The organism is Vibrio sp. 10N.286.51.C3 (assembly GCF_003050065.1).
Classification (GTDB): domain Bacteria; phylum Pseudomonadota; class Gammaproteobacteria; order Enterobacterales; family Vibrionaceae; genus Vibrio; species Vibrio crassostreae.
In genome coordinates this window covers 1-57671 of sequence record NZ_PIGC01000011.1, presented here as the reverse complement: position 1 = coordinate 57671, position 57671 = coordinate 1, and the positions used below count along the sequence as shown (strand labels likewise).

Genomic DNA, 57671 nt, shown 5'->3' with positions numbered 1-57671 from the left:
TCATACCGTTCATCGCGCCACTTGCCAATGCATCAATCACGTTGCTTTGGTCAGCTTTATCGAGCTCGATGTGGTCGTAGTCACTCGGTGTGCTGCGCTCAGGAACAATGATCTTCGCCATTAACAGGCTACCCGGAGCCGCCATAAAGCTTGCTGCGATAAGGTATTTAAGCTCAACGCCAAGGCCCGCATAACCACCAAGTACACTACCCGCTACCGACGCCATACCGCCTGCCATTACAGCAAACAGTTCCGAACGAGTCATAGACTTTAAAAAAGGACGAATAAGAAGAGGAGACTCACCCTGAGAAAGGAAGATATTACCTGTAGCAACTAGAGATTCAGCTTTACTTGTACCCAACAGTTTTTGCACCGCTCCGCCCAAGATTTGAATCACTTTTTGCATGACGCCTAAGTAATAAAGCGCAGAAATCAAAGCACTGAAGAAGATAATGATTGGAAGTACGCGAACCGCGAAAATGAAGCCTTCAGTAGCAAGGTCACCGAAAAGGAAGGCAATACCAGCGTCTGCGAAACCAAGCAGGCTAGAAACACCATTACTTAGGCTTGTTAGCGCCAATTGTCCCCATGGGAAATACAAAACCAAGGCCGCAAAGCCGATTTGAAGTAATAGAGCACGAGAGACCGTTTTCCAGTTAATCGAAGAACGACTTTCAGATAGCAGGTACGCGCAAGCAATCAGTGCAAGAACACCGACAAAACCAAATAGAATATTCATAATGTGTCCTAGTAATCCTTAAAGAGTGAACATGAGCCAAGCAAATGACATCAAAGGAACAGGACAAAGAACCGCAAGCAAAACGCTACGCGATGAAGGAGCTAACAGGGTTAGCGAATGTAACAACGAGTTGTTCATGTAAAAAATCACCTTATACAAGCAGTGGAACGTAGCTGGTCCGGTCCGTGGGGTCATTCACATATCCATGTGACGGCTTGTATTGGCTAAGCACCGGCTTAAAACCGGAAAAGAAGTATAAACAGTTAAGTGAGACTTTCATCACATTTTTTGACGCAAACGATCGCGCGGTCATAAAGCGTACAAATCGAACTACTTCTCGCAATAATTAATTTTTTCAGCAAGAAATAATGCAAAAAAAACCATCATTAAAACAAAAAGCCACAGAGTGTGGCTTTTTCAAAATATGAGATCAAAGTGGGAATAACTAGTTTAGCAGGGCACTTTTCACTTCAGCATCTCGGAATATCTCTTCAAAACGCTGTTTGTAGATCAGTTGCATCTCATTGATGATTGCACCACCATCAGGTACATCATTCTCGCCTTGGAAATTTTTGCTGAGTAGCTTATTACCAGCTTCATCATAGATAATCACATTAACGTTGTACCAAGAGTTATCCGTAAATGCGTGGAAGTCATACTTCCACTCATTCAAGACAAACATCATCGATTTGTTGTCGAATGCTTTCATCTGCTCAGCAACCTTGGTGATATCCTCTTCAGGCGTCGTCTCAACCGACTCAACAGCTACTTGCTGTTTTTTCAAGCCTGCGACCAATCTGTCAGTCAAAAATTGAGACATTGGCTGCTGTGTCGCCGTGTTGTAGGTATAAGGAATACCTAACGAACTGCGAATAATTCCCTCAAATTTTGGCTCTTTATCATGATCGAGAACGTATGGTCTCTTATCGATTACAGCGACGGTCAACGCTTTTTCCTGTGGAACTTCATTGAGTTGAGGCGCACTTTGTTCTGCTGTTAATACCGTTGCACAACCAGAAAGCCCTAACGATACTGCAGCGAGCAGTAAACTGACGAGTTTTTTCATAGATTTACCTATCTTATTGTTTTGAATAGGCTGTTCTAACAAAAATCGACTTAATGAGTAAACATTCATCAAATCAATATTTTACATAATTGTTATTTATATAAATTCGCTCACACATCGGGTTAAATTTATTGAGTCATCAGCCAATAACAGGGGCTTGTAACGGAACGTTATGAAATGAACAGATTATGTTCAAGCTATCAAGCAAAAGCACAAGGACATCGGCGCGTACTATGTTCTAGCACCAAAAATTGCGATGCCTCATGCTCGTCCTGAAGATGGTGTGAACGAAGCATCACTGCAAGTGACAGTATTCAAGAAGGGTGTTGATTTAGAGTCGGAAGACAACGGTGACGTTTATCTTTCAATTACTCTGGCGGCAATGGACTCAGACAGCCACATCCACACGATTATGGCGCTATCAGAGTTGTTCCAAAATGATGATGACATTGATGCCATTATCGCAGCGGAAACTGAGCAAGCGATCATCGAGATCTTAAAGCGCTACTAATCTCGCTCTAACGATCCTGATATTGATCTGATAAGCCCCCCATTAAAAAAGCGATAGCCTCGGCTATCGCTTTTCTGTTTTTGGTATTAAGTCATTTTTCATCGAGCGTGATTTAGGAAGTCACGCATCTAAAAGACTCACTGGCGCTAAAACGCGTACATTCTTTTATCTGTCGATAATTCAAAACAGTATTGCGCATGTTTTTTAAGACACTCAAACACTTCTCTATCCAGCTTAAAGTTATCAACGTGGTCCGTCAAAATAGCCATCGTCTGTTCTAGCGTCATGCCTGCGCGATAAGGGCGAGATTGAGTTAATGCCTGGAACACATCCACCACAGCAACAATTCTACTCGGTTGATCCAACTCTTCAGCCGTTTTGCCCATAGGGTAGCCCGAACCATCTAACCTTTCATGGTGATTAGATGCCCACTGACAAACCTGAGGTGAACTGAACAACTCCTGCAATGCAAATCGAGTATCCGTAGCATGGCGCTTAATACAGCAATACTCTTCTTCAGTAAGTAAATCCGGCTTATGCAGAATATCGTTAGGGGTTTGCAGTTTACCGATATCATGAACCAAACCTGCTAAATAGAGTTTGCGCTGAGTGGTGTAGGAATAACCCAGTTGTTTGGCGAGGTATTCTGAAAGCTGCCCAACTTTCAAAGAGTGCTTAAAGGTAAACGAGCTCTTGGTATCCACAACATTGGCAATAAATTCGGCAAAGGCCACCGTCTCGTCCAGCGACATTTGTTGAGAGAAGAATGGCACAGGTTCAAAGTTATCCCTCATGTTTTCAATGTAAGGGATCTCCATCGAGAACCAAAAATCATCCAAATCAACCAACTCACACATGTGTTGCACAAGGTTGGTTTCGAACATCTCATCCGCTTGTTCTGTTAAACATTCAATGATGCTCGCTTTGCCATCGGGTGTGAGATTTCCATAACGATCTGAAGAGGTAATGCCATACAAGTAGTCAACCCTATCGGCAAGCATCACGATAGCAGCTAGCTCTTTTTCTAACTCACTGATATGAATAGTCTTTAAGTCAGTCCAAGGGGTATGATGATAAAGCACCGGCTTAGCGAATATAGAAAGAACCGGGCACTCTTTTAGAATTTGGTACCCCTTTTGACAATGGTGGTAACTCGAGTCAGGAATGAACCCTGAAACCAAACTACGCTGCTCGTCAATTTGCGATACTCCGCAGTCGTGAATTAACCCCAATGAGAACGCAAGTTGTGCTTGCTCTTCTTCCCACCCCACACTCAGAGCACACCGATACGCGATGTAACCCACCCTCTGTCCATGATTTTTGCTTTCGAAACCGACGTTATCAAGCGCCTTAGCAATACCGAATAGAGCCTTCCTTAGGTCTACGGTCACGTCCTGGCAATGTTGATTCATTATTTAAGCCTAGCATTTTTATAGTTTTTATATATTTAGGCCGCCAATACTAATGCATAGCTAATGATTATATACACAACTATTGTAAGGTTTAATGAGTTTCGTGATAGATCTAACGTATCACGAAAACTCCGTGCTACAAGTGGTTGCATATTAAAAATCATGCGACATTATATCCTGCCGACTAAGATCCAGTAAATCAGCAGCCCTAAGAAAAGGAAAGACATGTTTAAAACAGTTATTGATGACGAACTATCCATCGCATTGGTTGAAGAGAGCTTCGCTTCTCACTACGCGGAAATCTCACAAAGCCAGAATGAGTACCTGAGCCAATGGCTCGTGTGGCCGCCACATTGTAAAACCGAGCAAGACTTTAGGATCTTCATCCAACGCTCGCTGCACGATTATGCAGAGGGCCAAAGCATGACCTGTGCGATTGTATATAAAGATAATATCGTCGGTAACTGTAGCTTCAACACCATTGACCACAATAAGCAGAAAGTCACGATAGGCTATTGGCTGTCTGAAACGTATCAAGGAAAGGGGATTGTTACCCGCGTGGTCGCAAAGCTGATTGATATTGCTTTCAATGAGTTAGATATGGAAAAGGTCGAGATATCAGCCGCAACGGGCAACCAAAGCAGTCGCAAGGTTTGCGAACGCTTACATTTCACCTTAGAAGGCATCATCACGCGCAATGAGAACTTAAATGGTCGCATCGTTGACCATGCTATTTACGGCCTTCACCGTTGTTAGCATTACGTCCCAAGCGCTCACCTCTTGGTAAATGAGCATACTAAAAAGCCACGGTATTCGACCGTGGCTTTGTTATTTTACAAACCTGATAGCTCTTTAAGCCTCTGGTTATAAGGTCTTAGGAATCACAATACTGAACTTTGCTCCACCATGGCTACTGTCATCAATTTTGATGTCCCAAGAGAGCTTTTTAGCGGCGGATAGAGCAATCGCAAGACCCAACCCCAATCCTCCCGTTGCCGATGTTCGACTCGAATCTAAACGAGAAAAAGGAAGAAACACTTCATCGCGTCGCTCTGCTGGGATCCCAGAACCATTATCTTCAATCACCACCAGCCAGTTTTCTGAGTTCTCATCCAGTGTCATCCACACTTTGTCTTGTGTGTAGTTGCCTGCGTTCTTAAGAATGTTATCAAACACCAAGCGCGCCATCGAGCAGTCACATTTTATCGTGCTTTCTTGCTGAACTTTAGAATCGAAGGTCACGTTATCCAACTGAGAATAGCGAATCCTATCTAGACAATACTCAAGCAGGCTAGCTCTCACTTTTACCAGTTCAAAGAAGGAGTTATCCATAACGTTCAGTTTCGACAGCATGATAATTTCGGATGTAAGGTCGTTGATATCCTCAATGTAAGTATCAATGTCATCGAAAAGAACTTGATGATTATCTGGTGCTCCCCTTCTTAGGATATCGGTTGCCAATTGAATACGACTCAACGGCGTACGCACTTCATGTGGGATAGCTTGAGCGAAGATATGACTTTGTTTTACTTTGCTTTCAATCTCTTCAGCCATGAAGTTAAAGCTGCTCGCCAAATCAGACACAGGGTGAATTTCGTCCAATTCAGAGCGAGTACTGAGCTTTCCTTTACCAAACTGTTTCTGCTTCTCGACTAACTGCTCTATTCTTTCTTGAAAACGCCTCACAGGTAAGTAAACACTTGCTCCAATCGCCACAATCACAGCCAGTAACAGCCCTAACAAAAAGTGACGTTCTGAATCCTCATACCATTCAATGTCTGGCGAGAAGAAATCTCCTACCTCACTGAATGCAAAGCTAAATCGAGAATTAGGCAACTGAAAAACGGCTGAATAGAGATTGTTGTCACTCAGATAAATCGGCACGCCATTCAATGTGGTGTATAACTCACATCGTTGGCAAGGCGCTTCGCCCGACCAATTTTCCAACAGGCGTAAATTGAAGATATAAAATTGTTGGTAGCCTATTCTATCGAGTTCTTTATAGAGTGAGTTTTCTTGATTGTGTTGGCGAGTGTACTGCTCAGCAAAGTAGATACCGTCGTTGAGGAAGGTTTCAATCTCGGTTCTTCGCATGTGCCCTTCACCAAGGTTCCAAAACAAAAATATCGTTGCCGACATTCCCGTCACAATCCCAAGGTACAAACGAGCAAACATTGAAACCGAGCGAAGTTTCGCAGTAATGAACTTACGCAACCAGCATGTACCCCTTGTTGCGAACCGTGCGGATCAGCTGTTTGTCTTTCGCATGAATGCGCAGCTTGCGGCGTAAACCAGAAACGCGCATGTCAATCGAACGATCGTTAAACGCGTAATCGATCCCTCGAAATAGCTGACAGCACTGATCTCGCGTCACTACCTGACAGATATTATTCACAAGGAGGTTTAAGATTTCAAACTCAGCAGAGGTAAGCTTGAGGTTTTGTCCATACAAGGTGGCACTTTGAGCCGCACTGTTGATGACAATATCGCACTGCTTCTCAGCCGCAGTTTCTGGCGCTTTTGCAGCAGGCGCAGCTCTACGCAATAACGCTTCAATTCGGGCTAATAAAGCATGGCCACGAATCGGCTTGGCAACATAATCATCCGCACCAAACTTGAATAAGCTGACCTCACTCATTTCATCGGCAGAAGCTGTTAGCACTAAGATCATGCCATTGTAAAACTCACGAGCCTGACGGCAGATCTGTGCGCCGCTCATGCCTGGGAGCATCAAGTCCAACAGCACTAAATCAGGTTCAATACTTCGGATCGCTTCAAGTGCCAAATTCCCTTCATGAACAACGCTAACACTGTAGCCTTCAGCTTCGAGGTAAAGCGTAGTTAAACGAGCAATCTCTTGGTCATCTTCAACAATGAGCACTTTGGTTTTTGACATTCCTATCACCAGTATTTATTAAAAGCGAGGGCAGTATATATACTGGTCATATATCATCAATATTGTTATTAGAGCCTTAACTTTACCGTACGCAAAACATAGTAATCACTTTTGTACATGCACGTTTACAAAATACGGAATTTAGCAACCACTGAGCCTTTCTTTACAAAGGCTGTAGCATAAAGGCTATAGCAGATGAGGGAACAGTTGACGTGTTTTATGCGCTTATCGCTCACTTACATTTGCTTTATTTTCTTACGCGCACTTACATTTAAGGCGTTTACAAATTCCGATCAAATCAACTATCCGCACACTCAGCTCATATCAGTGAATAACACTATAAAATAACAACGAATCAGTCTAATAAACCTATAGCTCGAGTCTTAAATCAAAAGAAATCGATTACTTATTTAATAAGCCAGTGTTTTCCATTATTGAGCACGCGACAGATCCTGTTAATCGATAAGTTCCCAACGTAATATTCACTCAACTAATGAATTAACTCATTATTAGACAATTACCACTTGGACACTGGGCCCTCTTTAAGATGAATAAATCGCTTTCACTGTTACTTACAACCACTGCTTTAGTTTCAACACCGCTTATTGCTGACACCAATAAACATGACACAGTGAACAAGATTCAAGAACAAGTCAGTGCTTGGATAGACATTCAGGTGACACCACAAAACAGCATTATTCAGAAGATGGTTTTTAACTGTGAATTCTACAGCGCAACGCCTTCAATCAAGTCGCCAGAAGGCAACGAGAGCAGCAGTGGTTCATACCTATTTTACTCGCACAACGGTGTATTGGGTACGGTGACAGAACCTTACACAACCCAACCATTGCCAGAGTTAACCATGTGCCTTAAGGAAAACTTCGTGGTCACTAACCAAGATGAAGCTCAGCTGTTGTTCGAAGCCATCGAAACCGTCTATCCAAATTATTCGATATTCGATAAGGACTTCCCTAAAGAGATCACAAAGCAACCAAATGGATGGCAGTTGATTGATGGTGAGATATTTGATGACAAAAAAGGCTATGTCATAGAGACCACGCCGCTAGGTAAAGTGACGAAAATCATCCGCTCACTGAACCTGTAAAAGTTGAAATTAAAAATAAAGACAAACAGCCTACTGACGGCATGAGTTCAGTGGGCTTCGTTCAACCCAAATATCCGTGTGCCGAGTTCAATATGATGACAAGTTATCAGCCTTTCGAGTATCTCCAGTGTCCTATTTGGATATATGACATTGATAATAAGAGAATAACTTGGGCAAACAGCAGTGCCCTACCTCTCTGGGAGTCTGAATCTCTGTTTGAGCTGACGTCACGTGATTTCAGCGTCGAGATGTCTAAGGCAATAGAAGCAACGCTCGAAGAATACCAAAGGCAATTTCTACGCAACGAAAGCATCAAGACATGGTGGAACTTCACTCCCAACTACATTTCGAAGCGTGCATTGTGTCTGTTTTCTGGGATCCCACTACCAGACGGCCGAACCGGCATGTTGGTACAAGTCGTCGCGGAAGAAGGTAGTCTAAAGCACGATCTCGCTTGCTCGGATGGTTCAAACCTCTCTCTTCTATTTGATAGATCGGGAGCGGTAGTGAGTGCTAACTCTGCATTTTCCCAGAACTATGGCATGCCGTTTTCCACCCTCTCCGACTTTGTTTCAAGTGAAGAAATTGCAGCCCACTGGTTGTTCTCGGCACGTAAAGGGCGAGAAATTTTAGAAGAAGTCAGCTGCCATATTGGTGATAAGGCCCACCACTTTGATGTGCAAGGAAAATGGCTATTTGATAAGAGTGAACTGCTGTTAAATCTGACTTGTACCACCAAACAGAAAGAGAAGCTGATCAAGGCCAGATACAATGCAGAGCACGACTGTTTAACCGAACTATACAATCGCCGTGGAATCACTAACCTCTTAGAAACCAGTATTGCCTATCGCTCTCCCTTTGAGCTAATCTTCGTTGATCTTGATGGCTTCAAACTGGTCAATGACACCTACGGACACAGTGTGGGTGACCAACTACTCAAACAAGTAGGTGAACGTCTCAAGCAGCTCGTTGACGAAACCTGCATGATTGGTCGATTCGGTGGTGACGAATTCATAGTGATCGCCCACACCTGCCGAAATCAAAACATCCCGCTGCTTTGCACCCGAATTATTGATGCCTTGAACCGAAGCTTCCACATAACCGGCATTGGCACTCTCTCTATCGGTTGTAGCATTGGTACTGCACATTTCCCTGATAACGCCATGGATCAGGAGTCATTGCTTAAACAAGCGGGGATGGCGATGCACATTGCTAAAGCCAATGGTCGAAACCGATTCCAAACCTTCACTCCAGACTTGGCACAAACGCTTCACCGAAAAGTAGAAATTCGCCATCGATTGACTCAAGCCCTAGAAAACGAAGACCTCAATCTGCATTATCAACCGATCATGAATACCAACAGTAACAAGGTTAAGGGCTTTGAAGCGCTACTTCGATGGTCAGACAAAGAGCTAGGTAACATTGGCCCTGATGAATTCATCACCTTGGCGGAAGATACTGGGCAGATAGTGCCACTCGGAAAGTGGGTTCTCAATTCAGCACTTAAACAGCTATCAATATGGCATCGGGAGTTTGATGGCGAGCTAATGATGAGCATCAACATCTCGAGTATTCAGATGCACGCAACCTTTGCCGAGCAGCTATTAGCAATGCTGAACTTCTACAATATCCAACCTCAAAACATCGCACTTGAGATCACTGAGTCTTCGATGATTTTCAAACACGGTGAAGTAAGACAAGCATTAAGCGACATCTCCAAATTAGGCGTTGAACTCCACCTTGATGATTTTGGCACTGGCTACTCTTCCCTCTCTATGCTGCACGACTTACCGATTAGCACCGTAAAGCTTGATAAAAGCTTTGTTCACGGCTCACACAAAGGAAGCAAAGCGATTGTCCAAGCGACCCACGCAATTTGCGACAAGTTGGGGCTCAAAGTGGTGGCTGAAGGCGTCGAGACCGAAACACAAAAAGACTTTTTAATCGACTGTGGATACCAATACCTTCAAGGGTATTTGTTTAGCAAACCAATCCCGTCAAACGAAGTCGAAAGCCAATTTTTATTCGTTCGATAAGTCGGTTAATAAAGTTAACTTTATCAACAAGTTAGAACTTTGAATGATTAATAAACAAGGTAACAGCACCAATGTGAACGCTTACGTATGCTTACATAGCGTTCAACAGTAAGGAATGAAGATTAAACTGTTGTTTATATAGAGAATTCCTTATAAATCAACCCAATAAAACACCAAACCATTATACCTACTAACTGTAATGACTTTGGTATTTAGATTACTCTCATTCCGTCCCTTTAGCAGAGCAAATCATCGGTAAACATGAACAGACAAAACGGCTTCACTCTCTTAGAACTGATCATCTCTGTATTAATCTTAGCGATCGTTTCGGCTACAGCTATGGTCAAGTTCTTAGACGTTCAAGGTAATGCTCGCGCGAGCAAAATACACGATGTGGCTGGCAACCTTCGCACGGGTATCGACATGATTTATGCGAAGTCTGCGATTGCTGGTGTGGAGGGAGAATGTGACTACATTGAAAAAACCGAGATTGAGACCTACTACGTCTGCCACGGCTATCCAATCGCCTATGTTGACTCACTAAGAAGACTGCTCAATATCGACGCAACAGAGCTTCATGTAATCAACAAAGAAGTAGACTCTGGCAGCAATGCAGAAAGAGTTGCCGCTATCTCTTTTGATACGGAGAGTTACACCTATTCACCTGTCGGCGATTTTTGCCAGGTACTCTATCAACCGGAAAAAGAACCGCAAATCGTCGTTCTTGACGGTGCATGTTAAATACTCAACGATTGCACGCTTTCTATAGTTAACACAAATCCACCACAGCAGATCTTTGAATATCATGTGGTTACGCTAACATTTGCTCAAAAATAATACTAATTGATCTAACTTGTTGCTGCTTACACTTTTAGGCAGTGCTCATGGTATAACACCAACCTCATTCATATCTTATTTTCATCACTAGCCGATGAATATTTACATGCACACATATTTGATACATATGTCAATAATAATCCCATTAAAATCCTTTAATCAACACCTTATGATAAACGTCACCCTTTCCCTATTTTAAATATCCCATCTTAAATTTTCACTATTTAAAATTCGTAATAGAATAAATTAAAATCAATTATTAAACAAATATAATTAATTCTATCATTGAATACTTTAATTAAATCACCAAAACAATAAGCCGTTTAAATTATATTAATATCACATAAACTGACATAATTTAATTTTATCCTGAAAAATTCTGATAAATCTGACACATCGATAAGCTGAATGAATACCACCAGAAGCTACATTGGAAACCTCTAAATCCAGTCGCTAAACCTGCCGCATAGAAGCTGTGAAATGGATAAATACCAAAACAAATGGATAAATCCCCTTTACCCCTTGTAAATCATTGGCTTTCATTTATAAATTCAACTTTTGGGTGAACATCTCCATAACCTTTCATTCAAGCCCAAATTCTGCGATTAGTATCAACATCTTAAGAGAAAATGGTGACATTTTGGTTATATTATTTAGATCGAACTCTTGTGTTGAATGACAATCCCACCATCACATATCCATCACGCCAATATAATAACTATCGCTTAGGAGTTGAGCTATGCACTGTTCTTTCAATATAAATAACAATAATGAGAGCTTGCAACTGATCTATAATAAAGAAAAAATATATATAAAAAGAGACAGTAATAAGATATCAGAGGAAACTCTTAATAGTAAAGAGAGTTTTGTTTTCAAATATCTTATTGAACACTCATCAATATCAAACCCTCAATCTGCACGAGATGTTGAAGAATCTTTTAAATTACACTTTGACGAAGAGTTTAGCTTATACGCGTTAAAAAACATTATTGCTTCTATAAGAAAGAAATATCGAAGCTTATGCAAAAAAGCGAAGGTTGATAATAATAGTGAACTTATCTCTAACCTTTATAAGGTAGGTTACTTTATCGACCTCGATAAAAGCTCAACCAACCGTATCGCACCAAAGTACGACATCAACCAATTCAAGCCCAGCCAGGTCGAGATGTTGAAACTGATGTTCAACACCTATCATCGAGAGCTGATCAAGGCTCTGATAACCGTGTTCACCATCTCTTCTTTTTTCCTGTTCGTTGTCTACTTTTTCCAAATCCTTTATACAACGAAGATTGCGAATGAATACAGTGAAAACACCAAACATATTGCAGCAGAGGTCATGGACTACGGTTGTGATAGCCAAGGTGCAGTGCACTCGCTAAGGCACTCGCTCAACCTTGATTCTGTCGTCATGGCAACACCTCATGGCTCATGCTATATCTCTAAAACACGTTCAAAAATGATAGAGCTCGATCAAGCAGACGACTTCTACGATAGTGCTGACTTTGCCTATTCACGCTTCATAGATACCGAACACGACATAGAGATGGTTGCTCGAATATCTAAACGCTCTATCGAAGCTCGATACAAGAACTCACTATTGCCTCTATTAGTCGATTCTATCTCCATCCAGAAGAATGGTTACTACATCTTAAATCTTGGCGAAGAGAGTAAAGTTATTTATCAAACATCCCTGCCAACTGGCGCAACCATCACCTTCTTCAGTGACGATATTGTTGCGTTGTGGATTGCGCTTTCTCTGATAACCGCCACGCTGCTTTATCGCTCTTATATTCTGGGCTTTGTGATCTATCTGTGTCGTTGGCAACACATCTCCTTTGAAGAAGAGCCCATCATCAACACTGAAGACAACAGCGTTTTATATTACGAATTGCTATCTCGTGTACGTAACGTCGGCGTTTTAAGCTTCATCAACACGATGAGACGCACCAACCTACTGACATTTCATACGATTTTACTTATCGAAACGGTCAGAAACGCCAAGTTGAACAACAGCCATGAGGTTTACGGTGTCAACGTCTGCCCAAGTGCTTTAGTCGGGAATAACTTTTCAAAGCTCAAAGTGCATTTGGATGCGATGGAAGCGAATGAATTTGTGGTTGAGATAACTGAATACTCAAACATTGGATATGGATGTGAAGTGATAGACAACATCAAGGCGATCAAAAAGCTAGGGATCACCATCGCATTGGATGACTTTGGTACGGGCAATAACAACATCGAAATCATCAATGTCATCTCTCCTACCTATCTAAAACTGGATCGCTGTTTTGTTAAGGATATCGAGTCAGGAGAGCACCATCAAGGCGTGTTGCTTAATATATCGGAGATTGGACGCCTATCAAATATCACAATGATTTATGAAGGTGTCGAGACGCGCAGGCAGCAATATATCCTGTGTCAGTTGGGCTACAACCTGCATCAAGGTTACCTATATAGCCGGCCTAATGAGTCAAAGGAACAATAGCCCCACCCTAATAAGAATCTTGATGAGCAACTATTCCCTATTCAAATAATAATCGCTCATACAGCTGCTTGAGAGCCCACAAGGATGTAGGCTTCAAGTACCCTCTCCGCCAAACATGCTTTATCCAACCATAAAAGTTAACATTCAGCTAATTTATAGAAAAAGCTTGTCTATCTTGGGAATTAGGTTAGTGTTATACACATGTATATCACCATGCAGTTTTAATTATGACCGAATGGAAAGACGACCAACCGATCTTTAGGCAGCTTGCTACGAAGATCAGTGACCAAATTCTTCAAGGTGTTTGGTTAGAGCAACAAGCATTGCCTTCGGTGCGTGCCGTTGCTGCTGATCTCAAGATCAACCACCTTACTGTCATGAAAAGCTACCAGTTACTGGTGGATGAAGGCTTGGTAGAGAAAAAACGCGGCCAAGGCATGTATGTGGCCGAAGGGGCACTTCAAAAATTGAAAGAGTCTGCACACCAATCATTCATCAATACACAGATCCCAGCCATCGCTGAGACGCTAAGCATCATTGATATGAGTGTCGAAGAACTTGTGAAACAGCTAGCACAACATATAAAGGACAAGTCATGAGTACTTTACTTTCCGTGAAAAACGTAACCAAAACCTATTCAAATCAAGTGGGTGTCGAGAACATCAGCTTTGAGTTAAAGCCGGGGCAAGTGCTTGGCCTTCTAGGCCACAATGGCGCGGGTAAATCAACTCTCATCAAGTCTCTGCTTGGCGGACACAGCTATCAAGGTGAGATTGAGGTTAACGGTTACCACCCTATCCACCAGCATGCAGAACTCATGCTGCACTTGTCGTACATCTCAGACGTTAACGTATTACCCGAGTGGATGACCGTTAAACAACTGCTTCGTTACACCCAAGGTGTCCACCCAAGCTTCAACAAGCAAAAAGCAGAACAGACATTAAGCAGCACCAACATCAAGCTATCTTCCACTATCAAACAGCTTTCTAAAGGAATGAAGGTACAACTTCACCTTGCGATCATCATCGCAACCGATACTCAAGTATTGATCTTAGATGAGCCAACGTTGGGTCTCGATTTGCTGTACCGCGATACTTTTTATCGCCACCTACTAGAGTGGTTCCACGACGGCGAACGCGCCATGATCATTGCAAGCCATGAGGTTTCAGAAATTGAACACTTATTAACGGATGTGCTGATTTTAAAGCAAGGCCATTGTGTGCTGCAAAAGAGCATGGAAGACATCGAGAACGACTATTTCATTATCGAACTTGCAAACAACCATTCAAGCGAGATCCAGAAGCTCAATCCGCTAACCTCACAGCCAGGGCTAGGAACTACTAAGTGGTTATTGGAAGGTCAATACAAAGCGCAGGTTGAGCCGATGGGCACTATCTACAATGTTGGCCTCGCAGATCTATTCCTTGCAACACAAACGGAGAAGGCATAATGCATCCAAGTTTTTATATGCTAGAAAAAGAACTCATCGAGCACAAAATTAATACTCGATTACCTCTATTTGTCGCGTTATGTGGTTTCTTGCTGTTCGTTAGTCTGTTTTTTAATGGCGCTGCGCAGCATGAGTTTTTCTTCGAAATGCAAGTGAACGGTGACGTGAGCGACATCCATAGAGAGTTCGCGCAAGATCTCAACTCGGTGATCTACTTTGGCGCGGGCCTGATTTCACTGATCCTGTCGACACTTTACATCCCTAAAACGCTGCGTAAAGAGCGCCAAGAAGGCAGTTCGATGTTTTGGAGAAGTATGCCAGTATCTAATGCAATGACTCACGGCGTGAAGTTAGGTTTCGGTTTAGTGGTTATTCCGGCTATCTGTGCGTTGCTCGTGCTGTTCGCCGATTTCCTATTCTGGATATTGAACGTCTCAAGCGAACAACAATTGGCGCTACTGGTTGAACAGCAATCTCTATTTTATGTGCTGAGTAACTGGGTGGTGTTCTTTGGGCGAATGCTGTTAGTTGCACTGGTTTTATTACCACTGGCAACCGTTACCCTAGCGATTTCGCAGTTGGTAAACTCTCCATTACTTGTCATTTTCATCTCAAGCTATGCGATTAAGTTCCTCTCTGTCGCCGTGTTTGGGTTCTATGGCATCAATGACTTCCTATCTCTCATCGCATCACTGCCAATGAATGTGCTCATAGCAAGTAACCCATTAAGCGCGATTGCAGAAGCGCCTATTTTATCTTTAGGTATTTACGCACTGATTGGTGTTGGCGGTTATCTGCTGAGCCTAAAGCTAAATAGAACGGATGATGTGAGCTTGAAGACGCTGTTCCAACGCTAGAGTCAGATCCTAAGCACGAGCCTTTATCGGGCAGTCACATCAGATATTAAAATCTAAATCAAAGCTTCTGAGAAATCGGGAGCTTTTTTTGATCACGACTTTGCTAATACAGGGATGGGTAACAAGGACAAAGGGATTTAATTGGGAGTAACCGAGTGAAGAAACAAGAGAGTCTAAGAGGAGGTATTAATGAGCTGACATTAAATTGCATTGTTGTTAATGCCTGCCAGCTCTTTAGGGATGATTTCTTTAGTCGCCGACCAGATGAAGGTCCTCAAGAGTGCTAATGAAATCGGTTTGTTGCGTTTTACATTTGATTAAGCTTTTCAGCTTTTAAAGCTTTACGATTTAAAGCTTATTTCTTTGATGCTTCTTTTGACGTGTCTTTCCAGTATTGGATACGAACGCGATGAAGCTGTGCTCTTCTCATTTTTTTCATAAGGGATATTTCCTTTTCTTTAACTGCTCTTCATGAGCTATTTTTATTGCCAACCATTCGAATCTAACGGTGTTTGATGCCCAGATCAATGATACAAATCACAAAATATATAGAGTTTTGAGTACCATTTACATCAAAGTATGACCTAGATATCAACTATGGCTCAATTCAATCTTATGAGCCGCTGTTCAAAATTAAGGTTAGTTCTCTCAGATGACAAATTCATTTCAGTATCAATACAGTTCAATGATACTAATTTAATAGACCGGACCAACGCGAATTTAGTTCCAGTGTCTTATCTTTTATTAATCGTATTGCCCTTAAAGTTACGATGTAACAAACTCCACATTCAATATGAACAAATAATCGCCACATTAGCCTATACGTCACAACATCAAAATGGGATTATGTTTGTAACGGATAGAGCTTTTGATAGAAAAAAGCCGTAGTGAATAAAATTAAATGGACGTAATTATGAGTAAAGTAATTCTGCAAGGGCATATTCTAGTGCCAGACAACGACCTAGAAGCCGTCACACAAGCCTTGGTTGCGCACAAAGAACTGACACTGGAAGAAGCTGGTTGTATCGTGTTTCGAGTCAGTCAAAGCACCCTTCAACCTAATCGCTTTGAAGTGTATGAAGAATTCACTAGCCAAGAAGCATTCGAAGCGCATCAACAGCGAGTAAAAGCCTCGGAATGGGGTGAAATCTCCCAGAACGTGACGCGTCATTACCAAGTCACCGATGTTCCGACATCATAATGATACATCCGCTAGCCAACCACATCGTCACATTGTTCAAACAAGATCCCTTGCGAATGCAGGTTTTAGACTGTGTATCTCAGTTGGATTTGCCGCAGTGTTATGTCGCTGCGGGCTTTGTGAGAAACCTCGTTTGGGATCACCTACATGGTTATACCTCCCCGACCCCACTCAATGATATTGATGTGATCTACTTTGATCCCATTGATACCTCCTACGAGTCGGATCTTAGATACGAGGCTCTGCTTAAACAACGGTTACCCGAACTGAATTGGCAAGTTCGCAATCAAGCCTGCATGCACACTAGAAATGGCGTCAAACCTTACCAAAGCTCATTGGATGCGATGAGTTATTGGCCAGAGAAAGAAACCGCAGTCGCCATAAAACAGAGCCTCACTGGGGATATCGAGTGCATTTCGGCGTTTGGTTTAGAGAGCTTGTTTGATTTAAAAGTCACCCCCAACCCAAAGCGTAGCCGAGATATCTTTGAGCAAAGAGTACAATCCAAAGGTTGGCTAACCCAGTGGCCTAAGTTAACGATTAGTCACCGTTAACTAGCTTTCAAATTCAAGCGCTAAAACCATTGACTAAAAGTCCAATCAGATCGACCATGCCCCACTTGTTAGCTGACTAACTTAGTAGCTTAGTAAGTCAGTCACTAATCAACTCATCAACCGCGCGTGGCAACTAACTGCTGCGCTATCTCGTCATATTGAGTAACGACCATGAACCAACAATACATGCTGCAAGCACTCGAAGCTTCGCGCCAAGCCTTACCTGATTGCCAACCAAACCCACCAGTAGGCTGCGTTTTGGTGAAGAACGATAAGGTGGTGTCTGTTGGGTACACTCAAAAAGTCGGCGGAAACCACGCCGAGGTTGAAGCACTGAATAGCTATGATGGAATAATGGAAGGGGTTACCGCTTACGTGACATTAGAGCCATGTTCATTTGTCGGCAGAACACCCGCTTGCGCCAATACATTGGTTAAAGCCGGTGTAAAACACGTAATAGTGGCGATGCTAGACCCAGATCCTCGTAATAATGGTCGTGGTGTTGCGATCCTTGAATCACACGGCGTGAAGGTGGATGTGGGGTTATGCCAAACACAAGTGAGCGCTTTTTTAACCCCTTACCTTGGTAAGTCCTAGATCTTAAACAGCCAGTATTAATTCAATTTTACTCGGTAAAGCGGATTGACTGGTTTGTCGAAAAAATACGACCAGATATGATTGTAGACCGCATGTTGGTTAGGGAATGGCGCTAATGCTTTTGCCTCTTCTAGATTGCACCAACGGTACTCGGTATGCTCGTCATTCAGTTCAATCGCTTGGTTGGGCGGGCATAGCACTGCAAACACAGGGATTAGTTGAATCACATTCACGTGCGCCTCGTAAAACTGCTCTAGAAACTGCGCGTTATACAAAGCTTCTACTTCAATTTGGGTCTCTTCTTCAAACTCACGCACGATAGCCTGCCAGCCTGTTTCACCCGCTTCAATCGAACCTGCGACATGGCACCAAAACTCGCCCTTCACACGCTTCATTAGTAGCATTTTCATTTGTCCGTCGATCTCTGAAATAGCGACACCGGATACAATGGAAGTATTGAGTGGAATCATAACGTTACCTTAGTTTGCATAAGAGGGCGGCAAGGCTAACACCCTTCGTTTGTTAAATTGTCTTCTATGATTAAAAACGAGAAGTTACTCATCAATTAATGGCGTTCAAGCCATAACTCATGAGTTCAGTGTTAACCGTCTCGCTTGGCTATCCAATAATAGAACCATTTCTTATTTGAGGCGCTTTTCGATAAAGAGTAGAATCGCCGCCTTGTACTGTGTTTAACGTCTCTAAACATACACAGTAGACTCACAACCATTTATCACCACGATATAAGTATTAATACGACTATGCACTCATCAAAACCAACGCACGACTCAGAAAACAGCCACACACCTGAGCATTGCTTCACTCGTTTTCAACAGCCGATTGAGTCATATTCGTTGCCTGAGCGTTTCACATTCCCGTTCTACTACGAACCACACCCACTGTGTGAGATCGCATCTCATCAGCTTCAACAGCACCTAGAAACACAAACCGACTGGCGACACGACTTCGGGCTGGATTCTGATGAAGGTCGCGGCAAAATGTTTGGTGTGTTGCTGGTTAAAAGCCCTAAAGGTGAGCTTGGTTACCTTTCTGCTTTCTCCGGAAAAATCGCAGACCAGAACCTATTGCCCCACTTTGTGCCACCAGTATTTGACATGCTAAGCAGCGACAGTTTTTTCCATCAAGATACTGCCGACATGATGGCTGTGAATGCAAAATTCAAAGCACTACAAGCTAACGCAGAATACCTTGAGTTGTGCGAGCAACTGGCGCAGCAAAAAACGCAAGCTGAGCAAGAAATTGAAGCTCAACGTCTATTGATTATTGAAGGCCGAAAAACGCGTAAAGAACAACGTGAACAAGGTAAAGAAAACCTTGATGAGCAAGCCTTCGAGCAATTGAACAATGAGTTAAACAAGGCCAGTGTTGCCGACAAGAACCAGCAGAAGTACCTAAAACTCAACTGGGAACAGACCCTGCAAGTATTGCAGGCTAAAGTTGATGTTTTCACAACTCAACTGGCTGAGCTAAAAGAGCAAAGAGCACACATTTCTCATCAGCTTCAACACAAGCTGTTTTCACAATACGCTTTCCAAAATGCGGAAGGAAACGTTGAAGACCTTAACCAGATCTTTGAAAACACGCCAAACAAGATACCACCAGCAGGCTCTGGCGAATGCGCTGCGCCTAAATTGCTGCAATACGCGTACTTAAATGGTTACACACCATTGGCATTGGCTGAATTTTGGTGGGGTCGTTCACCGAAATCTGAAATCCGAAAGCACAAGAAATACTACGCCTCTTGCCAAAGTAAGTGTGTACCGATTTTAGGCCATATGATGAAAGGTCTAGAAGTCGATCCAAACCCATTGCTAGAGAACCCTGCTGAAGGCAAAGAGCTGGATATTCTGTTCCAAGATGAGCACATCGTTGTAATACACAAGCCGGCAGGTTTTCTATCCGTGCCGGGTAAAACCATCAAAGATTCCGCCTACACACGCGTTCAAGAAATGCATCCCGACGTTGAAGGACCATTTGTTATTCACCGCTTAGACATGGCAACCTCGGGTATTCTAATTTTCGCTCTCACACGACGTGCGAACAAGAGCTTGCAGAAGCAGTTCATTACTCGTGAAGTCGAGAAGCGATACGTGGCAATGATTGAAGGCGTTCTAGCAGAAGATGAAGGCTATGTTCGACTGCCATTGCGTGGTGATTTGTATGACCGCCCTCGTCAGATTGTCTGCTTCGAACACGGCAAGCCTGCAGAAACCAAATGGGAAGTGATTGAGCGAAACGAGCAAACCACTAAGGTCTACCTGCACCCTAGAACAGGGCGTACACATCAGTTGCGTGTTCACTGTTCACATGAAGAAGGCCTTAACATGCCTATCGTCGGTGATGGCCTATATGGCAATAAAGCCGACCGATTGCACTTACACGCGGAAAGACTTGCGCTGCACCACCCGGTGACCAAAGAGTGGATGGAGTTTCAGTTCGACGCCGAATTCTAAAATATCTCATTAATAACGAGTCTTAATGAAAGGAGCCACAACGCTTGTGGCTCCTACCTCTTTTGGGTATATATCCGCGCTTATTGCACTACATCAAGATTCACTTTGTTGTGAAGAGTAGCATGCCCACCTTCTTCTCTCCTTGAGGCCTTTGATATGTCATCAGCTGCTTTGAACTTACAACCTAACAAACTGACTTCCCCATTAATTGCGACTCAAGCACCAAGCTTGAAGCCACTTACACCCAAAAAGCCAGACTTGAACTCGGCAATGCTTAACTTAATTGAAGAAGTTAAAAACGAGCTCCCACTTTACGAATCGGAGACGTTTATCTGTGGTCCAAAAGGTAACTGCTCTGGTTGCTCTAAGAAACTACTAGAGATGGTCGACAGTGAGTTAATGTACTGGGAACATAGTATTTCAATTGGCCAAGGGCCAAATTTCGAAGAACTGCGCCGCTTTGGCAAGCTATGCAGCAGCGTAAGACGTGGTTTAGAAAGAAACGGCCTAGTAGAAAAACGCCTTAGAGGCAGGTAACCAGGCTAGGCCGCTAGGTTCGGTACTCAAACACGATTTAGGGCGTCCTCGATCGTGTTTGAGGTCTCGTGATACTTAGCCTTAGCGCATATTAACTCCACTTACCCAATTGGAGTTAAAACCATGAAATACACACATTTACTGTTCACATCCCTACTTTTCCTTTGCAGTTCAGCCATCGCTTCCGGCGTCGGATTCACTCAAGTCACCGTAAATGACGATCCTAATCGCCCGCTAAATACTGCCATTTGGTATCCCACAAGAGATACATCAGGCGTAGCCTTAATTGGCGATAACCCCGTCTTCATCGGCACACAAGTCATCAAATATGCAAACATTCAACCTGGCACTTTTCCAGTAATACTGCTGTCGCACGGCTACCGAGGAAACTGGCGCAATCAAAACTGGCTGGCGACCAAACTAGCGAGTCAAGGTTATATCGTAGCGGCCACTGACCATCCGGGAACCACCTCTTTCGACCACTCCCCAAAGCAAGCAGCAAAATGGTGGGAAAGACCACGAGATGTATCACGTATTCTGGACTACTTGTTATCCGAAGCCCCGTGGAAGCAGTCTGCTAGCGCCGACAATGTTAGCGCAATCGGGCATTCATTAGGTGGTTGGACGGTGATGCAACTGGCGGGAGCGAAAATGGATAGACCAACCTTTGAGGCGAATTGTCTCAACTACCCTAACCCACGAACTTGTGGGCTTGCTAAAGAGCTAGGGCTAGACAAAGTCCAAGATGAAGAGCCTGACCCAAAAGACCTTTCAGATCCTCGGATTCAACGTGTCGTTAGCCTTGACCTGGGGCTTGCTCGCAGCTTTTCAGCCAATAGCTTAAAAGGCATCAATGTACCAGCCTTGATACTGGCGGCCGGGATAGATATAGGAGATCTCCCCCAGGCATCGGAGTCTGGCTATATTGCTGAGCACATGCCACTGAACTCAAGACGCTACAAAGTCTATGAGAAAGCCACCCATTTCAGCTTCATTCAAAGCTGTAAACCCGGTGCTATAGCCATGCTGAATGAAGAAGTGCCAGGAGATGGCATTATTTGTAAAGATGGCATTGGTACATCACGCGACCAGCTACATCAATTGATCTTAAATGACATCATTAGCTTTCTGAATTGATAAACGGAAGCAAACACACTCAATCTAACACTTGTGGCGAACTTCGATACTCACTCGGAGTTTGCCCAGTTATCCTTGAAAACTCGCGATTGAAATTGGACTTGGTCTGAAAGCCGGAACTAAAGAAGATGTCAGTTATCGCTTCATCACTTTGCATCAGGAGAGTCTTAGCGTGCTCAATCCGATAGGCGTTAATCACCTTCGAAATGTTCTCTTGGTGAGTTTGATTAACCGCAGACGATATCTTGCGAGCAGGAATGCCTAGCTTTCGTGCCAAGCGATTGAGAGACAGATCAGGATCTTTAAATAATTGATGATCCCTCATTAATGCATCGAACTTAGCCATGATCTGCGCGGTTTCTTCAGCTTGGTCGTCATCTAAGCTGCTCGCTAGTGTGGTCGATGTATCGACCTCTTCTGGAGAGCGTTGTGACATAGAAGGTAAAGCCTGCACTTGCTTGGTTTTTTCTTCGGCAGGCGTGCTAATACTGACCACCATCACAGCGGACACAATGGCTGGAATAAGAACAAGGTAGCTAATCGATAAGATCAGATTGGTGTGCTGCGCATTCAACAGCAAGATATCGTAAGAGAGCACACTGTCGACCAAAGCGGAGAATAGTAGCATTACACCTGCAACCCGTTCAGCAACCAACACTTTCGAGATATCGGTTAGCCGCACTTGTTCCGGCACTCGCAGCGACGACTTCAGCAGCAAGACACCATAACCGAGATAGAGCAAGATCAGCAATACATCAAGAGTTCCCGCCCAGAGATGCACATAAAAAAGTGAGCCAACTAAAACAGCAATCGGACCTAGCCAATGCAAATGTGTACTGGATTGGCTTCGATGAGCTCCCGAGAAACAGAGCCAAGCCGCCACAGGAACACAGGCACCGAGAATGGGTTGTAAGAAGCGAAACAACTCAATATCAAACGTCCATCGCAGGCCTACTACCGTAACCATTAACGCGCACAGAATGATAAACCAAAATGGCTTTTGACTGGTTTGTGGGTAACGGCATCGAAGCAGCACACCTGTCATCAATAACAACAGCGCTGCGACAAATGGTAAAGGAATGGCAAGCATCAATAGTCCGTTTGAGTTCGAGAAAATATCACTCCGCTTCAAGCACTTCATTAGCGAAGTAACTGAGCGAACCAGTGATAGATATTGAATATCAATCTATGGTAAATCATTCCTCAGAGAGAAATCTAGAACGAAATCTTGATGGTGTTAAGCCAACGATTTTCATGAAGACTTTTCGAAAGCTGTTTACGTCCTCATAGCCAACTAGGTAACTGATCTGCTCAACCGATTTATGGGAGCTTTCCAATAACTCACATGCACTTTGAACACGCACATGTTGGATATAATTGATCGGCGTGTAGCTGGTCGCTTTGGTAAATTGACGAATAAAGGTTCTTCGCGTCATAAACGCTTCTTCAGCCAATTGATCAAGAGACAACGAAAGGTGATGGTTCCTTTGAATAAAACGCTGCACCGATACAATCTTGTCATTGCCGTGAGCATAGTTTGGCACAAAGCTCTGATAGTAGCGTTGTTCTCTCAACCCCGTATCAAGCACGAGGTATTTACCTAGATTACGAGTATTGGTCGGCGTTGTGTATTTGGTTAGGATAAACAGAGCCAAATCCATCCACGACATCAAACCACCAGCGGTCATCACATCCGCATCATCAATCAAGATTTTGTCGATATCGACTGCGATCTGTGGGTAAAGCTCCGTAAACTTCTGCTGTGCTTGCCAGTGCGTGGTCACGGTTCGCCCTTCTAACAAACCTGTTTTTGCCAAAATGAACACGCCTGCGCAAGCTGAGCAAAGTATCGCTCCCCTTTGGTGAGCCTCAATCAGGTATTCAAGCAAGGTGTCATTCGGCTCTAGATAGTAACAACCATCTAAATTCGGTGGGAGTATGATGACATCGGCGTTTGATACGCTAACACTGTCATACGCTTGGATCTGAACGTTGAATTGAATCTTCTCAGTCGAAGGTTCAAGAGAATTTGCCATCTGCAGAAACTCTTTCACGCCAAACACAGCGCTCTGCAGAGAGCCTGGGTAATCGATAATTTCAACCTTTACTGATTTTGTCACTATTGCCATATAGTCTGTCATTTTTGACGTTCATTAAAAAAACACAGAGTAGTCATAATAGCCCCACACCACAAGACATTAACAACAAAGGTATGGATTATGAGCAATACTGCACTACTACTTATTGATTTCCAAAACGACTACTTCCCTTCATACGAAGGTGCGAAATGGGCACTCTCTGAAACAGAAAAATCGGCAGAAAAAGGCGCGCAATTACTCAAGACATTCCGCAATAAAAAACTGCCAATCGTTCATGTGCGCCATGAGTTTCCAACCAACGAAGCACCCTTCTTCTTACCAAATTCTGATGGTGCTCAAATCCATAACAGCGTGGCTCCTCTAGAAGGTGAACCTGTTATCGTAAAGCATCAAATAAATAGCTTTAGAGATACTAAACTGAACAAGGTACTAAAAGATCAAGGCATTAAGAAACTGATCATCGTTGGCGCAATGAGCCACATGTGTATTGATGCTGTGACTCGTGCAGCAACCGATTTTGGCTATGAATGCCACGTAGCACATGATGCTTGTACTACGTTAGATATGGAATTCAACGGTGTTGAGGTTCCAGCTGCGCATGTCCATGCAGCTTTCATGGCTGCGCTTGGCTTTGGTTACTGCAATGTCGCAACGGCCAGTGAGCTTGAAAGTCTTCTTTAACAAGGAAGCCTAGATTTTCTAGTCTGTTCATTACAAACACAAAAAAAGGCTCCTATTAAGGAGCCTTCTTATTAGAGCCTGTGATAGCTCAGTTTGGTCAATTATTACTAAGCTTGTGCCACTTGGCGTGCTGGGTGTTTGATAAACACAGCAACAACAGCCACGATAGCCAGTGCAAAACAGTAGTACGAGTTAGAAACAATCTCTAGCGGAGATAGGTTGAACACAGAACCTAATAGCAATACCTGAGCACCATAAGGCAACACACCTTGAATCACACAAGAGAAGATATCCAACAAACTTGCCGAACGACGCGGAGACACGTTGTTCTCTTCCGCCAGTTGGCGAGCCACACTACCAGATACAATGATCGCTACGGTGTTGTTTGCAGTACACATGTTAACCATTGATACCAAGCCAGCAATACCTAGCTCACTCGCACGGCCATTTGCTTGCTTAGAGTGTGAAGAACCAAACGCACGAATCAAACCGCTCACTAGGTTAGTCAGAAACGCTAATCCACCTTGGCGACGCATCAGCTCACTCAAACCACCAATCAGCATCGACAGTAAGAAGATCTCTTGCATGTTGCCAAAGCCTGCGTAGATGTCTTGAGCGTAATCCGTCAAGCCGTAGTTCTCAACAGAGCCTAAACTCACACCACCCGCCAGCAAGATACCGATCGTCAACACAACGAATACGTTCATGCCTGATACCGCAAGAATTAGGATAGTGATGTACGGCAGGACTTTCAGCCATTCAATTGGGCCTGTTTCAGGAACTTGAGTTGCCGTGCTGTTGAAAGCAAAGATAACAATCGCGATAAGTGCAGCAGGAAGTGCAATGCGGATGTTCTCTTTAAACTTGTCTCTCATCTCACAGCCTTGCGAGCGTGTCGCGGCAATCGTGGTATCAGAGATGATTGAAAGGTTGTCACCAAACATAGCGCCACTTAGCACCACACCAGCGGTTAGAGGAATGCTCATGCCAGCTGAGTCAGCAATGCCTAGTGCCACAGGGGCAACCGCAGCGATAGTACCCATAGATGTGCCCATTGCGGTCGCAATGAAAGCAGAAATAAGAAAGATACCCGGTAGGATCATGCTCGTCGGGATCGCCGACAAACCAAGGTTTACCGTTGCATCAACACCACCAGAAGCTTTAGCCACGGCCGCAAAAGCACCCGCCAGTAGGTAGATCATACACATTGCGATAATGTCTTTGTGACCTACTCCACTTAAGAACTGTTCGATAGCACGGTTCAATTTATCTTTGCTTAGCAACAACGCCAGCATCACTGCAGGCAAAGCCGCAATCGGAGCTGGAAGCTGATAGAAAGCAAAATCGACGCCTTGCAGTGACAAGTACGTACCTACGCCAATAAACAGCGCAAGGAACACGATCAGAGGGATAAGCGCAACTGCCGAAGGGGCAATTACCGCATTAGAATTTTTCGAATTGGACATGGAACGACAACGCTATAGAACAGGAAGGAGAGCAGACTAATGTCACACTTAGAACTTGTCAACGTCTAGACGTCTAAACGCCCAATTTAATGCAAAGTAATAAGAACCTTATTGAGCATCACATAATAGAAAAGGCTATTTACTCACCAGTAAATAGCCCTTCGAGAATAAATTGCCAATACGCAAAGCAGAGTTCTAGAGAGCTGCTTTCTTAATGAATAGAGCTTATAAATAGCTTAGCGCTTTTGTGTGAAAGTCACTTGGTACTCTCCGATACCATCATAAGCAACGGTTGTTAGCTCGTCGAAGTCAAGCTCAACCACACCACAGTAAGACCCTGTAATAATCGCCTCGCCCGCTTCAAAACTGATTCCACGCTTGGTCATCGTATCGATCAACCAGTAGACAGGGTTTTGAGCTAATGCGTTAGGGTGAGTGCCAGAAAATGCCTGAACTTTTCCAGCTTGGGCTATAGCCACTTCGACCTTAGCAGCAGTAAACGCTTTATCTTTCTCTATTTCAGGACCAAGAAACAGGCCTTGGTTTGCCAAGCAATCGGCTAAAACTTCGTAAAACTCCGCACCAATTCCATCGGCAAAGCGAGATTGAATTAACTCAAGTGCCATATGGCAAGAGCCAATTGCATCATTGATTTGTGCTTCACTGTAACCATTTAAGTTCGCAGGCAAAGGCTTAGTCAGTACAAAAGCGATTTCTGGTTCTACTCGGGCTACCTCTTTGCCTAGCACTGAGCTTGTGTCTGCGAACAATTCACAAACTTCACCTTGCTGTACGTTGTCAGTGAAAATAGGCGCTACGATAAATTTATTTTCTGCAAGAGGTAACAGACACTTCCAGCCCCCCACTCTATCTGCACGAATTTCAATCATTGATTCTTGAATGGCTAACGCATCATCTAAACTGGTTGGGCGATATTGTTCGATTAATCTTGGCGCTTTAGTTCCCGCGGTGCGACGGCTTAATAACTCTTTAGCCGCCTGCTCAAATACACTTGTCATAATATACCGTTTAAATTTAGAACGATTGGAAATAGGTTTAGGTAATTGCATCACTCATACGATGGTTTCACCGTAAAGTGTTCAAAGGCTTATTGTCACATGTACCGCAAGTAAACACATACCGCTAAGTCAATATATCAAAAGAAAAGCCAGCACCTGATGATCGGTTGACTGGCTTGTTGAATGTGTCATTGTTGAATGTGTCATTGTTGAAGAAACGCTACTCGCCTTTTAACGTCTTCTTAAGATTTTGCATGAAATTTCTGAAGTGAGGCATGAAATCAATAAACAGAGGGTGTTTTCTATCTTGCATCATCAACGGTCCCAGTAAGCGAATACTTACACCTAGTCTCGTTGCGGATTGCTCATCTAGGCCACTGTCCTGCTTGATCTTCTCTACAATCGCGAACATGTTTTCTCTGTCTTCAATTTCAAACTGCATGGTTTGCAGTTCACGATCTTCCTTGATGTTCACTTCTTCGATAGTGATACGGTAGTGATTGTGTTTGCCTGTGATTGTTTGCATCGTCATTACTGTCTCCTAACTTGAATTTACGAACAATTAAGTTGACAATATCAACCATAAATACAATAGTTGACAGTGTCAACTATATTTCTAAGGATCGTTTATGTCTGATAACACATCGTTAGAGTCTATCTTTCGTTTAGTACACTCTTTGAAACGTCAAATGAGTGAACAGATTGAGAGCTTGGATTCTGAGATCGCACCCATGAACATTCGTGTCATGAAGATCATTACTAAGAAATCTCCATGTACGGCTATCGATATCGCGCACTACTTAAACCGCGATAAAGCGCAGGTCACGAGATTAGTTAATGCACTGATCAATCAAGAGCTTGTGAAGAAGTCTCCAAATCCAGAAGACAAGCGCAGCCAGTTATTGATTCTGACCAATAAGGGTCAAGAGGTCATGAGTAAAGTTTCGGATATAGATCGAGACATGCTGAAGAGAATGACCAAAGGCATGGCTGAAGATGAGTTAGAGCAATTCAGAAAAATTGCAAAAAAAATGGCGCAAAACTTAGAGAACTGATTTTCAAAATAAAACGAAAAAGCGCCATCGAATCAAATACTCGGTGGCGTTTTTTGTAGAATTTGGTTTTACCTACATATCAGTATGCCAAAATCGACTTTGAAAACGCTTTATCCTACTCGTTAAGAAATTAATCAGCAGACCATACATTCTTGAAGTCGGGCCATCCCCAGTTGGTGATGGCGACGTTTTTCAGAATCCCTTGGAAACGAACGGTCTGCAAGTGATGGAACATAGGCACTAACCAATAATCTGAGATCAGAGTAGACGCGATAGGTTCTAGCTCTGCCAAGTAATTAGGCAGTTCAACGGATGCTTTATGACTATCCAAGCGCTGTTTAAGCCAGTCGCTGTTCATCTCTCCTAAAGCAGAGTGCAAAACAGGATCGTTCATCATCCACGAAAATAGCGAAGACGGGGCATTATCATCGAGATTCAGGTTACACAGCACCAGATCCTCCTTTAACTCGCCACTCTGGGAGAGCAGCGCCAGTTCGCGAAAGCTGTAGGTATTGACCTCAACTTCCACGCCATATCGTTTGAGTATGTCGGATACGCAAATCGCACATCGGTACAACGCATAATAGTCATAAACCGCAATGCTCATTCTTTTCGGAAGTTGAGCCTCTTTCGAAGGCGTTCGATACAATTTCTGCCAACTTGGCAGTATGTTTTGAGCTAAAGAGACGCTAAACAAACCCTTGTTATGTTCCAACTGAGACAAAATCGCTTGTGGGTTGGTCAGTTCTGAAAGGTATTTGCGCTGCTCATTATTAAGCGGAGTTGCCGCTGAGTTCTGATTAAATAGGATAAACAGGCATCCATCCTCGACTCGGCTACGAAGGCCGTCTGTATCTGCAGAAACGAGTTCTACGTCACTTTTCCCTAACTGGTGAAAACAAGACGAATCTTCATAAGGCGATACGTGCATTTGGCTATCATCGAAACGAGCAGTGCCCGTCATTGATTCCTCAAACTGCCAAATGGTCACTTCATCGGTTAACGAGCGACAACCATAATAGTGCTCAAATGCGGCGAGTTTGATGCGTTCATTATTGGTTTCGACCACTTTGAATGGGCCAGTGCCTACTACCGTGTGAGGCACAGAGCTTAATGGTGACGGCTCACGGGTCACTTGCGCTGCGGGTTGAATTGAATACTTAACGCCAGCCAACAAGCCTGCGAAGCCGGTGTCAGCTTTAGTGAGTTGGAAGCTGATCCTTAACGGCTGCTCACTGTAAACCGAAGCAACATGAGCTAACTCTGTTTGATAGAAAGGTAAGGTTTGCAAGGCTGAAAACAGCGAGACTAACTGTTTAGCATCAACAGGTTGGCCATCGTGGAAGGTTAGTCCTGGGCGCAAATAGAAAGTCCAAACTAACTTCTCAGCATCATATTCCCAATGGTGCGCTAGCTCAGGCTTCAACTCGCCCTTACCATTACAAGTGACGAGGCAACTGAATACTTGTCTGATCAAAAATCGTTCGCTGCTGCGGTGAATATGGTGTGGAAACAGGTCTTCAAACTTACGTTTATAGGTTAATTGAACGTGCAGCAGCCCTTCGCGCATCGTCGCACCGGATGTTTCTTGGAGAAGAGAGCCAAAGACTGCGCGGTCATTATCCAAAATAGAGAGCGCTTTTTCGTACTTGCCCTGCTCTATCAGCTTGCTGGCAACATGTTGAGTCAGTTGTTGATTGCTAAAGCGCAATGTCAGGTTAGAACGTTGATTCCTGCCGACTTTTGGCTCCCACACCACCCATTCAGCCTGATGCATCTTGCCGAGTAAGGTTCGTGCATGGCGCAAACTGGTAAACAGCTTGTCTGCCACCTCAGTCAAAGTCACCGAATGTGAGATGTTTGGCTCGAACGAATCCAGCCGAGTGTAGTAACGCATCATGTTTAGATCAGACAAATAATGAACCTTTTAGAAATAACCCTTCCTCATAAAGCCGATTATAAAACACATTTGTCTTTGAGTGACGATAAAAGTCAAAAACAGGAACACCCTATTAAAAACCCATCTGTTTATTACTTCCTATTAAACAACCATAATTAATGGGTCAGCAGGGAATGTTGAGTTCCCACCAAAGCCTAATACAAGAGAAGTAATCATCATGAGAAAATACTATCTTAATAAGTTAAAAAGCACCTGTAGCAAGCTCGAAAGAGAAGCACTACGAACACTTATAGAGCTATGTAACTGGCGTTATTAGTACACTTTTTAGCACCGAGTTAACGCGAGTTGAGCACAACCTAATATGCTCCTACCCCCAATATGAGTTAGGTCTCAACTCGCTTTTCCATTCCAAATCCCCTCTCAACCCAGCTGTACCAATCACTCACACATTCGATAAATTTCTGTTGTCGACTCGACAAATTTAATTCGTTTTCTTAGTTAAGCGAAAAGCCTTAAGGTTCGCCCCGAAGCAAGCAAGGAGCCTCAGAAAAAACTGAAAGCTCAGCTAACAACTAATTTATTTGCAGTTACCAATCAGGTATTAACTAAGGAAACGCCATGCGTATCGCAATTCTTTCTCGCAACGAAAATCTATACTCTACTTCTCGCTTAAAAGCGGCTGGAGAAGCACGTGGTCACCAGGTCGATGTTATCGACACGCTGCACTGTGATATAGATATCGCGAGTAACAATCCGAAGATTCGCTACATGGGTGAAGAGCTACCTCAATACGATGCTGTTATTCCACGTATTGGCGCTTCCATTACCTTTTACGGAACTGCGGTTGTTCGCCAATTCGAAATGATGGGCACTTTTTGTATCAATGAGTCAGTAGCAATCAGTCGTTCTCGCGACAAACTGCGCTCACTACAACTGTTGTCTCGCAAAGGTATTGGCTTACCAAAAACAGGTTTCGCTAGCCGCCCAGACAAGATTCAAGACTTGATCAAAAACGTAGGTGGCGCGCCACTAGTGATCAAGCTTCTTGAAGGTACTCAAGGTATCGGCGTGGTTCTGGCTGAAACAAATAAAGCAGCAGAAAGCGTTATCGAAGCATTCATGGGCCTAAAAGCGAACATCTTGGTTCAAGAGTTCATTGAAGAAGCAAATGGCGCAGACATCCGTTGTTTTGTTGTTGGCAACAAAGTAATTGCAGCGATGAAGCGTCAAGCTGGTGAGGGTGAATTCCGCTCTAACCTGCACCGTGGCGGTACAGCTCAACTGGTTAAACTAACCAAAGAAGAGCGCGCTACAGCAATCAATGCTGCGAAAATCATGGGTTTAAACCTATGTGGTGTTGATATTCTACAATCTAAGAATGGCCCTGTTGTAATGGAAGTGAACTCTTCTCCTGGCCTAGAAGGTATCGAGAAAGCGACAGGTAAAGATGTAGCAGACATGATTTTCGAATTCATCGAGAAAAATGCAAAACCAAACGCTAACCGTACTCGTGGCAAAGGCTGATTTAACACCGTTAACTCATGATTGGAAATGATATGAACAATAAAATGATCATAGGGAATACTGAAGCACTTTGCTTACCAGAGTTAGGGATAACTGGACTACATACACGTGTTGATACAGGGGCTAAAACCTCTTCTCTACACGTAGACAATCTACTATGTGTAAAAACAGACGGTGAGAACTTCGTGGAATTCGATCTTCATCCAGATGTGTACCACCTAGAAGAGACTGTGCGCTGCAAAGCGAAGCTGAAAACAAGTAAGAAAATCAAATCATCTAACGGTGAAGTTGAACACCGTTGTGTGATTGAAACCATGCTAAAAATGGGTGGTCAGGAATGGCCTATCGATATCACGCTAAGCAACCGTCAAGATATGACTTATATGATGTTGCTTGGTCGTCAAGGCATGAGTGACAAAGTGATTGTTGATCCAGCGGGTGAATTCCTGCTGACTCACTAATCCGAGTCATCGTAACCGCTCCACAGGTTATAGCTAAAGTTAGTCACAACGCAATAAGACCAGTCTCATGACTGGCCTTATTGCGTTCTATTCTTTAATTTCGAGTTGCCGATCTTACTTTGAGCTTATCTATTTCTTAGATTTACCATGAGATTGAAAACCAAATCGCCAAATCGATAACAACAATTTCTTGGTTTTAACTTTTGTCACTCGCCAATGTGTAACAGGCCTTCTTGGCGCACTCATTAACAGATGTTCAAAAGCTTTCTGACTGAAATCGACTTGGCCACCATGCGCCACCAGCAAGGTATCAAGCTGCATCTCATAGATACGAGATACTGACGCTCGGTACTTGTTAGGGTGAAATATAGGGAAAGGCGGAATCAGTTTCTTTTTCACTTCCACCATTAAGTCTGCCACATAGGCAACGCTGTGAGATGGACAATAAACCGAAAGATCTCGGTCAGTGTGCCCCGGCGTTTCTAGAACCAACCAGTCATCAAAACCCGGAATACTCTCACCATCCGACAGCTTGTAGTCCGGCTTTAACTTTCTCGAATACCATAGGTTTGCTTTAGGCTTCCCTAAGCGATTCGCCATCCATCGTGCCAGCGCCAGATCCGTCAAATGCATCAAGATACCATCAATACCGTGATACCAGTCTTTGTCTCGGTTTGCTGCCACCAAGTTACAGTTCGTTAGCTTTCTGAGCTTGTGCGCGGCCCCTGCGTGATCGGGATGCATGTGTGTAACCACAACCGTGTGTAGATCGGAAAAATCACGCAGAAGCTCGGTTTCGATAAAAGTTTTCAAATGGGGGATGTCGGCTCGACATGCGCCATCAAGTAACAGTAATTTGTCTGGATACTCCACCAAGTACATGTCTTGGATGTAACCTTTAATGGTATGCAGCTGCAAAACCGCTCCTTGTGATAAAACAACTGGTCAGACCTATACAATAGCAAATCCAATTTGAATTGTGATCATTTTGTTAAAGTTCACAATCTAAAACTAGAAAGAGAGCTACAATCAAGATTTCTATTGATATCCACTAAATTACTCAAATCCAATGTTACTCAAATCGAATTCAACTCAGAACAATGAGTACACATTCCAAAGATAAGCATCAATTTAATCCGATATTTTCAGCATTATTGAATGCCTGCATTGCCGTAAACCTTGCTCTATAAGCCATACAACTCAAGCATTCAGCACCATTTATCGTGACGACAAAATACGCGATTTGTTGACCTAAGTTATTAGGACTATATATGCGCTTCTAATTTATTGTCTGAGTGCTATACATGAACCAATTAATCGATGCTCTTTCTACCCAAGGTTACTTTGTTTGGGATGACTTCTTAACGCATGAAGAAGTAGTGGCATTGAGGGATTGCATTCCAGAGAACTGGAAAAAGGCTAGGATTGGCCGTAACGATGAAGTAACGCGAGAGTCGACCATTCGTAGTGACAAGATTCAATGGGTGCGCCGCGACATGGGCGAGCCAGCTTCTCTGTTCCTAGACAAAATGGAGCAAATTCGTTTAGAAGCAAACCAAGCGTTCTTTTTGGGTCTGTTCGAGTACGAAGCGCACTTTGCTAAATACGAAAAAGGCGACTTTTACCAAAAGCACTTAGACTGCTTCAAAGGCAATGAAAACCGCCGCCTGACTACCGTGTTCTATATGAATGATGAGTGGACAGAAGAAGATGCTGGTGAACTTGTGGTTTACGATCTAAAAGACAACCACATAGCGACCATTCCACCAAAGTCAGGCCGCTTATTCGTGTTCTTGTCTGAACAGTTCCCACATGAGGTACTGCCGACAAACACAGAGCGATTCAGTATTGCAGGTTGGTTCCGCATTAACGGCGTGAAAGACAACCAACTCGATATCGCACACTAGAACTGAGCTGATTTTTACAAGCTCTAGCTTATTCAAAGCCTCTCCTTCGAGAGGCTTTTTTATTGAACAAATATTGAGCGAGCATTGAACAACAAACCTCTTAAAAACCGCACACAGTAAATATCAAAACTATCAATAACTTTTATCTTAAATGAAATCGAAATGAATCTTTCATATCAGTGAAACGGTTTAGCCACGTAAGTGAAATACGTCCTGTTCAAGATAGCTTCAAACGACACCCCTACTATCTCGTTAAAACTCTAATCCAATACCTCGATATCGATTTCATCCAAAAGGAAACGAAGATGAATAAGCTAATTTTGGCAGGCGTTCTTTCCGCGACAACGGCAATGCCAGCGTTCGCAACGACTCAAGTCACTTGGTGGCACGCAATGGGCGGCCAGCTTGGAGAAACAGTAAACAAAATTGCGACCGACTTTAATGCGTCTCAAGATGATTACGAAATCACGCCAATCTACAAGGGCTCATATACAGAGACCTTAACCGCGGGTATCGCGGCATACCGAGCAGGTGAAGCACCCAATATTCTACAAGTCTTCGATGCAGGCGCAGCAACCATCATGAACGCCAAAGGCGTCGCGAAACCGGTACAGGATATTCTGGTTGAGTCAGGCTACAACTTTAATTCAAACGACTACCTAGCTGGCGTTCGTAACTTCTATGCCGACAACCAAGGCAAGATGGTTGGTATGCCTTTCAACAGTTCGACGCCGGTTCTTTACTACAACAAAGATCTTCTCGCAGAAGTAGGAGCCGAAGCGCCTAAAACTTATGAAGAACTCGAAGTGGTTGCTAAGAAGCTAAAAGCAGAAGGTCACATCGCCTTTTCTCAATCTCTGACGCCGTGGATCATGTTCGAGAACTTTAAGTCTCGCCACAATCTGCCAGTCGCGGACCAAAACAACGGCTACGATGGCTTGTCCACTAAGATCATGTTCAACACCAAAGACATGATGATGCACGTCAGCAAAATGAAAGAGTGGTCAGATTTAGGCTACTACAAGTATTACGGCAGCGACTGGGATGCAAACCAAACACCTTTCGAGCGCCAAGAAGTGGCGATGTGGATGGGTTCTTCTGGTTCATTCGGTGGCTTACGTAACCGCGTACCTTTCGAGTTGGGCACCACCTACCTTCCCTACTGGAAATCAGTTAACCCAGATGCAGGCTTAACCTTCATTGGTGGTGCCGCTCTGTTTGCACTCAATGGCCACGATCAACAGCAAGACAAAGGTGTCGCCGCGTTCTTTGATTACCTGACCAAACCTGAAACTCAAGTTTACTGGCACAAAACTACTGGCTACGTTCCGGTAACGACAGCGGCTTATGACTTAGCGAAAGAGTCTGGCTACTACAAAGAGCAACCAGACGCAGAAGTGGGTGTTAAGCAGCTAAGCCTAAAATCGGGTGAGTGGACTAAGGGTTATCGTTTAGGTTACTACCCTCAGATTCGTGAAGTGATGCATCGTGAATTCGATAACATCTTCGCTGACCGTTCTAGCGTCGAGAACAGCCTAGACAAAGTCGAAGATGAAAGCAGCAAGCTATTAAAACGCTTCGCTCGCACCATGAACTAGATAGGTTGATGAGCTAGCTCTGTTTATGGACTGGATCTGTTAATGAAATAGAGCGGTTCAACAGCTTAAAACTTAGCGAACCAAAGCAGTTCATTCCTCCTCACTACTTGTCCGTCACCTTGAATCAATAGAGTGATAACGAGTCGTGAGGAGGTTCTTCACTCACGCCATCTTTTGCTCCAAAAACTACAACTCAACTGGAAGCATGCCTTGTTATAGCGCGAGTGGTCACGGTAACTAACAGTGGTTCAAGCCACTCATTTGGGGACTACCCTGTGGAACGACGTCAGCAATTTTTTCACTCTCCACTGCCTTACTTATTTTTGGCGCCTCAGATACTCATCATCGCGGTTTTCTTTATCTATCCGGCGGCAAAGGCGGTGTATCTCTCCTTTATGCTGGAAGACCCTTGGGGCACATCTTCGCTCTTCGTGTGGTTTGAGAACTATCAAATGTTATTCGAATCGAGTGAGTACCTAAGCTCGATTGGCTTCACTCTGATGTTCGCGATCGTGGTGTCTTTCTTGTCGCTAGCGTTGGCGCTGCTGCTCGCCGTCAAAGCCGACAACATCATTCATGGCCAAGGGGCTTACAAAGTCACCCTCACGTGGGTATATGCCGTTGCTCCCGCGATTGCAGGCGTTATCGGTGCCTTCCTGTTTAACCCGCACATTGGCGTGTTCACAGAGATATTTGCAGTGGTGGGTTGGGATTTCAGCTTCCAGACGGATCCTGTGGATGCCACATTTGCTCTTATTTTGGTTTCGGTGTGGAAACAGGTTTCGGTGAATTTCATCTACTTTCTGGCAGGGCTTCAGTCAATCTCTTACGCAGTAAAAGAAGCGGCGATGCTGGATTGTGTCAGCGACTCGAAACGTTTCTGGACGATTACCTTCCCGCTACTCGCACCAACTGGTTTTTTCCTGCTGGTCATCAACCTTACTTACTCGTTCTTTGAAACTTTTGGCGTCATAGACACCATGACCAACGGCGGCCCGGGTGGCGGCACTACTTCGTTAGTGTACAAGGTGTATCGAGATGGGTTTGTTGGCGCAGATTTAGGCGGCAGCTCTGCACAATCTGTTGTGTTGTTACTACTGGTACTCACTCTTACATTTATCCAGTTTCGCGTTGTAGAAAAGCGTGTTCATTACTAGCCCACTACAGCTAGGTTTTAACGCGACAGGAGTTATTTATGAAAAGTAATAAGATCTCTGACCACCTAATTTTAATTGCTGGGATGCTGTTCATGTTGATCCCTATTTGGCTAATCTTCGCCAGCTCGACGCATAACCCAAACACCATTGTCAGCGATGGCTTGCAGTGGTTACCGGGCGATAACTTTACAGCCATTTATAGCGAAGCTTGGAACAAAAGCATGGGCTTCAGTGGTGAAGTCACCGCTAGCAAAATGATCGCCAATTCGATGATCATGGGACTAGGTTTTGCGATCGGTAAGATCATCATTTCGATGATGGCCGCGTTTGCTTTGGTCTACTTCAGGCTGCCTTACGCCACGGCTTGGTTTTGGCTGATCTTCGTAACCCTGCTGTTACCACTAGAGGTTCGTATTATCCCATCTTATGAAGTGGTTGCTGGGCTTGGGCTGCTTAATAGCTACACAGGTTTAATTCTACCTCTGATCGCGTCAGCTACCGCAACCTTCTTTTTTAGACAGTTCTTCAAAACCATCCCCGATGAATTATTAGAAGCAGCACAGTTGGATAACGCAGGTCCGTTTCGATTCTTTGTCGACATCTTACTGCCACTGTCTAAAACCATGATCGCCGCGATCTTCATCATCATGTTTGTGGTGGGTTGGAACCAATATCTGTGGCCAATCATGATGACCACGGACGAAGGCTACAACACCATCGTGATGGGCATCAAACAAGTACTCAACAACATCAATGAAACCAGTTTACCGCGCTACGACTATGTTTTTGCCATGGTAATTTTAGCTATGTTGCCACCCGTTTTAGTGGTGGTTGTATTTCAGCGTTGGTTTGTAAAAGGGCTAGTAGAAAGTGAAAAATAACAACGACACAACTCAAATGACCGATAACCGCATTCAATCACTCGATGAGTACAAGACGTCTCACCCAGCTTCTCCGCAAAAATCAGAGGACACCCCGATGCCAAAGTTAAAACAAACGTTAGGGCACACCCAAGCCACTCACGATCGTACGCACAAAGCACCTACCATGTTAGGCATCAAAAACTTGGTAAAGACTTATGAGAACGGTCATCGTGCAGTGAAAGATGTCTCACTTGATATCGAAAAGGGTGAATTTCTTGTGTTGGTTGGCCCATCGGGCTGCGGCAAGTCTTCTATCCTACGTTCAATTGCGGGGCTGGAAAGCATCTCTGGCGGCGAGATTCACTTGGGTGGGCGCCGTGTTGATAACGAAAAGCCAGCTCAACGAGATATCGCAATGGTCTTTCAAAATTACGCACTCTACCCTCACATGACAGTGTACAAAAACCTCGCTTATGGTTTAAAGAACCGAGGTGTAAGCCAACACGTGATTGAAGAGAAGATTGAGAAAGTCGCCAAGACACTGAGAATCGAAGAGTACCTAGACCGCAAGCCAGCCAAGCTTTCGGGTGGTCAGCGCCAGCGTGTTGCTATGGGACGAGCGATTGTACGCGACCCTCAACTGTTCCTGTTTGATGAGCCTTTGTCTAACCTAGATGCCTCATTGCGCGCTCACATGAGATTAGAAATCAAAAAGCTGCAACGCGAGCTAGGCGTAACCAGTGTTTACGTGACTCATGACCAAGTTGAGGCTATGACACTGGCAGATAGAATTGTGGTTCTCAACAAAGGCCAAATAGAACAAGTCGGCACACCAAGAGAGGTCTACCACCAGCCTGCCAGTACCTTTGTAGCAAGCTTCATTGGTAGCCCCGCGATGAACTTCTTAACTGCCACGCTCGATGATGGCTATCTTGAAATCGGCGATCAACAAATGTATCTACCCGAATATGCGCACGTTAAGGACGCGACTATCACTCTTGGCATTCGCCCTGAACATTCTGAGGTTTGTAGCGATTTAATCATGAACGCACTGCCGCTGGAATTACGTATCAGCGTGGTTGAGCCTTTAGGGCCTAATCAGTTAGTTCATGGCTTTGTGAACGAACAACCCTTTATTGCAGTCACACCCGAAACAACTTTGTGCCAAGCTGTCCCCCTCGGTCTAAGCATTGATAAATCGAACCTGCATATTTTTGACAGTCGTGGGAAGCGTATTCAACCAAATAACTTTACTTCACAAGAGTCACGCGAAGAGGTAACAAGCTTAACGACGGCTCTCGCTTAATCGAGTACACTGATATTTAATGCGTTTTTACGGTGCGTCTTTAAGAAGGATTAATTATGTCGTCTATCATCGTAGGTCATCGGGGTGTAGCAGGTACTCACCCAGAAAATACCAAGGCAAGCATTGAACAAGCCGCTAAACTCGGTTTGAAATGGATTGAAGTAGATATTCAGCCAACTCAGGATGATCAACTTGTGGTTTGTCACGACCACACCCTTGAGCGCTGCAGCGATGGCAAAGGTCGTGTCGACGAACACACCCTTGCAGAACTGCGTCAGCTTGATTTTGGCAGTTGGAAGTCTGAGCAGTTCGCTGGTGAAAGAATATTGACGCTGGAAGAATTGCTCGCGCTTGTTGAGCAGCATGATCTCAGCGTCAACTTAGAGATTAAAGTCGACAGTCGACATCAAGCCCCTCATGTCGTTGATTTGCTACATACAGAGTTGATTCGTTCAAATGTAGACACCGACAGAGTGCTGCTTTCAAGTTTCAGCCATCAAGTGGTTTCTGAAATGGCTCGTCACCTGCCGAGATACCGCGTTGGTGTAATTACAGAGCAACTGACTCAAGCCGACTTGATGTTGATTGACGAAGTTAAAGCGTTCAGCTGCCACATGAACTACGAACACGTGATTCAGAGCGATCTCGATACACTAGGTGAAGCAAAAATCCAAACATGGTGCTACACCGTAAACGATCCGTCTCACTTCAAATTCATCTCAAAAGTAGATGCCGTATTCACTGATTTCCCGAATCAATTTACCTCTATAAATTGACCAAGCGAATACTGTAAAAACAACCCCGAGAGGCTTTAAAACTAACTCTCGGGAAACCTCAAAATTAGGTAGCAAACACAAGTGAGTAGGAGTACATTCCGCTACTCACTTGGTTTCATTAGTTCGCTCTATTTAGACAGCTTCATTGGTTACTTAATTTATGGATCTCATTTTTAGTCCAACCTTCCCAATTTTGGGTGCAATCTTCATTTTCGCCGCTATTGTTCGTGGCTTCTCAGGTTTCGGTTTCACCTTAGTGGCATTGCCATTAAGTGCGTTATTCGCCCCTGTTATCGAACTGGTTCCCGTTTTCATGCTAATCGACCTATTGGGCAATATTCAATTGCTGCCTAAGGTTCGAAAACACGTCAACTGGCGCTGGGTTTCAAAGGTATTTATCCCTTGCCTAGCCTTTACGCCTATCGGCTTACTTCTACTTAAATCCGTTAACCAAGACACGATCATCTTGATCATCAGTGTCTTCATTTTTGCGTCTGCACTTATGATCTACAGAGGTTTCCAGTACAAAAATGAACCTAGATTTGCTCCCTATATTCTAGGCAGCCTTGCAGGGGTAATGAACGGCGCAGCATCGATGTCAGGGCCTCCGATTGGCACGCACGCATTGGCAAGCCCAGTCGCACCACACATTGCTAGAGCTGGCCTGATCGCATTCTTTGTATTGGCGGATTCCACCGCGTTTGTTTCAGCATCGATCGCAGGATTGGTCGATCGAGATATGGTGTGGCTAACTCTCGCGCTCTTACCAAGCAGCATGTTTGGCGGTTATGTGGGTTCTAAACTATTCGAGAGATTTGGTGGAGCAAAGTTTAAGCCAGTCACCATTGCACTGCTCATCGTGATTGCGATATTCAGTGCAGGTCGAGTTTTACTGTAACTGGCTTTAGCGGTTGACTTTGGAAGTTGGTTTCGCGAATTAACTGCGCTAATTGATTCCGGAAAATGATTGAGAAAATTGGGTACCAATGACTACCATTCGATATGGATAGGGGTACCCATTTTTACAAGTTGGAGAAACTCATCCATATCTTGATTAGTTAATGCGATACAGCCATCCGTCCAATCAAAGCTTTGAATAAAGCTAGGTGAACGGTGCTCTCCGTTTTTGATGCCGTGGATTTTGATGTTCCCGCCAGGATCCACATCATTTTGCTCTGCCCATTGCATGTCCGAAGGTTGCGGGTAATTAATATGTACTGAGCGATAAAAGTCCGACTCTTTCATCACATAATCGAGTTGGTATTCCCCTTCAGGCGTTCGGTTGTCTCCCTCAAAGCGTTTATGCCCTTTCGGTTGTTTGCCTAGCGCAATACGAAATTCCTGAATCACCTCTTCACCCTTGAGCAGGTACATTCTGCGTTTAGACTTATCAACTTTGACCAAGGTGACCACTTGCAGCAACGAATCTGTATCAGAAGAGGAAGCTGGTAGAGTATAAAACTGTCGAGATGAGCTTTGAGGTGGACGTATAGATGAACCTTGAGACAACTGGGCAACTTGTTCGCCAGAATTACTGCTAAGGACATCATCCACAATAATCACATGTTTGGAGTTTGAATTAGATGAAGACGTTGAGACACGTTGAGAGTGAGCTGGTGCCGACTCGAATACAATCGTCTCGATCGCCGTCGCGTCAGAGACTATTTTCTCGACTACGACCTGCTCAGCATTCGCGTTCGGAACCACAAACAGTAAACACAGTAATAAAGACCAAAACAGACGCACCCTCAAATCTCCTCAAAACGCATGGACATGGTTCGTGACTGAGTTTCCATTCCTAACGACTCATAGAAACCCTTAGCTTGCTGATTAAACTCCATCACTTCTAACCTAAGCTCGATAGCACCACTCGCTTGCGCCCATTGATTGAATGACTTCATCAGCGCTCTGCCGACGCCTTGACTCTGAACCTGATCGTTCACCACAATCGTATTCACCCTTGCCACCTTATGCGACTGAATAAAGCTAACCCCTTTATTCTGCGTTACCTTCCCAGCTAAGAAGCCAACCACCTGTTGATCGTCAACCGCAACAAAGAAAGCGCCAACCGAATCAAGCATCAATCCCAACCAATATTCTTCACTATCACCTAAACCCTGTGAGGCTGGCGCAAACACCATAGGAGCACCAAGGTGGTGTTGACGGTTTATCTGTTCAGAGAGCTCCAAGATCGAGCTAATATCAGTTACCTTGGCGGTCCGGATTTGCATATCATCACCTTGTTTGAATTCAATAACACCTTAGCAAAAATGGCTTAATTGTGCACCGTTACACTGGTCAACTCAGACGCTCTGTGAAGGCGGGTTATTAATATTAGGCTCTAAGTTTAGGTAAATTGTTCCGCAAATCTCAGGCACATTGCCAGCCTTTGAGTGCTACTATCTCTGTAGAATCAATACACTAACGACGACTAACGACTGGATACCCATATGATTAAGTTTGCTGTAATTGGAACCAATTGGATTACACAAAAATTTGTTCAAGCTGCTCACGAATCTCAATCGATGCAACTTGCTGCGGTTTACTCTCGAAATCTAGACAGTGCGGTAAAGTTCGCCCAAGAATTTGACGTTGAAGCGACGTATGACTCACTCGACGCATTGGCAAATGACAAAACGGTTGAAGCCGTGTACATCGCTTCACCGAACTCACTTCATTGCGAGCAATCTATCTTCATGATGGAACACGGTAAGCACGTTATCTGTGAAAAGCCGGTTGCATCAAACATTGATGAAGCAACACGCATGTTCGAAGTGGCTGAGAAAAACGGCGTAGTGTTGTTCGAGGCGTATAAATCTCAATTCCTACCAAACTTTAAGCAAGTCCAACTCGGCCTAGAAAAGATTGGCAAGGTACATAAAGCGCACATCAATTACTGCCAGTATTCATCACGCTACCAAAAATACCTAAACGGCGAGAACCCAAACACCTTCAACCCAGCTTTTTCTAACGGATCGTTGGTTGATATTGGCTTTTACTGCGTAGCCGCAACAGTCGCGCTATTTGGTGAGCCGGAGAATGCACAAGCTTCTGCGAAGCTGCTTGAGTCAGGTGTCGATGCTCATGGCTGTGCGATCTTCCAGTATCCTGAGTTTGACGTAACGCTTGCTCACTCTAAAGTCAGCGACTCTTATGCTCCAAGTGAGATCCAAGGTGAATTAGGGGCGATCATCATCGATCACATTGCTGAATGCACCGACGTTAAGATCCGCTTCCGTGATGGCAAGGTAGAAAACCTTACTCAAGTACAAAGCGAGAACTCCATGAGTTACGAAGCACAAGCCTTTGCTAGCTGCATTGCTGGCGACCACACGACACAAGCGCAAGCCCAACAGCGTGCTTTAACCGTTGCCAAGTTAATTACAGAGATGCGTCAGCAAATTGGTGTCGTTTATCCAGCGGATAAATAACGTCACAGCGTAAGTTAACAAACTGATTTTTAAGACATACTGATTTATGCATAACTAAATTTAATCTTTACGACAAATAACTGGATTAGTTGATTGGGGTGCCATCTGTTTAAATCCGCGTTCGATATCTATCGTATTTATTTAATTTATTGAAGGTGTGTAAAGTGTTTTCAGTTGATGATCGCGTTGTAGCAACAAAAGGTGTTGAACTAGGTGAAATGGTAGTAACTGGCCTAAGTGCTGGTGGTGGCTACGTTCACGTTACAACGGTAGAAGGCGCAATGACGCTTACTTACCCAGCACAAGATCTTAAAAAAGCATAGTTTAACCACTCTGCCCTTTTAGTAGTCACTCTGCTAAAGATAACAAAATTGAGGCTTTGGCTGACTTCACTCTTCTGCATTAGAGTGAGCAGCCAGAGCCTTTTTTATGCCTGCAATTCCTTACCAGTCTTCCCATTAGTATACTCGTCGCAGTAAAACCGAATCCAACAGACAATAGAATCAATCAAAGAGTATTTACACTAAGTACTTATTGTCTGTTGATACACACTGTCTATTAGCGCTTAGTTTTAGCAAGACTTTCTGTTACATTAGCATTAGCTTATATTTATAATAACCTGAACTGAGGGAAGCTATGAAGCTTTACATTTACGACCACTGCCCTTTCTGCGCAAGAGTCGCCTACATTGCTCAATCTCTAGGCTTGGACATCGAGCTTGTCTCTGTCGATTATGATGACGCCCAAACTCTTATCGATTTGATCGGTAAAAAGATGGTACCCGTCTTACAAAAAGACGACGGATCTATCATGGCAGAGAGCCTAGATATTATCGCGTACTTCATGGACCTAAAATCAAGCGACGAGCAGCGTGTACCATCAGAGCAAGCTGCTCTTTTCCAAAGCCGTGCTTTCCCTCTTACTCAACAGATTGGACGCCCACGTTGGTGGAACCTTGACTTGGCTGAATATCGCTCAGCTGGAGCCAAAGAAGCTTGGCGTGCAAGTAAAGAGACCGAAGATTTTAACTTTGAAGAACTCTTAGAAAAGACGCCTCAGTTCGTTCAACTGATTAACCCATTACTGAAAGATGCCGAACTCTTACTGGATATAGAGCATGGTGAGTCATCACAGCCTCTTATCGATCAAGCGGTGTACTTCTCTATGTTGCGCGGTTTCTGCGTAGAGCCAAGCATCACATGGCCACCAGCGCTAGAACGTTGGTTAGAGAAGCAAAGTGAACCGCTGAAGCTCTCTTTACTTCGATAAAAACGGTCTCTGCTTCGCTAGCGCGATTGCAACGAGCACAAACAAAAAATCGAAGCTCTCAGGTATCAACCCTGCTAGCTTCGATTTTCTTTTATCTGGCCATTCTATTTCTCTAAGGCTTTGTCTTACAGCAGACGCCTTCTCAAACCGGTTCGCTCTAAGATTCGGGTCGAGATCTCTTCTACCGATAATGAAGACGTGTTGATATAAGGTATCGCTTCTCGGCGGAACATCGCTTCTACCGTTTGTAGCTCATACAAACACTGCGAATCACTCGCGTATTCACTGCCCGCTAAACGGTTCTCACGAATCTCAGTCAGCCTTTCTGCGTCAATCGTTAAACCAAACAACTTGTGTCGGTATATCTCAAACTCAGGCAGCAGCTTCAAACGCGCTAAATCGTCATGGATGAATGGATAGTTCGCTACGCGTAGACCAAACTGCATTGCCATATACAAACTTGTTGGCGTCTTGCCACTTCGAGATACCCCCAGCAAGATGATGTCGGCTTCTTCCAGCCCTTTGAGCGTGATGCCATCATCGTGTGCGAGTGTGTATTCAATCGCAGCAATACGGTCGAAGTACTTCACCGAATCTTTGTTCACACTGCGTGAACGTTGCAGTTTAGGCACAGGTGCCATCTGAATATCATCCTGAACCTTCTGAACGATACTTTCCAACACGTCATAACAGTGCGCTGGCGCTTCAAGCAGCTTAGCCTTGATATCTGGAATCACGATTGAAAAGAACACCAATGGTTCGACTCCATTATCGCGATACGAAATCTCGATCTCTTTTAATAAATCAGAAAGTTTGTCCTCACTTTCCACAAACGGAAAGGTTTTTTCATTGGCTTTGAAGGGAAATTGACCTAGAACAACATGCCCTAAAGTCTCACATGTTATGGCCGTTCCATCAGAAACATAGAATACATCACGACTTTGAATATCAATTTGCATTTTTTATTTAATGTTTAAAATTATTTTGAGTAGGATGGGAACCATAATATATATAACGAAACCCTGCTGACTATTACGTCCCCCACAGCTTTAGAAAATAATTTACATTTTTTTAAACTGATACGTAATCGTTTGCCTTTAAATCCCTACAATGCTTGCTATGTTTCTGGAGAAATAAATGCAAAATAATACCCTATGGTTCAATGGCCTATCCATGGAAGATGTCGACAAAGTCGGCGGTAAGAACGCCTCACTGGGCGAGATGGTTTCTAACCTGTCCAATGCTGGTGTTTCTGTACCTAATGGTTTTGCTACCACTTCGTATGCGTTTAACGACTTTCTTGACTACAAAGGTCTTGATGAGCGCATCCACCAACTACTTGATGAACTTGATGTTGAAGACGTTGACGCACTGCGTAAGACAGGTGCAACGATTCGACAATGGGTTCTAGAAGCCCCCTTCCCAGAATCACTAGAGCAAGATATCCGTGAGAACTACCGTGAGCTAATTGAAGACAACGAAGAATTGTCTGTAGCGGTTCGTTCATCGGCAACGGCAGAAGACCTTCCAGATGCTTCATTCGCCGGCCAACAAGAGACCTTCCTTAACGTGAAAGGTATCGACGCTGTACTGGAAGCTACCAAGCACGTTTACGCTTCTCTGTTTAACGACCGCGCGATCTCTTACCGTGTACACCAAGGCTTTGACCACCGTGGCATTTCATTGTCTGCAGGTATTCAACGCATGGTTCGCTCAGATAAAGCTTCTTCAGGTGTGATGTTCACCCTTGATACAGAGTCTGGCTTCGACCAAGTGGTATTCATCACCTCTTCTTGGGGTCTAGGCGAAATGGTTGTACAGGGCGCTGTGAACCCAGATGAGTTCTACGTTCATAAGCCAATGCTAGAAGCGGGTCACTACCCAATCGTTAAGAAGACGTTTGGTTCTAAACTGATCAAGATGATCTACTCAACCAATCAAGAGATCGGCAAGCAAGTTGATATCATCGACACAGACACTCAAGAGCGTAACGAGTTTTCTCTGAACGATGAAGAGATCAAAGAGCTAGCAAAACAAGCGATGATCATCGAGAAGCACTACCAACGTCCGATGGACATTGAGTGGGCGAAAGATGGTATCGACGGCAAGCTATATATTGTTCAAGCACGCCCAGAAACCGTATGTTCTCAAAGCGACCAAAACGTGATCGAGCGTTACGAACTGAACAACAAGGCCGATGTCTTGGTTGAAGGCCGTGCTATCGGTCAACGTATCGGTTCAGGCCCAGTTCGTTTGGTTGACTCTCTAGACCAAATGTCACTGGTTCAAGAAGGCGATGTACTGGTAACAGACATGACAGACCCAGATTGGGAACCTGTTATGAAGAAAGCGTCTGCGATTGTCACTAACCGTGGCGGCCGTACTTGTCACGCTGCAATCATCGCTCGTGAGCTTGGTATCCCAGCGATTGTTGGTTGTGGTACAGCAACAAGCAGCCTAAACGATGGCGATACCGTGACAGTGTCATGTTCAGAAGGCGAAACAGGCTACGTTTACAACGGCGAACTCGACTTTGAAATCAAACGTTCTGAGGTTGATGAGCTACCAATGCTGCCAACCAAAGTAATGATGAACGTGGGTAACCCAGATCGTGCCTTCGATTTCGCGCAAATTCCAAACGAAGGTGTTGGCCTTGCTCGTCTAGAATTCATCATCAACAAGATGATCGGTATTCACCCAAAAGCCCTATTGAACTTCGATGCACAAACTGACGAGCTAAAAGCAGAAATCAGCGAACGTATTCGCGGCTACAAAGATCCTATCGATTTCTACGTAAGCAAGCTAACGGAAGGCATCGCGACTATCGCTTCTGCATTCTGGCCTAAGCGTGTGATCGTACGTATGTCTGACTTCAAGTCGAACGAATACAGCAACCTTGTAGGCGGCAAAACGTTTGAACCACATGAAGAGAACCCAATGTTGGGCTTCCGTGGCGCATCTCGTTATATCTCGCCAGTATTCGAAGACTGTTTCGAGCTAGAAACTCAAGCGATCAAGCGTGTTCGTAACGAGATGGGTCTTAAGAACGTTGAAATTATGATTCCATTCGTTCGCACTCCAAGCGAAGCGGCATCGGTTATCGACATTCTGGCTAAGTTTGACCTACGCCGTGGCGACCAAGGTCTGAAAGTTATCATGATGTGTGAACTACCATCGAATGCAATTTTGGCTGAAGAGTTCTTGAAGTACTTCGATGGCTTCTCTATTGGTTCGAACGACATGACACAGCTGACGCTTGGCCTAGACCGAGATTCAGGTGACGTGGCACACCTCTTCGACGAGCGTAACCCTGCAGTGAAAGCGATGCTGAAAATGGCGATCGATGCAGCAACCAAAGCAGGTAAATACGTGGGTATTTGTGGCCAAGGCCCATCTGACCATGACGACCTAGCGGAATGGTTAATGGAACAAGGCATTAGCTCTGTTTCGTTGAACCCTGACACGGTTATCGATACATGGTTGAAACTGGGTAACGTAGCAAATAAATAAGTAACGCTTCTCGTGATACCTAAACGACAAAAGCCAGTCACGACGACTGGCTTTTTATTCTCCGAAAGCGAACAAAAATAATCTACCTATCACAACAAACATTGGTATCGAGCTGACCTTACGTTATGCTTTACGCAATTCTTCATTGAGATAATTGTCACCACGACAAACCTACCTTCAAGACCAATAAGACAGATATGAATTCGACTACCGCAACGCCCTCGCCTTCTCTTGGCCGACAACTCTATACAATGACATGGCCAATGTTGTTTGGGGTACTTTCCCTAATGAGCTTCCAGCTTGTAGATAGCGCCTTTATAGGTCAGCTAGGCGTACTGCCGCTCGCGGTTCAAGGCTTCACACTGCCAATACAGATGATCATCATAGGTATTCAGGTTGGGTTAGGCATCGCAACCACAGCAGTCATTGCAAGAGCCATTGGTGCCAATGAATTACGTTACGCGAAACAACTGGGCGGGCTAGTGATTGCAATGGGTAGCGTGAGTGTTGCGCTTTTTTCCGTCATCATTTATCTGCTTCGTGGACCCATCTTACAACTACTCGATGCGCCACCGACGGTTTTACCGATCATTGATTCTTACTGGATCTATTGGCTAGTCAGCTCTTGGACAGGTGCGCTGCTCTATTTTTACTACAGTGTGTGTCGAGCTAATGGTAATACCATGCTGCCCGGTTCAATGATGATCGCAACCAGTATCATCAACTTGATATTGGATCCAATCTTCATCTTTACTCTCGACATGGGCATCAATGGTGCAGCTATCGCGACCATCTTAGCTTTTGGTGCGGGCATCTTTATCGTGGCTCCCAAAGTGACCAAGAAACATTGGATGACGTTCGATTGGCACGATCTTGATATCGGCAAGAGTGTTCGATCAATTGGCAACATCATGGGGCCAGCGATGATCAGCCAACTACTGCCGCCAGTCTCTTCTATGTTAGCGACTAAGCTACTTGCTGGTTATGGCACCGCAGCCGTCGCAGCTTGGGCGTTGGGTTCTCGTTTTGAATTCTTCTCTATTGTGGCTGTGCTAGCACTGACGATGTCGATGCCACCTATGATTGGCCGCATGTTAGGGGAAAAGAACCTTGGGAACATACGTAGTCTTGTGAAGATTGCCGTTACCTTCGTGTTAGGTTTCCAATTGGTGATCGCACTGGTGACCTGGTTGTTCTCTGGCGGGTTGGCGAATCTCATGACTAGTGACAACGAAGTCTCAACGATTTTAAACTACCACCTACTGATCGTGCCTATTAGCTTAGGGCCTTTGGGTACCTGTATGCTTATGGTTTCTATCTCGAACGCTTTGGGCAAGTCTTACACCGCCTTGACGATATCTGCATTGCGTCTGTTCGCTTTCTTCTTACCTTGCTTGTGGGTTGGTTCGCAGCTCGCTGGCATTGAAGGCCTATTCTGGGGAGCTATGGTAGGTAATATACTTGCAGGCACCTGTGCATGGTTTATGTACCAGCGAGCTCTTGGGCAAGTCAAGGATAAGCTGGCCAAATAGGCAATTCACGAACTCATCAGTCAGCCATTTCCAACTAAACAAGCAGCTAATTTTAAGGCTGCTTTTTTGTACCTGAAACTTCAGTATATCTTCCATCCATTTAATGAATTTCACATCCCTTTAATTTCGAGAGTTTTTATAACTTGCCCTAGATCATTAAAACCTTCAAAAACGCAACCTTTGGTTTTAAATATGTAAACCTTGATGGGGTTTAAGAAATTAAACCACATCGAAGATGGTTTAGTGATCCTGTTCAAATTTCACTCTTAATTTTGGTTAAATTTCCGCTATTTGTTGGCGTTTTATACGCTTTTATCGGTTTACAGAAGTTTACTGCATCTTGCCTAAATACCACCAAAGGAGTAGATTTCAGTCATTGAGTTCAAAAATGTAAACCGAAATCATGAATGTAAAACAAGTTCGATTCACCGATGAAGACAGAGAATGTTTAAGCAATTACTTCCGCTTGGCGGACACGATTGCCGACTTGATTGGTCCCTACTGTGAGGTAGTTATTCACTCATTTGAAAGCTTAGAAAACTCTGTCGTGAAGATCGTCAATGGTCATCATACTGGTCGTGAAATCGGTTCACCTATTACCGATTTAGGTTTACGTATGTGGAGCACATTCGAAAAAACTGGCGAAGTTTCACCGAAGAGCTATTTCACCAACGCCGCTGATGGTTCCCTACTAAAATCGACCACCTGTGTACTAGCTGGTCCACAACAAAAGCCGATCGGTATGCTGTGTATCAACATGAACTTATCTTTCCCATTCCCAGAAATCGTCAAAACGCTCATGCCACAGTGCAATGTCCCTCAAACCATTGTCAGCGAGACATTCAGCAACAATGCGAACGACGTCATTCAACAAGCATTGAGCTCAGCCATTAACGAGGTTGACCAAGATGAGTCGGTTTCTTCCAAAGGTCGCAACAAAGCCATCATTCGTTGTTTGTTTGATAACGGAGTATTTGAGCTAAAAGAGACGACAACACAAGTATCAGAGCAACTTGGGATCAGCCGACAGGCGGTTTACAAGTTTATCCGTGAATTTAAATCAGAATAAAACCAATAATTTAGGAGTTACATCGTGAAACAGATCATTGCCACTGAACAAGCACCTGCAGCTATCGGCCCTTACTCACAAGGTACGTCTTACGGCGACATGGTTTATACATCAGGTCAATTACCTCTCGTTCCAGAAACGATGCAGTTTGTTGAGGGCGGCATCAAAGAGCAAGCTCGTCAGTCTCTAGAAAACTTAAAAGCGGTATTAGAAGCAAGTAATGCGGGACTGGACACCGTGCTGAAGACAACCTGCTTCCTGTCTGACATGGAAAACTTCGTTGCCTTTAACGAAGTGTACACAGAAGTGTTTGGTACAGAGAACGCACCTGCTCGCTCTTGTGTTGAAGCAGCACGACTACCAAAAGACGCACTGGTTGAAGTTGAAGCCATCGCATACAAAAAATAACCGATTTAGGTATTAATGGGTATCATAGGAGATTCTCATGAGCGTTTCATTTATCGCATTAAGCGTACTGTTCTTTGGGTTCTACGCACTGCTGTCGAACTTCAAAAAGCAAAAGAAAAGTTTTAACTTCCGCGTACTGAGTGCGCTTGCTGCTGGCTTACTGTTCGGTGGTGCAATTCAACTTGTTTTCGGTGTCGGTAACGTTGCAACATCTGGCTTTGCTGAACTAATTTCAGTGTTCGGTAAAGGCTACATCAAACTTCTACAAATGATCGTTATCCCACTTGTATTCGTGGCGATGATCTCTTCGATCATGAACGTTGAAGGCGGTGGTGCGCTATCTCGTATCGCACCAAAGATCATCGGTATTCTACTTTTCACTTGTGCAATCTCAGCAGCCGTTGGTATCGCAAGTATTTACCTATTTGGTATCGATGCGAACGCGCTAGTAAGCACTATCGGCACAAACAGTGCGATTGAAGCTCGCGGTGATTCGCTGGTAGCAACACAAGATGCAATGGCAAGCAGTGGTCTGTCTGGTATGGCTCTGTCTATCATTCCAACCAACATCTTTGACATGCTAACGGGTTCTCAACGTACTTCAACATTATCAACTGTATTGTTCGGTATGTTCCTTGGTTACTGTATCCTTCAAGTGAAGAACCGTAAGCCAGAGAAAGTGCAAAACTTCGTTGATTTCATCAACTCTGCAAAAGAAGTGGTTCTTTCAATGGTTCGTGAAATCCTGAAGCTAACGCCTTACGGTGTATTTGCTCTGATGACCACGTTCATGATGACCAACGACCTGTTCGCACTCGCTGAAATGGGCCGCTTCCTTCTAGCGAGCTACGTAGCAATCGGCGTAATGTTCGGCATCCACTTCGTGATGGTATCTATGTTCGGCCTTTCTCCAGCGAAGTTCATGAAGAAAATCTGGCCTGTATTAGTATTTGGCTTCGGTTCTCGTTCGAGCATGGCGGCTATCCCACTAAACGTTGAAACACAAACTCAACGCCTAGGTGTAGACGAAGAAACAGCAAACATGTCAGCGACTTTCGGTACCAGTATCGGTCAAAACGGCTGTGCGGGCATCTACCCAGCAATGCTCGCTATCATGGCGGCACAAGTAATGGGCATGCCTGTAGACTTAAGCTTCATCCTACAACTGATTGCTGTTATCGCGATTGCTTCATTCGGTATCGCGGGTGTTGGTGGCGGTGCAACGTTCGCTGCAGTAGCAGTACTGACCATCATGGGTCTAGACATCACAGTAGTAGCGATTCTCGTGTCTATCGAAGCGCTAATTGACATGGCTCGTACTGCGCTAAACATCTCTGGCTCTATGTTGTCTGGTGTTCTAACAGCGAAGAAGAATGGCTCACTGGATACTGAACAATACGACGCTGACGTTACAGCGACAGTATCAAAAGAAGCAGCAGTATAATTCTCAAACTTAATTAAGAGCACTCCACTTGAGTGCTCTTCTGTTTTTCCTGAGTTCAGGTTATTTAGGTAGTAAATATGAAAGTTGTTGTTATAGGCGGTAGCGCCGCTGGTATGAGTTTCGCAGCAAAATACAAACGTAATCAACCATCAGACGAAGTCATCGTTTTAGATAAGCGTAGCTACATATCTTTTGGATCATGCGGTCTACCCTATTTTGCAGGTGGCATGTTTGATGACACAGAACGCATGATTTCTCGTACGCCAGAACAAGCGATTAAATCTGGCTTAGACGTTCGTGTTGAAACAGAGATGGTCGCACTAGACCGCATTGAAAAGCAGATTAAAGTCCGTCACCAAAACGTAGAGACCACTATCGATTACGATATGTTGGTGATTGCGACAGGCGCACGTCCGATCGTTCCATCATTCGGTGAATTCAATCCAGAGTACGTATACACACTCACAAGCATGGAAGATGGCTTAGCAGTAAAGGAAGCGCTTAAAGACGATAGCAAACAACGCGTGTGTGTCATCGGGGCAGGCTTTATCGGGCTGGAAGTCTTCGATGCGGCACATGGCTTAGATAAGCACGTGACGATCATCGAACGTGAACAGCACATCATGAGCCGTCAGTTCAGTCCAGAAATCATTGAAGTAGTCGAAGGTGCTATTCGGGAATCAAGTGCAGATCTTAAAACAGGTTGCAGCGTGTCAGCTATTCGTGATGCTGATCAAGGTGGTTACATCGTTGAAACCGATAACGGCAACGTCGAAGCTGATATCGTTATCCTATCACTCGGCTTCAAACCAAATACTGAAGCATTCGAACTACCAAAAGCTGCAAACGGCGCTCTGTTGGTGAATGAATATGGTGCCACTGAAGATGCTTACATCCATGCTGTCGGCGACTGTGCCGTTGTCCATCATATGGCACTAGGCAAACCTGTTTATGTTCCTCTAGCAACCACAGCCAACAAGCAAGCGCGCATGATGGCCGACAAGCTAGCAGGCAAAGATACTTATATGTCGGGCTTCTTGGGGTCATCTTGTTTGAAAGTGCTCGATTACGAACTGGCGTGTACCGGCATATCTGAACTTCTGGCGAAAGAACATAGCTTAGATGTGAAAGTATCAACGATTTCAGACAAGAACCAAACCGATTACTACCCAGGCCAAGAAGACATCAAGGTCAAACTGGTTTATCACCCGGATACTAAGGTTCTTCTAGGTGGTGAGATCGTAGGTAAGAAAGGAGCAGTTGGTCGCATCAATGCATTAGCAGTTGCTATCACCGCTAAGATGACCACCCAACAGCTTGGTTATATGGACTTCTGCTATGCGCCACCATTTGCGCGTACTTGGGATGCCCTGAACGTGGCTGGTAACGTCGCGAAGTAAACGAAATGACATAGAAGTCCCAATAAACAAAAAGCAGAGCGATTACGCTCTGCTTTTGGATGGACTAAAACCTTAACGTTCATCTGATGGAAGAACAAAGTCGACATATAACGCAAAATTTCCGATTCCAGAAGCTTTAATACCACCCAAGTCTAAATCATTTGTCGAATAAATCATGGCAGAAACCCCCATGTTGCTTAGTTCTATCGCCTTCTGATACTCGCTCCCAAGCGAGCCAAGATTATCACCCCGATACGTCACAGCCTTAATTTTATTTAAATCAATCCACTCAAGAATCAATGGTGTATTTAGATCTATATTTAATGCGACATTATTAAAACCTAACTCTATTGCTTCATTATATTTATCTGTGCTGAATACTTCGATAATAGATTTATCTTTATCTATTATATACTTTGAAAGCAAGGCAAGATTTTTTATTTTATCCGTAACTAATACCACATCATTTTTATCTAGAATATCAATAGCTGTCGATATATTTAATGTTTTATATTGATCATAAATTATCTTTGATTCAAACTCTTTAGAACTAATAGACCCAGTATTATTAGAATTTGTCATTTCGTGAAAAGTCTTCCAATCATGAACAGCAACAATCCTTCCATCCGATGAGATAAGTAGATCTAACTCTATCATCTTGAATCCATGTTCAATTGATTGCTCCATCGCTTCTAACGAGTTTGTATATTTTAATCCGTTGATTCCCCCACCGGCATGTGCGATCAAACCACCAGAATTACCGATAATTTTAGGGATGTTATTATGTTCATTTGGGTATGCCTTTACATTGCCTCTCCATACATCAATGACTACACTCATCGAAGGGCCGATAACAAAAGCTACCCAAAAACATATGAGAACTAGACAAAATATTGATATTAAGACTCTGATTCCTTTGAGTATCATGACATTTTACCTGTTGAGAACTGGGGTTGATGATAATGTTTGGTTTACCCTATCAATATTGAGTTTAAACATATTATTTATAGCAACTATAATAGCATTTGTCGGTAATAGATTTGTATTTCTTCTTCTAACGGTAATAATGACTTTTGATTTCTACTTAAGATTAAACTCTCTAAGCTTAGACTTAGGTGTCTTAGGTTCGGTTTTAGAGTCTAATAGAGGTGAGGCACTTGAACATATACAAAGCATTAGCGTCATAACATATGTAAAAATTATTATATTTTCCATTCTACTTTTTTTATCATTTCACTTTACCTTAGGAAAGGTTGGTAAGTCATTTTCATTAATTATGTTGATATTATTTTCCAGCATATTAGTCACAAAATTTTATAGCTTACATGATAATAAAAAGACGACATACATCAATGAAGAATACTTAAAAACAATCCATCATGAAGTGTGGTTTAGTTTTTTAGGGTTAATTACAGTTATTAAACCTATTTCTTTATATTATGAGCTGTCTCTTCTCGAAGGGGGAAAATCCGTAATCTCTTCAAAATGGGAGAATGTTCATACAAACAAAGTATTAAAAGATATTTACATCGTAAATATTGGTGAATCTGTGATCAAAAATCACTACCCATCGTATAACGAAAAAAATGGAAATATAAAAGGAGCATCCATATTTAATGGTGTTATTTCCCCATCCGTTGTTACATATTTCTCAGTCCCTCGAATATTATCAAAGAGCCTAGATGTAAACAGGCATGATAAAAACTTAAATGTGATAGATCTTGCTAATGATGCTGGAATGAAAACTTATTGGATATCAAATCAAGCAAAGATCGGGCAATACGAGACACAGGTATCCGCAATCGCTAGTAGAGCACATTACCAATTTTATAAGAATACGTCTTATGATAAAGCTGAACCCGATAACATTCTCCTACCAGAAGTGATCAAAGCAATTCGTGAAGAGACTAAAAGGCCAAAAGTGATTTTCATCCACACTATGGGGTCTCATTATGATTTTTGTAAGAGATTTGATGAAGAAATTTCACTAAAACCCTCAGATAACAAGTACCTCATATGCTATTCAAAATCAGTGGCTTATGGCGTAGCTTTTATAGAAAGGCTTAGAGACTTACTCACGATCCATGATAAAACATATAAAATCATTTATTTTTCTGACCATGGCCTAACGTCTGTAAACGTTCCACCGTATCTAATTCACGGTACTGGCTCACATTTTACAAGGCAGGCAGTAGAAGTACCTTTCATAGCAATGAGTAATGACCCACAAGAAACGAAAATACATTCGGTCAAATACAATCTGAGAGACTTTTCAGACACATTTGCGCAATGGGTAGGAATATCTTCAGAACAGACAGAGCAACATAAAAGTATCTTCAATACCAAGTACATAGGAAAGGAGTACGACTCAGTGCTAACAAGTGAGTTTAAGATAAGAAAAATCGACTAAGCGAGTAGCTCTGTTACTAAAAAATCATGAATCATCAAAGGTTACGTAGTAAATATCGGCTTCCTAACATTAATCTGACTCTTATTTCGCTCTGTGTAAGCTGATATCAGTTAAATGTCACTTATATAAGACATTCATTGACCTTGTTGGCAACCAACCTAATAAGATGATTTAGGAGCTCTTATAGTATCGGTGAGTAAATAACTGAAAGTTCACTATTTGACTGGATATATAAAGGTTTGAAACGTTAAAACGAAAAAAAGCCCGCTGATTTCTCAGCGGGCTTTTCAATGGTGGTGGAGGGATAGGGATTTGAACCCTAGAACCGCTATTAACGGTTGCCGGTTTTCAAGACCGGTGCTTTCGACCACTCAGCCATCCCTCCAACAAATTGTCGTCAACAGATTTGTGCACTGTTGAAGTTGTTACTTGCTATGCAAATAACGAAGCTTTTTGTCTTCACTTTTAAAAAGTGAAAATAAATTTGGAGCCTGGCGATGTCCTACTCTCACATGGGGAAGCCCCACACTACCATCGGCGCTATTGTGTTTCACTTCTGAGTTCGGCATGGAATCAGGTGGGTCCACAATGCTATGGTCGCCAAGCAAATTTTGCTTTTACTTTCAGTTTTTAAAAAACTGAAGGAAAAATAATCTGGAAAGCTGTTTCTGTTCTATCAAACTCATTCAAGCGTTTGTACTTTGTTTCTGCTTTTAAAAAGCGGAGACAAATAGTTTTGAGTCCACAAAACCCCTTGGGTGTTGTATGGTTAAGCCTCACGGGCAATTAGTACAGGTTAGCTCAATGCCTCGCAGCACTTACACACCCTGCCTATCAACGTCGTAGTCTACGACAACCCTTTAGGACGCTTAAAGCGTCAGGGAAAACTCATCTCAAGGCTCGCTTCCCGCTTAGATGCTTTCAGCGGTTATCGATTCCGAACTTAGCTACCGGGCAATGCCATTGGCATGACAACCCGAACACCAGAGGTTCGTCCACTCCGGTCCTCTCGTACTAGGAGCAGCCCCTTTCAATTTTCCAACGCCCACGGCAGATAGGGACCGAACTGTCTCACGACGTTCTAAACCCAGCTCGCGTACCACTTTAAATGGCGAACAGCCATACCCTTGGGACCGACTTCAGCCCCAGGATGTGATGAGCCGACATCGAGGTGCCAAACACCGCCGTCGATATGAACTCTTGGGCGGTATCAGCCTGTTATCCCCGGAGTACCTTTTATCCGTTGAGCGATGGCCCTTCCATTCAGAACCACCGGATCACTATGACCTGCTTTCGCACCTGCTCGAATTGTCATTCTCGCAGTCAAGCGGGCTTATGCCATTGCACTAACCACACGATGTCCAACCGTGTTTAGCCCACCTTCGTGCTCCTCCGTTACTCTTTGGGAGGAGACCGCCCCAGTCAAACTACCCACCAGGCACTGTCCGTAATCCCGATTCAGGGACCAACGTTAGAACATCAAAACTACAAG

52 protein-coding genes, 1 tRNA gene, 2 rRNA genes and 1 pseudogene (1 of these 56 running past the window's edge) are annotated in these 57671 nt (G+C 43.8%); 36 read left to right on the top strand and 20 right to left on the bottom strand.

Annotated features, from left to right (window positions below; translation table 11 throughout):
* Positions 1-739, bottom strand: partial view of a NupC/NupG family nucleoside CNT transporter gene (locus CWO27_RS13590; protein ID WP_102432666.1) — the 5' portion only. Its footprint begins 470 nt before the window's first position; only the first 739 of its 1209 coding nucleotides appear in the window; it begins with the start codon at positions 737-739; its stop codon lies beyond the left edge, outside the window.
* Between the two features lie 445 nt (positions 740-1184).
* The gene (locus tag CWO27_RS13585) at positions 1185-1805 is read right to left on the bottom strand and encodes a hypothetical protein (protein WP_017060596.1); all 621 of its coding nucleotides are present in this window, start codon (positions 1803-1805) and stop codon (positions 1185-1187) included.
* Positions 1806-1992: 187 nt separating this feature from the next.
* Between CWO27_RS13585 and CWO27_RS13580 the strand changes: the two are divergent.
* Positions 1993-2316: pseudogene (locus tag CWO27_RS13580) on the top strand (PTS sugar transporter subunit IIA); the annotation flags it as partial.
* Between the two features lie 146 nt (positions 2317-2462).
* Here CWO27_RS13580 and CWO27_RS13575 read toward each other — a convergent pair.
* Positions 2463-3728 (bottom strand): HD-GYP domain-containing protein, encoded by a 1266-nt coding sequence (locus tag CWO27_RS13575; protein WP_102432664.1) that lies wholly within the window; start codon positions 3726-3728, stop codon positions 2463-2465.
* A gap of 225 nt (positions 3729-3953) precedes the next feature.
* On the opposite strand from CWO27_RS13575, the gene CWO27_RS13570 reads away from it, so the two are divergent.
* Entirely contained in the window at positions 3954-4484 is a 531-nt protein-coding gene (locus tag CWO27_RS13570; protein WP_102432663.1) for a GNAT family N-acetyltransferase, read from the top strand.
* A 108-nt stretch (positions 4485-4592) separates the two neighbouring features.
* Here the strand turns inward: CWO27_RS13570 and CWO27_RS13565 are convergent, their stop codons facing one another.
* Together CWO27_RS13565 and CWO27_RS13560 are read right to left on the bottom strand one after the other, a co-directional pair.
* Positions 4593-5942, bottom strand: coding sequence for a sensor histidine kinase (locus CWO27_RS13565; RefSeq protein ID WP_102432662.1), 1350 nt, complete (start codon positions 5940-5942; stop codon positions 4593-4595).
* The gene (locus CWO27_RS13560) at positions 5935-6624 is read right to left on the bottom strand and encodes a response regulator transcription factor (protein WP_102432661.1); all 690 of its coding nucleotides are present in this window, start codon (positions 6622-6624) and stop codon (positions 5935-5937) included. The genes CWO27_RS13565 and CWO27_RS13560 overlap by 8 nt, the downstream gene beginning before the upstream one ends.
* Before the next feature lie 547 nt (positions 6625-7171).
* Between CWO27_RS13560 and CWO27_RS13555 the strand changes: the two genes are divergently transcribed.
* The 10 genes from CWO27_RS13555 to CWO27_RS13510 all read left to right on the top strand — a co-directional run bounded on the left by CWO27_RS13555 (position 7172) and on the right by CWO27_RS13510 (position 17746).
* On the top strand, positions 7172-7729 hold the full coding sequence (locus tag CWO27_RS13555; protein ID WP_102432660.1) for a hypothetical protein: 558 nt from the start codon (positions 7172-7174) through the stop codon (positions 7727-7729).
* 41 nt (positions 7730-7770) lie between these two features.
* A complete protein-coding gene (locus CWO27_RS13550) occupies positions 7771-9765 on the top strand; it encodes a putative bifunctional diguanylate cyclase/phosphodiesterase (RefSeq protein ID WP_102432659.1) in 1995 nt (664 codons plus the stop codon).
* Between the two features lie 261 nt (positions 9766-10026).
* Positions 10027-10506, top strand: coding sequence for a type II secretion system protein (locus tag CWO27_RS13545; RefSeq protein WP_102432658.1), 480 nt, complete (start codon positions 10027-10029; stop codon positions 10504-10506).
* 835 nt (positions 10507-11341) lie between these two features.
* Positions 11342-13087, top strand: coding sequence for an EAL domain-containing protein (locus tag CWO27_RS13540; protein ID WP_102530211.1), 1746 nt, complete (start codon positions 11342-11344; stop codon positions 13085-13087).
* Between the two features lie 227 nt (positions 13088-13314).
* Positions 13315-13686 carry a GntR family transcriptional regulator gene (locus CWO27_RS13535; protein ID WP_048661561.1) on the top strand — a complete coding sequence of 124 codons (372 nt, stop codon included), beginning with the start codon at positions 13315-13317 and terminating at the stop codon, positions 13684-13686.
* Positions 13683-14537 carry an ABC transporter ATP-binding protein gene (locus tag CWO27_RS13530; RefSeq protein WP_048661560.1) on the top strand — a complete coding sequence of 285 codons (855 nt, stop codon included), beginning with the start codon at positions 13683-13685 and terminating at the stop codon, positions 14535-14537. Before CWO27_RS13535 ends, CWO27_RS13530 begins: the two co-directional genes overlap by 4 nt.
* A complete protein-coding gene (locus CWO27_RS13525) occupies positions 14537-15394 on the top strand; it encodes a hypothetical protein (protein ID WP_048661559.1) in 858 nt (285 codons plus the stop codon). The genes CWO27_RS13530 and CWO27_RS13525 overlap by 1 nt, the downstream gene beginning before the upstream one ends.
* A gap of 913 nt (positions 15395-16307) precedes the next feature.
* Complete coding sequence (locus CWO27_RS13520; protein ID WP_048661558.1) at positions 16308-16595, top strand: putative quinol monooxygenase; 288 nt, start codon at positions 16308-16310, stop codon at positions 16593-16595.
* Positions 16595-17149: a nucleotidyltransferase family protein gene (locus CWO27_RS13515; RefSeq protein ID WP_107899085.1), complete on the top strand. Its 555-nt coding sequence runs from the start codon at positions 16595-16597 to the stop codon at positions 17147-17149. The genes CWO27_RS13520 and CWO27_RS13515 overlap by 1 nt, the downstream gene beginning before the upstream one ends.
* Positions 17150-17320: 171 nt before the next feature.
* Positions 17321-17746 carry a bifunctional diaminohydroxyphosphoribosylaminopyrimidine deaminase/5-amino-6-(5-phosphoribosylamino)uracil reductase RibD gene (locus tag CWO27_RS13510; protein ID WP_102478942.1) on the top strand — a complete coding sequence of 142 codons (426 nt, stop codon included), beginning with the start codon at positions 17321-17323 and terminating at the stop codon, positions 17744-17746.
* A gap of 17 nt (positions 17747-17763) precedes the next feature.
* Here CWO27_RS13510 and CWO27_RS13505 read toward each other — a convergent pair whose 3' ends face one another.
* Positions 17764-18216 carry an NUDIX hydrolase gene (locus CWO27_RS13505; protein WP_107899084.1) on the bottom strand — a complete coding sequence of 151 codons (453 nt, stop codon included), beginning with the start codon at positions 18214-18216 and terminating at the stop codon, positions 17764-17766.
* Positions 18217-18507: 291 nt separating this feature from the next.
* Here CWO27_RS13505 and CWO27_RS13500 point away from each other — a divergent pair, with 291 nt between their 5' ends.
* From CWO27_RS13500 to CWO27_RS13490, 3 genes are all read left to right on the top strand, one after another.
* Positions 18508-20220, top strand: coding sequence for an RluA family pseudouridine synthase (locus tag CWO27_RS13500; protein ID WP_107899083.1), 1713 nt, complete (start codon positions 18508-18510; stop codon positions 20218-20220).
* Positions 20221-20376: 156 nt separating this feature from the next.
* On the top strand, positions 20377-20757 hold the full coding sequence (locus tag CWO27_RS13495) for a hypothetical protein (RefSeq protein ID WP_102431343.1): 381 nt from the start codon (positions 20377-20379) through the stop codon (positions 20755-20757).
* 123 nt (positions 20758-20880) lie between these two features.
* On the top strand, positions 20881-21894 hold the full coding sequence (locus CWO27_RS13490; protein ID WP_102431342.1) for an alpha/beta hydrolase family protein: 1014 nt from the start codon (positions 20881-20883) through the stop codon (positions 21892-21894).
* 19 nt (positions 21895-21913) lie between these two features.
* Here CWO27_RS13490 and CWO27_RS13485 read toward each other — a convergent pair whose 3' ends face one another.
* The gene (locus tag CWO27_RS13485; RefSeq protein WP_102478940.1) at positions 21914-22984 is read right to left on the bottom strand and encodes a helix-turn-helix domain-containing protein; all 1071 of its coding nucleotides are present in this window, start codon (positions 22982-22984) and stop codon (positions 21914-21916) included.
* 106 nt (positions 22985-23090) lie between these two features.
* The gene (locus tag CWO27_RS13480; RefSeq protein ID WP_102431351.1) at positions 23091-24023 is read right to left on the bottom strand and encodes a GlxA family transcriptional regulator; all 933 of its coding nucleotides are present in this window, start codon (positions 24021-24023) and stop codon (positions 23091-23093) included.
* A 90-nt stretch (positions 24024-24113) separates the two neighbouring features.
* On the opposite strand from CWO27_RS13480, the gene CWO27_RS13475 reads away from it, so the two are divergent.
* Positions 24114-24674, top strand: a complete 561-nt coding sequence (locus CWO27_RS13475; protein WP_048663280.1) for a cysteine hydrolase family protein — start codon at positions 24114-24116, stop codon at positions 24672-24674.
* Positions 24675-24781: 107 nt separating this feature from the next.
* Here CWO27_RS13475 and CWO27_RS13470 read toward each other — a convergent pair whose 3' ends face one another.
* The 3 genes from CWO27_RS13470 to CWO27_RS13460 form a co-directional block, all read right to left on the bottom strand.
* Positions 24782-26140 carry a Na+/H+ antiporter NhaC family protein gene (locus tag CWO27_RS13470; RefSeq protein WP_102431340.1) on the bottom strand — a complete coding sequence of 453 codons (1359 nt, stop codon included), beginning with the start codon at positions 26138-26140 and terminating at the stop codon, positions 24782-24784.
* Between the two features lie 236 nt (positions 26141-26376).
* On the bottom strand, positions 26377-27159 hold the full coding sequence (locus CWO27_RS13465; RefSeq protein ID WP_102478938.1) for a hydratase: 783 nt from the start codon (positions 27157-27159) through the stop codon (positions 26377-26379).
* 220 nt (positions 27160-27379) lie between these two features.
* On the bottom strand, positions 27380-27685 hold the full coding sequence (locus CWO27_RS13460; RefSeq protein ID WP_048661639.1) for a DUF3861 domain-containing protein: 306 nt from the start codon (positions 27683-27685) through the stop codon (positions 27380-27382).
* Between the two features lie 103 nt (positions 27686-27788).
* On the opposite strand from CWO27_RS13460, the gene CWO27_RS13455 reads away from it, so the two are divergent.
* Positions 27789-28214, top strand: a complete 426-nt coding sequence (locus CWO27_RS13455; protein ID WP_048661636.1) for a MarR family winged helix-turn-helix transcriptional regulator — start codon at positions 27789-27791, stop codon at positions 28212-28214.
* Positions 28215-28344: 130 nt separating this feature from the next.
* Here the strand turns inward: CWO27_RS13455 and CWO27_RS13450 are convergent, their stop codons facing one another.
* Positions 28345-30129, bottom strand: coding sequence for an SgrR family transcriptional regulator (locus tag CWO27_RS13450; RefSeq protein WP_102431338.1), 1785 nt, complete (start codon positions 30127-30129; stop codon positions 28345-28347).
* Positions 30130-30732: 603 nt separating this feature from the next.
* On the opposite strand from CWO27_RS13450, the gene rimK reads away from it, so the two are divergent.
* Both rimK and CWO27_RS13440 read left to right on the top strand, forming a co-directional pair.
* Positions 30733-31638 (top strand): 30S ribosomal protein S6--L-glutamate ligase, encoded by a 906-nt coding sequence (gene rimK, locus CWO27_RS13445; protein ID WP_019824669.1) that lies wholly within the window; start codon positions 30733-30735, stop codon positions 31636-31638.
* A gap of 32 nt (positions 31639-31670) precedes the next feature.
* Positions 31671-32099: an ATP-dependent zinc protease family protein gene (locus tag CWO27_RS13440; protein ID WP_048661634.1), complete on the top strand. Its 429-nt coding sequence runs from the start codon at positions 31671-31673 to the stop codon at positions 32097-32099.
* Between the two features lie 129 nt (positions 32100-32228).
* On the opposite strand, the gene CWO27_RS13435 is transcribed toward CWO27_RS13440, so the two are convergent.
* Entirely contained in the window at positions 32229-33017 is a 789-nt protein-coding gene (locus tag CWO27_RS13435) for an MBL fold metallo-hydrolase (RefSeq protein ID WP_102431337.1), read from the bottom strand.
* Between the two features lie 386 nt (positions 33018-33403).
* On the opposite strand from CWO27_RS13435, the gene CWO27_RS13430 reads away from it, so the two are divergent.
* The 7 genes from CWO27_RS13430 (at position 33404) to CWO27_RS13400 (ending at position 40604) form a co-directional block, all read left to right on the top strand.
* Complete coding sequence (locus CWO27_RS13430; protein WP_048669551.1) at positions 33404-34006, top strand: 2OG-Fe(II) oxygenase; 603 nt, start codon at positions 33404-33406, stop codon at positions 34004-34006.
* A gap of 305 nt (positions 34007-34311) precedes the next feature.
* Entirely contained in the window at positions 34312-35604 is a 1293-nt protein-coding gene (locus tag CWO27_RS13425; protein ID WP_048669552.1) for an extracellular solute-binding protein, read from the top strand.
* A 275-nt stretch (positions 35605-35879) separates the two neighbouring features.
* Complete coding sequence (locus CWO27_RS13420; RefSeq protein ID WP_057623905.1) at positions 35880-36761, top strand: ABC transporter permease subunit; 882 nt, start codon at positions 35880-35882, stop codon at positions 36759-36761.
* 38 nt (positions 36762-36799) lie between these two features.
* Entirely contained in the window at positions 36800-37642 is an 843-nt protein-coding gene (gene ugpE / locus CWO27_RS13415) for a sn-glycerol-3-phosphate ABC transporter permease UgpE (RefSeq protein WP_107899082.1), read from the top strand.
* Positions 37632-38930, top strand: a complete 1299-nt coding sequence (gene ugpC / locus CWO27_RS13410; protein ID WP_102431334.1) for a sn-glycerol-3-phosphate ABC transporter ATP-binding protein UgpC — start codon at positions 37632-37634, stop codon at positions 38928-38930. Before ugpE ends, ugpC begins: the two co-directional genes overlap by 11 nt.
* Positions 38931-38986: 56 nt before the next feature.
* Entirely contained in the window at positions 38987-39706 is a 720-nt protein-coding gene (locus CWO27_RS13405) for a glycerophosphodiester phosphodiesterase family protein (protein WP_102431333.1), read from the top strand.
* A gap of 160 nt (positions 39707-39866) precedes the next feature.
* Positions 39867-40604, top strand: coding sequence for a sulfite exporter TauE/SafE family protein (locus CWO27_RS13400; protein ID WP_107899081.1), 738 nt, complete (start codon positions 39867-39869; stop codon positions 40602-40604).
* Positions 40605-40696: 92 nt separating this feature from the next.
* Here CWO27_RS13400 and CWO27_RS13395 read toward each other — a convergent pair whose 3' ends face one another.
* Positions 40697-41452 (bottom strand): L,D-transpeptidase family protein, encoded by a 756-nt coding sequence (locus CWO27_RS13395; protein ID WP_057623890.1) that lies wholly within the window; start codon positions 41450-41452, stop codon positions 40697-40699.
* A 2-nt stretch (positions 41453-41454) separates the two neighbouring features.
* Positions 41455-41937, bottom strand: coding sequence for a GNAT family N-acetyltransferase (locus tag CWO27_RS13390; protein ID WP_048661625.1), 483 nt, complete (start codon positions 41935-41937; stop codon positions 41455-41457).
* A 219-nt stretch (positions 41938-42156) separates the two neighbouring features.
* Between CWO27_RS13390 and CWO27_RS13385 the strand changes: the two genes are divergently transcribed.
* The 3 genes from CWO27_RS13385 (at position 42157) to grxB (ending at position 44406) form a co-directional block, all read left to right on the top strand.
* Positions 42157-43137 carry a Gfo/Idh/MocA family protein gene (locus CWO27_RS13385; RefSeq protein ID WP_102431331.1) on the top strand — a complete coding sequence of 327 codons (981 nt, stop codon included), beginning with the start codon at positions 42157-42159 and terminating at the stop codon, positions 43135-43137.
* Between the two features lie 164 nt (positions 43138-43301).
* Positions 43302-43460 carry a hypothetical protein gene (locus CWO27_RS13380; RefSeq protein ID WP_004733064.1) on the top strand — a complete coding sequence of 53 codons (159 nt, stop codon included), beginning with the start codon at positions 43302-43304 and terminating at the stop codon, positions 43458-43460.
* Between the two features lie 313 nt (positions 43461-43773).
* Positions 43774-44406, top strand: a complete 633-nt coding sequence (gene grxB / locus CWO27_RS13370; protein ID WP_107899080.1) for a glutaredoxin 2 — start codon at positions 43774-43776, stop codon at positions 44404-44406.
* A 125-nt stretch (positions 44407-44531) separates the two neighbouring features.
* On the opposite strand, the gene ppsR is transcribed toward grxB, so the two are convergent.
* Positions 44532-45365 carry a posphoenolpyruvate synthetase regulatory kinase/phosphorylase PpsR gene (gene ppsR / locus CWO27_RS13365; RefSeq protein WP_048661622.1) on the bottom strand — a complete coding sequence of 278 codons (834 nt, stop codon included), beginning with the start codon at positions 45363-45365 and terminating at the stop codon, positions 44532-44534.
* Positions 45366-45543: 178 nt separating this feature from the next.
* Here ppsR and ppsA point away from each other — a divergent pair, with 178 nt between their 5' ends.
* From ppsA to CWO27_RS13335, 6 genes are all read left to right on the top strand, one after another.
* Entirely contained in the window at positions 45544-47916 is a 2373-nt protein-coding gene (ppsA, locus tag CWO27_RS13360) for a phosphoenolpyruvate synthase (RefSeq protein ID WP_107899079.1), read from the top strand.
* A gap of 197 nt (positions 47917-48113) precedes the next feature.
* Positions 48114-49448, top strand: coding sequence for an MATE family efflux transporter (locus CWO27_RS13355; protein WP_102478932.1), 1335 nt, complete (start codon positions 48114-48116; stop codon positions 49446-49448).
* A gap of 403 nt (positions 49449-49851) precedes the next feature.
* Entirely contained in the window at positions 49852-50517 is a 666-nt protein-coding gene (locus CWO27_RS13350) for a helix-turn-helix transcriptional regulator (protein ID WP_170960781.1), read from the top strand.
* 24 nt (positions 50518-50541) lie between these two features.
* Complete coding sequence (locus CWO27_RS13345) at positions 50542-50925, top strand: RidA family protein (protein WP_017111552.1); 384 nt, start codon at positions 50542-50544, stop codon at positions 50923-50925.
* Positions 50926-50962: 37 nt separating this feature from the next.
* Complete coding sequence (locus tag CWO27_RS13340) at positions 50963-52369, top strand: cation:dicarboxylate symporter family transporter (RefSeq protein WP_017102501.1); 1407 nt, start codon at positions 50963-50965, stop codon at positions 52367-52369.
* Between the two features lie 77 nt (positions 52370-52446).
* The gene (locus CWO27_RS13335) at positions 52447-53769 is read left to right on the top strand and encodes a CoA-disulfide reductase (protein WP_107899078.1); all 1323 of its coding nucleotides are present in this window, start codon (positions 52447-52449) and stop codon (positions 53767-53769) included.
* A 72-nt stretch (positions 53770-53841) separates the two neighbouring features.
* On the opposite strand, the gene CWO27_RS13330 is transcribed toward CWO27_RS13335, so the two are convergent.
* On the bottom strand, positions 53842-54696 hold the full coding sequence (locus tag CWO27_RS13330) for a glycerophosphodiester phosphodiesterase family protein (RefSeq protein WP_102460916.1): 855 nt from the start codon (positions 54694-54696) through the stop codon (positions 53842-53844).
* Between CWO27_RS13330 and CWO27_RS13325 the strand changes: the two genes are divergently transcribed.
* A complete protein-coding gene (locus CWO27_RS13325; protein WP_198592492.1) occupies positions 54695-56179 on the top strand; it encodes a sulfatase-like hydrolase/transferase in 1485 nt (494 codons plus the stop codon). The genes CWO27_RS13330 and CWO27_RS13325 overlap by 2 nt on opposite strands.
* A 294-nt stretch (positions 56180-56473) precedes the next feature.
* Here CWO27_RS13325 and CWO27_RS13320 read toward each other — a convergent pair.
* The 3 genes from CWO27_RS13320 to CWO27_RS13310 all read right to left on the bottom strand — a co-directional run.
* Positions 56474-56564: transfer RNA gene (locus CWO27_RS13320), tRNA-Ser, on the bottom strand.
* Between the two features lie 104 nt (positions 56565-56668).
* Positions 56669-56784, bottom strand: a 5S ribosomal RNA gene (gene rrf, locus CWO27_RS13315).
* Positions 56785-56944: 160 nt separating this feature from the next.
* Positions 56945-57671, bottom strand: a 23S ribosomal RNA gene (locus CWO27_RS13310); the annotation flags it as partial.

Excerpts from the sequence above, each read along its gene's own strand:
- CWO27_RS13515 (WP_107899085.1), top strand. The coding sequence starts at position 16,595 with ATGATACATCCGCTAGCCAACCACATCGTCACATTGTTCAAACAAGAT.
- CWO27_RS13405 (WP_102431333.1), top strand. The coding sequence starts at position 38,987 with ATGTCGTCTATCATCGTAGGTCATCGGGGTGTAGCAGGTACTCACCCA.
- CWO27_RS13400 (WP_107899081.1), top strand. The coding sequence starts at position 39,867 with ATGGATCTCATTTTTAGTCCAACCTTCCCAATTTTGGGTGCAATCTTC.
- CWO27_RS13560 (WP_102432661.1), bottom strand. The coding sequence starts at position 6,624 with ATGTCAAAAACCAAAGTGCTCATTGTTGAAGATGACCAAGAGATTGCT.
- CWO27_RS13340 (WP_017102501.1), top strand. The coding sequence starts at position 50,963 with ATGAGCGTTTCATTTATCGCATTAAGCGTACTGTTCTTTGGGTTCTAC.
- CWO27_RS13490 (WP_102431342.1), top strand. The coding sequence starts at position 20,881 with ATGAAATACACACATTTACTGTTCACATCCCTACTTTTCCTTTGCAGT.
- CWO27_RS13570 (WP_102432663.1), top strand. The coding sequence starts at position 3,954 with ATGTTTAAAACAGTTATTGATGACGAACTATCCATCGCATTGGTTGAA.
- CWO27_RS13495 (WP_102431343.1), top strand. The coding sequence starts at position 20,377 with ATGTCATCAGCTGCTTTGAACTTACAACCTAACAAACTGACTTCCCCA.
- CWO27_RS13430 (WP_048669551.1), top strand. The coding sequence starts at position 33,404 with ATGAACCAATTAATCGATGCTCTTTCTACCCAAGGTTACTTTGTTTGG.
- CWO27_RS13520 (WP_048661558.1), top strand. The coding sequence starts at position 16,308 with ATGAGTAAAGTAATTCTGCAAGGGCATATTCTAGTGCCAGACAACGAC.
- CWO27_RS13550 (WP_102432659.1), top strand. The coding sequence starts at position 7,771 with ATGAGTTCAGTGGGCTTCGTTCAACCCAAATATCCGTGTGCCGAGTTC.
- CWO27_RS13325 (WP_198592492.1), top strand. The coding sequence starts at position 54,695 with ATGACATTTTACCTGTTGAGAACTGGGGTTGATGATAATGTTTGGTTT.
- CWO27_RS13555 (WP_102432660.1), top strand. The coding sequence starts at position 7,172 with ATGAATAAATCGCTTTCACTGTTACTTACAACCACTGCTTTAGTTTCA.
- CWO27_RS13500 (WP_107899083.1), top strand. The coding sequence starts at position 18,508 with ATGCACTCATCAAAACCAACGCACGACTCAGAAAACAGCCACACACCT.
- CWO27_RS13470 (WP_102431340.1), bottom strand. The coding sequence starts at position 26,140 with ATGTCCAATTCGAAAAATTCTAATGCGGTAATTGCCCCTTCGGCAGTT.
- CWO27_RS13585 (WP_017060596.1), bottom strand. The coding sequence starts at position 1,805 with ATGAAAAAACTCGTCAGTTTACTGCTCGCTGCAGTATCGTTAGGGCTT.
- CWO27_RS13460 (WP_048661639.1), bottom strand. The coding sequence starts at position 27,685 with ATGCAAACAATCACAGGCAAACACAATCACTACCGTATCACTATCGAA.
- CWO27_RS13440 (WP_048661634.1), top strand. The coding sequence starts at position 31,671 with ATGAACAATAAAATGATCATAGGGAATACTGAAGCACTTTGCTTACCA.
- CWO27_RS13425 (WP_048669552.1), top strand. The coding sequence starts at position 34,312 with ATGAATAAGCTAATTTTGGCAGGCGTTCTTTCCGCGACAACGGCAATG.
- CWO27_RS13385 (WP_102431331.1), top strand. The coding sequence starts at position 42,157 with ATGATTAAGTTTGCTGTAATTGGAACCAATTGGATTACACAAAAATTT.
- CWO27_RS13330 (WP_102460916.1), bottom strand. The coding sequence starts at position 54,696 with ATGATACTCAAAGGAATCAGAGTCTTAATATCAATATTTTGTCTAGTT.
- CWO27_RS13335 (WP_107899078.1), top strand. The coding sequence starts at position 52,447 with ATGAAAGTTGTTGTTATAGGCGGTAGCGCCGCTGGTATGAGTTTCGCA.
- grxB (WP_107899080.1), top strand. The coding sequence starts at position 43,774 with ATGAAGCTTTACATTTACGACCACTGCCCTTTCTGCGCAAGAGTCGCC.
- CWO27_RS13475 (WP_048663280.1), top strand. The coding sequence starts at position 24,114 with ATGAGCAATACTGCACTACTACTTATTGATTTCCAAAACGACTACTTC.
- ppsA (WP_107899079.1), top strand. The coding sequence starts at position 45,544 with ATGCAAAATAATACCCTATGGTTCAATGGCCTATCCATGGAAGATGTC.
- CWO27_RS13485 (WP_102478940.1), bottom strand. The coding sequence starts at position 22,984 with ATGCTTGCCATTCCTTTACCATTTGTCGCAGCGCTGTTGTTATTGATG.
- CWO27_RS13575 (WP_102432664.1), bottom strand. The coding sequence starts at position 3,728 with ATGAATCAACATTGCCAGGACGTGACCGTAGACCTAAGGAAGGCTCTA.
- CWO27_RS13355 (WP_102478932.1), top strand. The coding sequence starts at position 48,114 with ATGAATTCGACTACCGCAACGCCCTCGCCTTCTCTTGGCCGACAACTC.
- ugpE (WP_107899082.1), top strand. The coding sequence starts at position 36,800 with ATGAAAAGTAATAAGATCTCTGACCACCTAATTTTAATTGCTGGGATG.
- CWO27_RS13350 (WP_170960781.1), top strand. The coding sequence starts at position 49,852 with ATGAATGTAAAACAAGTTCGATTCACCGATGAAGACAGAGAATGTTTA.
- CWO27_RS13540 (WP_102530211.1), top strand. The coding sequence starts at position 11,342 with ATGCACTGTTCTTTCAATATAAATAACAATAATGAGAGCTTGCAACTG.
- CWO27_RS13480 (WP_102431351.1), bottom strand. The coding sequence starts at position 24,023 with ATGGCAATAGTGACAAAATCAGTAAAGGTTGAAATTATCGATTACCCA.
- CWO27_RS13545 (WP_102432658.1), top strand. The coding sequence starts at position 10,027 with ATGAACAGACAAAACGGCTTCACTCTCTTAGAACTGATCATCTCTGTA.
- CWO27_RS13390 (WP_048661625.1), bottom strand. The coding sequence starts at position 41,937 with ATGCAAATCCGGACCGCCAAGGTAACTGATATTAGCTCGATCTTGGAG.
- CWO27_RS13510 (WP_102478942.1), top strand. The coding sequence starts at position 17,321 with ATGAACCAACAATACATGCTGCAAGCACTCGAAGCTTCGCGCCAAGCC.
- CWO27_RS13465 (WP_102478938.1), bottom strand. The coding sequence starts at position 27,159 with ATGACAAGTGTATTTGAGCAGGCGGCTAAAGAGTTATTAAGCCGTCGC.
- CWO27_RS13535 (WP_048661561.1), top strand. The coding sequence starts at position 13,315 with ATGACCGAATGGAAAGACGACCAACCGATCTTTAGGCAGCTTGCTACG.
- CWO27_RS13525 (WP_048661559.1), top strand. The coding sequence starts at position 14,537 with ATGCATCCAAGTTTTTATATGCTAGAAAAAGAACTCATCGAGCACAAA.
- CWO27_RS13505 (WP_107899084.1), bottom strand. The coding sequence starts at position 18,216 with ATGATTCCACTCAATACTTCCATTGTATCCGGTGTCGCTATTTCAGAG.
- CWO27_RS13530 (WP_048661560.1), top strand. The coding sequence starts at position 13,683 with ATGAGTACTTTACTTTCCGTGAAAAACGTAACCAAAACCTATTCAAAT.
- CWO27_RS13455 (WP_048661636.1), top strand. The coding sequence starts at position 27,789 with ATGTCTGATAACACATCGTTAGAGTCTATCTTTCGTTTAGTACACTCT.
- ppsR (WP_048661622.1), bottom strand. The coding sequence starts at position 45,365 with ATGCAAATTGATATTCAAAGTCGTGATGTATTCTATGTTTCTGATGGA.
- rimK (WP_019824669.1), top strand. The coding sequence starts at position 30,733 with ATGCGTATCGCAATTCTTTCTCGCAACGAAAATCTATACTCTACTTCT.